48 protein-coding genes and 3 pseudogenes (1 of these 51 only partly in view) are annotated in these 57,671 nt (G+C 58.6%); 30 read left to right on the top strand and 21 right to left on the bottom strand.

Features of this window, described 5'->3' with window-relative positions; translation table 11 throughout:
• From M0D69_RS15945 to M0D69_RS15930, 4 genes are all read left to right on the top strand, one after another.
• A protein-coding gene (locus M0D69_RS15945) for a porin (protein ID WP_301782918.1) crosses the window boundary here: on the top strand, positions 1–732 show its 3' portion. 372 nt of this gene lie to the left of the window's left edge; only the last 732 of its 1,104 coding nucleotides appear in the window; the start codon falls outside the window, past its left edge; the stop codon is at positions 730–732.
• Between the two features lie 320 nt (positions 733–1,052).
• Positions 1,053–2,414 (top strand): MFS transporter, encoded by a 1,362-nt coding sequence (locus M0D69_RS15940; RefSeq protein ID WP_301782917.1) that lies wholly within the window; start codon positions 1,053–1,055, stop codon positions 2,412–2,414.
• Between the two features lie 560 nt (positions 2,415–2,974).
• Positions 2,975–3,151: a hypothetical protein gene (locus tag M0D69_RS15935; RefSeq protein ID WP_301782916.1), complete on the top strand. Its 177-nt coding sequence runs from the start codon at positions 2,975–2,977 to the stop codon at positions 3,149–3,151.
• A gap of 61 nt (positions 3,152–3,212) precedes the next feature.
• Positions 3,213–3,929 (top strand): hypothetical protein, encoded by a 717-nt coding sequence (locus M0D69_RS15930; RefSeq protein ID WP_301782915.1) that lies wholly within the window; start codon positions 3,213–3,215, stop codon positions 3,927–3,929.
• 67 nt (positions 3,930–3,996) lie between these two features.
• On the opposite strand, the gene M0D69_RS15925 is transcribed toward M0D69_RS15930, so the two are convergent.
• Positions 3,997–4,347: a hypothetical protein gene (locus M0D69_RS15925; protein WP_301782914.1), complete on the bottom strand. Its 351-nt coding sequence runs from the start codon at positions 4,345–4,347 to the stop codon at positions 3,997–3,999.
• Between the two features lie 189 nt (positions 4,348–4,536).
• Between M0D69_RS15925 and M0D69_RS15920 the strand changes: the two genes are divergently transcribed.
• The 4 genes and pseudogenes from M0D69_RS15920 (at position 4,537) to M0D69_RS43775 (ending at position 9,511) form a co-directional block, all read left to right on the top strand.
• Positions 4,537–5,142, top strand: a complete 606-nt coding sequence (locus M0D69_RS15920; protein ID WP_301782913.1) for a hypothetical protein — start codon at positions 4,537–4,539, stop codon at positions 5,140–5,142.
• Positions 5,139–5,708: a hypothetical protein gene (locus tag M0D69_RS15915; protein ID WP_301782912.1), complete on the top strand. Its 570-nt coding sequence runs from the start codon at positions 5,139–5,141 to the stop codon at positions 5,706–5,708. Before M0D69_RS15920 ends, M0D69_RS15915 begins: the two co-directional genes overlap by 4 nt.
• A 1,728-nt stretch (positions 5,709–7,436) precedes the next feature.
• On the top strand, positions 7,437–8,471 hold the full coding sequence (locus M0D69_RS15910) for an HAF repeat-containing protein (protein WP_301782911.1): 1,035 nt from the start codon (positions 7,437–7,439) through the stop codon (positions 8,469–8,471).
• A gap of 573 nt (positions 8,472–9,044) precedes the next feature.
• Positions 9,045–9,511 (top strand): annotated as a pseudogene (locus M0D69_RS43775) (DUF5990 family protein).
• An 864-nt stretch (positions 9,512–10,375) separates the two neighbouring features.
• Here the strand turns inward: M0D69_RS43775 and proX (M0D69_RS15905) are convergent.
• From proX (M0D69_RS15905) to M0D69_RS15865, 9 genes are all read right to left on the bottom strand, one after another.
• Positions 10,376–11,413, bottom strand: coding sequence for a glycine betaine/L-proline ABC transporter substrate-binding protein ProX (gene proX, locus M0D69_RS15905; RefSeq protein ID WP_301782910.1), 1,038 nt, complete (start codon positions 11,411–11,413; stop codon positions 10,376–10,378).
• Positions 11,414–11,505: 92 nt separating this feature from the next.
• Positions 11,506–12,459, bottom strand: coding sequence for a proline/glycine betaine ABC transporter permease (locus M0D69_RS15900; RefSeq protein WP_301782909.1), 954 nt, complete (start codon positions 12,457–12,459; stop codon positions 11,506–11,508).
• Positions 12,449–13,633, bottom strand: coding sequence for a glycine betaine/L-proline ABC transporter ATP-binding protein (locus M0D69_RS15895; protein WP_301782908.1), 1,185 nt, complete (start codon positions 13,631–13,633; stop codon positions 12,449–12,451). The genes M0D69_RS15900 and M0D69_RS15895 overlap by 11 nt, the downstream gene beginning before the upstream one ends.
• Positions 13,630–13,986: an NIPSNAP family protein gene (locus M0D69_RS15890; protein ID WP_301782907.1), complete on the bottom strand. Its 357-nt coding sequence runs from the start codon at positions 13,984–13,986 to the stop codon at positions 13,630–13,632. Before M0D69_RS15890 ends, M0D69_RS15895 begins: the two co-directional genes overlap by 4 nt.
• On the bottom strand, positions 13,983–14,840 hold the full coding sequence (locus tag M0D69_RS15885) for an alpha/beta fold hydrolase (RefSeq protein WP_301782906.1): 858 nt from the start codon (positions 14,838–14,840) through the stop codon (positions 13,983–13,985). Before M0D69_RS15885 ends, M0D69_RS15890 begins: the two co-directional genes overlap by 4 nt.
• 3 nt (positions 14,841–14,843) lie before the next feature.
• The gene (locus M0D69_RS15880) at positions 14,844–15,944 is read right to left on the bottom strand and encodes an LLM class flavin-dependent oxidoreductase (RefSeq protein ID WP_301782905.1); all 1,101 of its coding nucleotides are present in this window, start codon (positions 15,942–15,944) and stop codon (positions 14,844–14,846) included.
• Between the two features lie 40 nt (positions 15,945–15,984).
• Complete coding sequence (locus M0D69_RS15875) at positions 15,985–17,496, bottom strand: aldehyde dehydrogenase (RefSeq protein WP_301782935.1); 1,512 nt, start codon at positions 17,494–17,496, stop codon at positions 15,985–15,987.
• A 16-nt stretch (positions 17,497–17,512) separates the two neighbouring features.
• On the bottom strand, positions 17,513–18,493 hold the full coding sequence (locus M0D69_RS15870; protein WP_301782904.1) for a flavin reductase: 981 nt from the start codon (positions 18,491–18,493) through the stop codon (positions 17,513–17,515).
• Positions 18,494–18,585: 92 nt separating this feature from the next.
• Entirely contained in the window at positions 18,586–20,415 is a 1,830-nt protein-coding gene (locus M0D69_RS15865; protein WP_301782903.1) for a helix-turn-helix domain-containing protein, read from the bottom strand.
• A 145-nt stretch (positions 20,416–20,560) separates the two neighbouring features.
• On the opposite strand from M0D69_RS15865, the gene M0D69_RS15860 reads away from it, so the two are divergent.
• The 6 genes from M0D69_RS15860 (at position 20,561) to M0D69_RS15835 (ending at position 27,400) form a co-directional block, all read left to right on the top strand.
• Positions 20,561–21,151, top strand: a complete 591-nt coding sequence (locus tag M0D69_RS15860) for an amino acid synthesis family protein (protein ID WP_301782902.1) — start codon at positions 20,561–20,563, stop codon at positions 21,149–21,151.
• An 80-nt stretch (positions 21,152–21,231) separates the two neighbouring features.
• Positions 21,232–22,176 (top strand): glyoxylate/hydroxypyruvate reductase A, encoded by a 945-nt coding sequence (locus M0D69_RS15855; protein ID WP_301782901.1) that lies wholly within the window; start codon positions 21,232–21,234, stop codon positions 22,174–22,176.
• Positions 22,177–22,198: 22 nt separating this feature from the next.
• Positions 22,199–22,381: a hypothetical protein gene (locus M0D69_RS15850; RefSeq protein WP_301782900.1), complete on the top strand. Its 183-nt coding sequence runs from the start codon at positions 22,199–22,201 to the stop codon at positions 22,379–22,381.
• Between the two features lie 2 nt (positions 22,382–22,383).
• Positions 22,384–22,854: an Lrp/AsnC family transcriptional regulator gene (locus M0D69_RS15845; protein WP_301782899.1), complete on the top strand. Its 471-nt coding sequence runs from the start codon at positions 22,384–22,386 to the stop codon at positions 22,852–22,854.
• A 462-nt stretch (positions 22,855–23,316) separates the two neighbouring features.
• On the top strand, positions 23,317–24,345 hold the full coding sequence (proX, locus tag M0D69_RS15840; RefSeq protein WP_301782898.1) for a glycine betaine/L-proline ABC transporter substrate-binding protein ProX: 1,029 nt from the start codon (positions 23,317–23,319) through the stop codon (positions 24,343–24,345).
• A 1,468-nt stretch (positions 24,346–25,813) separates the two neighbouring features.
• Positions 25,814–27,400: a methyl-accepting chemotaxis protein gene (locus tag M0D69_RS15835; RefSeq protein WP_301782897.1), complete on the top strand. Its 1,587-nt coding sequence runs from the start codon at positions 25,814–25,816 to the stop codon at positions 27,398–27,400.
• Between the two features lie 201 nt (positions 27,401–27,601).
• Here M0D69_RS15835 and M0D69_RS15830 read toward each other — a convergent pair whose 3' ends face one another.
• Together M0D69_RS15830 and M0D69_RS15825 are read right to left on the bottom strand one after the other, a co-directional pair.
• Positions 27,602–28,315, bottom strand: a complete 714-nt coding sequence (locus tag M0D69_RS15830) for an RES family NAD+ phosphorylase (protein WP_301782896.1) — start codon at positions 28,313–28,315, stop codon at positions 27,602–27,604.
• Positions 28,308–28,979, bottom strand: a complete 672-nt coding sequence (locus M0D69_RS15825) for a hypothetical protein (protein ID WP_301782895.1) — start codon at positions 28,977–28,979, stop codon at positions 28,308–28,310. Before M0D69_RS15825 ends, M0D69_RS15830 begins: the two co-directional genes overlap by 8 nt.
• A gap of 116 nt (positions 28,980–29,095) precedes the next feature.
• Here M0D69_RS15825 and M0D69_RS15820 point away from each other — a divergent pair.
• From M0D69_RS15820 to M0D69_RS15815, 3 genes and pseudogenes are all read left to right on the top strand, one after another.
• Positions 29,096–29,248 (top strand): annotated as a pseudogene (locus M0D69_RS15820) (AbiH family protein); the annotation flags it as partial.
• Between the two features lie 59 nt (positions 29,249–29,307).
• Positions 29,308–29,426, top strand: a pseudogene (locus M0D69_RS43770) (cytochrome c); the annotation flags it as partial.
• A 517-nt stretch (positions 29,427–29,943) separates the two neighbouring features.
• A complete protein-coding gene (locus M0D69_RS15815) occupies positions 29,944–30,072 on the top strand; it encodes a hypothetical protein (protein WP_301782894.1) in 129 nt (42 codons plus the stop codon).
• 183 nt (positions 30,073–30,255) lie between these two features.
• On the opposite strand, the gene M0D69_RS15810 is transcribed toward M0D69_RS15815, so the two are convergent.
• From M0D69_RS15810 to M0D69_RS15790, 5 genes are all read right to left on the bottom strand, one after another.
• Entirely contained in the window at positions 30,256–32,085 is a 1,830-nt protein-coding gene (locus M0D69_RS15810) for an ATP-binding protein (RefSeq protein ID WP_301782893.1), read from the bottom strand.
• A 119-nt stretch (positions 32,086–32,204) separates the two neighbouring features.
• Entirely contained in the window at positions 32,205–33,278 is a 1,074-nt protein-coding gene (locus tag M0D69_RS15805; RefSeq protein ID WP_301782934.1) for a histidine kinase, read from the bottom strand.
• A gap of 85 nt (positions 33,279–33,363) precedes the next feature.
• Positions 33,364–34,524 (bottom strand): FIST N-terminal domain-containing protein, encoded by a 1,161-nt coding sequence (locus M0D69_RS15800; RefSeq protein ID WP_301782892.1) that lies wholly within the window; start codon positions 34,522–34,524, stop codon positions 33,364–33,366.
• Positions 34,521–36,335 carry a bifunctional diguanylate cyclase/phosphodiesterase gene (locus tag M0D69_RS15795; protein ID WP_301782891.1) on the bottom strand — a complete coding sequence of 605 codons (1,815 nt, stop codon included), beginning with the start codon at positions 36,333–36,335 and terminating at the stop codon, positions 34,521–34,523. Before M0D69_RS15795 ends, M0D69_RS15800 begins: the two co-directional genes overlap by 4 nt.
• 213 nt (positions 36,336–36,548) lie before the next feature.
• On the bottom strand, positions 36,549–37,976 hold the full coding sequence (locus M0D69_RS15790) for an HD domain-containing phosphohydrolase (protein ID WP_301782890.1): 1,428 nt from the start codon (positions 37,974–37,976) through the stop codon (positions 36,549–36,551).
• 297 nt (positions 37,977–38,273) lie between these two features.
• Here M0D69_RS15790 and M0D69_RS15785 point away from each other — a divergent pair, with 297 nt between their 5' ends.
• The 3 genes from M0D69_RS15785 to M0D69_RS15775 are packed head-to-tail and all read left to right on the top strand — an operon-like array spanning position 38,274 to position 40,661.
• Positions 38,274–39,677 carry an ATP-binding protein gene (locus M0D69_RS15785; protein ID WP_301782889.1) on the top strand — a complete coding sequence of 468 codons (1,404 nt, stop codon included), beginning with the start codon at positions 38,274–38,276 and terminating at the stop codon, positions 39,675–39,677.
• Positions 39,678–39,688: 11 nt separating this feature from the next.
• Positions 39,689–40,057, top strand: a complete 369-nt coding sequence (locus M0D69_RS15780; protein ID WP_301782888.1) for a response regulator — start codon at positions 39,689–39,691, stop codon at positions 40,055–40,057.
• Positions 40,050–40,661, top strand: coding sequence for a chemotaxis protein CheC (locus tag M0D69_RS15775; RefSeq protein WP_277044478.1), 612 nt, complete (start codon positions 40,050–40,052; stop codon positions 40,659–40,661). Before M0D69_RS15780 ends, M0D69_RS15775 begins: the two co-directional genes overlap by 8 nt.
• 238 nt (positions 40,662–40,899) lie before the next feature.
• Here M0D69_RS15775 and M0D69_RS15770 read toward each other — a convergent pair whose 3' ends face one another.
• Positions 40,900–41,412 (bottom strand): EAL domain-containing protein, encoded by a 513-nt coding sequence (locus M0D69_RS15770; RefSeq protein ID WP_301782933.1) that lies wholly within the window; start codon positions 41,410–41,412, stop codon positions 40,900–40,902.
• Between the two features lie 115 nt (positions 41,413–41,527).
• On the opposite strand from M0D69_RS15770, the gene M0D69_RS15765 reads away from it, so the two are divergent.
• The gene (locus M0D69_RS15765; RefSeq protein WP_367619719.1) at positions 41,528–42,013 is read left to right on the top strand and encodes a helix-turn-helix domain-containing protein; all 486 of its coding nucleotides are present in this window, start codon (positions 41,528–41,530) and stop codon (positions 42,011–42,013) included.
• Positions 42,014–42,175: 162 nt separating this feature from the next.
• Here the strand turns inward: M0D69_RS15765 and M0D69_RS15760 are convergent, their stop codons facing one another.
• Positions 42,176–42,328, bottom strand: a complete 153-nt coding sequence (locus M0D69_RS15760; protein ID WP_301782886.1) for a hypothetical protein — start codon at positions 42,326–42,328, stop codon at positions 42,176–42,178.
• A 213-nt stretch (positions 42,329–42,541) separates the two neighbouring features.
• Entirely contained in the window at positions 42,542–44,278 is a 1,737-nt protein-coding gene (locus M0D69_RS15755; protein WP_301782885.1) for a methyl-accepting chemotaxis protein, read from the bottom strand.
• A gap of 495 nt (positions 44,279–44,773) precedes the next feature.
• On the opposite strand from M0D69_RS15755, the gene M0D69_RS15750 reads away from it, so the two are divergent.
• The 9 genes from M0D69_RS15750 to M0D69_RS15710 all read left to right on the top strand — a co-directional run bounded on the left by M0D69_RS15750 (position 44,774) and on the right by M0D69_RS15710 (position 56,398).
• Positions 44,774–45,034, top strand: a complete 261-nt coding sequence (locus tag M0D69_RS15750; protein ID WP_301782884.1) for a hypothetical protein — start codon at positions 44,774–44,776, stop codon at positions 45,032–45,034.
• 381 nt (positions 45,035–45,415) lie between these two features.
• Positions 45,416–46,777, top strand: a complete 1,362-nt coding sequence (locus M0D69_RS15745; protein WP_301782883.1) for a DUF1329 domain-containing protein — start codon at positions 45,416–45,418, stop codon at positions 46,775–46,777.
• Positions 46,778–46,860: 83 nt separating this feature from the next.
• A complete protein-coding gene (locus tag M0D69_RS15740; RefSeq protein WP_301782882.1) occupies positions 46,861–48,690 on the top strand; it encodes a DUF1302 domain-containing protein in 1,830 nt (609 codons plus the stop codon).
• Positions 48,691–48,751: 61 nt separating this feature from the next.
• Positions 48,752–51,112, top strand: a complete 2,361-nt coding sequence (locus tag M0D69_RS15735) for an RND family transporter (RefSeq protein ID WP_301782881.1) — start codon at positions 48,752–48,754, stop codon at positions 51,110–51,112.
• Between the two features lie 30 nt (positions 51,113–51,142).
• Positions 51,143–52,120, top strand: a complete 978-nt coding sequence (locus M0D69_RS15730; protein ID WP_301782880.1) for a YCF48-related protein — start codon at positions 51,143–51,145, stop codon at positions 52,118–52,120.
• 257 nt (positions 52,121–52,377) lie between these two features.
• Positions 52,378–53,826 (top strand): APC family permease, encoded by a 1,449-nt coding sequence (locus M0D69_RS15725; protein WP_301782932.1) that lies wholly within the window; start codon positions 52,378–52,380, stop codon positions 53,824–53,826.
• 91 nt (positions 53,827–53,917) lie between these two features.
• Positions 53,918–55,216: an FAD-binding oxidoreductase gene (locus M0D69_RS15720; RefSeq protein ID WP_301782931.1), complete on the top strand. Its 1,299-nt coding sequence runs from the start codon at positions 53,918–53,920 to the stop codon at positions 55,214–55,216.
• Between the two features lie 31 nt (positions 55,217–55,247).
• Positions 55,248–55,607 carry a cupin domain-containing protein gene (locus tag M0D69_RS15715; protein WP_031365200.1) on the top strand — a complete coding sequence of 120 codons (360 nt, stop codon included), beginning with the start codon at positions 55,248–55,250 and terminating at the stop codon, positions 55,605–55,607.
• 98 nt (positions 55,608–55,705) lie between these two features.
• The gene (locus tag M0D69_RS15710; RefSeq protein WP_301782879.1) at positions 55,706–56,398 is read left to right on the top strand and encodes a PAS domain-containing protein; all 693 of its coding nucleotides are present in this window, start codon (positions 55,706–55,708) and stop codon (positions 56,396–56,398) included.
• 14 nt (positions 56,399–56,412) lie between these two features.
• Here the strand turns inward: M0D69_RS15710 and M0D69_RS15705 are convergent, their stop codons facing one another.
• Positions 56,413–57,354: a helix-turn-helix domain-containing protein gene (locus M0D69_RS15705; RefSeq protein WP_301782878.1), complete on the bottom strand. Its 942-nt coding sequence runs from the start codon at positions 57,352–57,354 to the stop codon at positions 56,413–56,415.
• Positions 57,355–57,671: the final 317 nt, after the last annotated feature.

The raw sequence follows: 57,671 nt of genomic DNA, 5'->3' as shown, positions 1-57,671 counted from the left end.
GGAGGCTTCGGTACCCTCACTGCTGGTCTTCAGTATTCGCCATTCCTTTTGTCCGTCGACGCGAACGACCCCCGCGACTTCAAACAATTTGGTAGCGGGCTCGTCACTTACGTCGACAACGTGATCGTCACCGGCCTTTTCAACCCCAACTCCGTCATGTATACGTCGCCCGAGATCGCCGGCATCCAGGGCCGTGCGATGTACGCATTCGGTGGATCTCCGGGAAACTTCAAAGCCGGACAACAGTATTCAGCCGGGCTCGTATTTCACTACAGCGGCTTGCTTCTCACCGCCGCGATGTATAACGGCAATTCCGGTGGCTCCGCGGCCGCCATCCCGAACCCCAGCACCATTGCCTTTTCCGGGCGGAACATCGGCGCCACCTACTACTTTGACCGCCTGACGGTCGATGCCGCCTACACCCTCTATAAGGTCGCTGGCTCCTTCGACAACCGAGTGATCTCCGGCGGCCTTGCCTACAAGCTCACACCCGCCCTCTCCCTCAACGGAGGCGCCTGGTACACCCGCGACGGCAACGACTCGAACAACCATTCGATCCTCGGCTCACTCGGCGTCGACTATTCGCTGTCCAAACGCACCACGCTCTATAGCCAGGTCGCCTACGTCAACAATCATGGGCGCACGAACACCGGCCTCGCGATTAACGGCGCGCTCTTCGGCGTATCTGGCTCCCAGTTCGCCGCCGACCTCGGCATTCGCCACTCGTTCTGAACGTTCCCAGACGATTACGGCCCGGGCATGCCGGCCCGCAACGCGACCAGGGGGACTATTGCAACGATGTGAAGGCGTTGTTCGCCAAGCGACTACACGGCCAGTGTGTTTAACCGCAAGCTTGCGCAGATGCCATTCGATCTGGCCGACCCGATGTGGATCGTCGTGAAGCAAGCCAGCGTGACGGCCGCCCCGCCGGCCAAGCGCCCACACTGAAACAGCGGCACGGCACACGCTTTCCAATTCTAGCGACAGCACCTCTGCGGTAGCGTCCCAGGGGCCGCGACGACACCAGGCTTAAGCCCGAAAGGAGACAAATCATGAAATCCAGCGCGATTACTAGCGTTCCGCCATCGCAATCCTCACTGGCCAAGGCGACCGATGCAGTGTTTCTAAAGATCAGTTGGCGGATCCTGCCGATACTGATGGTCTCATACATGATCGCTTACCTTGATCGCGTCAACATTGGCTACGCGCAGTTACAGATGAAACAGACGCTGCCGTGGAACAACGCGGTCTACGGCCTCGGGGCCGGTATCTTCTTTCTCGGCTACTTTCTTTTCGAAGTTCCAAGCAACCTGCTACTAGCGAGAATCGGTGCGCGCAAGACGTTGCTGCGAATCATGGTGTGCTGGGGTATCGTCGCCGCGGCGACAATGTTCGTCGCAACGCCGACAGAGTTCTATGTCGCCCGCTTCCTGCTTGGCGTCTTCGAGGCAGGCTTCTTCCCCGGCATCATTCTGTACTTCACATGGTGGTATCCGGCGGTGCGTCGCGGCCAGGTGATCGCAATCTTCATGTCGGCGACAACTATTGTCGGCGTCATCGCGGGGCCGCTGAACGGGGCGATCCTGAAGTACCTGCATGGTGTCAATGGCGCGCACGGCTGGCAGTGGCTGTTTCTGCTTCAGGGACTTCCCGCGCTAGTACTCGGTATCCTTATCTTCCTGTTTCTGGAGGACAAGCCGGCGGACGCGAAATGGCTTTCGCCTGCCGAGAGAGACCTCGTGTATTGCAATCTCGAACACGACAAAAATGATGCTCAGAGCGAGATCCACGCGAAGTTGAGGGAGATCCTGCGCAACCCCAAGGTCTGGCTGCTGTCGCTGGTGTGTTTTCTGCTGCTCGGGGCGACCTATACGATAGTGTTCTGGGCTCCGACCTTGATCCAGAGTTGGGGGGTCAAGGACGTGCTGGTGGTCGGTACCCTGACGGTGGTCCCGAACGGATGCGGCGTGATTGGCATGATCCTGATTGGGCGCAGTTCTGACCGGCTGCGTGAGCGCCGCTGGCATTTCGCGGCCTGTGTTGCCCTCGCGGCACTCGGCCTGTGGAGCACCACGCTGCTTCAGGGCAACTTGGCGGGCGGGCTGATGGCGCTGTCATTCGCCGTGATCGGCATCGCTGCTGCGACCCCAGTTTTCTTCACGCTGGTAAGCGAGTGTCTGCCGGCAGATGCTGCCGCCGCAGGCATCGCACTGGTTAGCAGCCTCGGCAACCTTGGCCCAGCGGTGAGTCCGTCGATCAACGGGCTGATCACACAGCACACCGGTAGCATGGTCTACAGCATGTACGTGGTGGTCGGGCAGTACCTGCTGGCCGGGATCATCCTGCTAGTCTCGGTGCGTTCAGCAAAGGGCGGGCGCCATGAAAGCGTTGCTCGAGCGGACCATCCGCGTTGACAGCGTACGAACAGCTTTGCAGCGTCGCGATGCCCCGCCTCCGGCGGCGTCTTCAACGCGCGACGTAACTAGGGCGTTGGCCGTTCCCGGCCAGTTCAACGAGCAGCGCCGCTGGTCGGCATGCGTCGCCATTTGGACCTTCGGCGAAGCGCCTGGTCGACTGCAGTATATTGAAGATGCTGATGACGTCGGTGTGGCGCATCGGTCCTCCACGCCACGGAGGAAAGCCGTAGCCGGTCAGATAGACGATGTCGATGTCCGACGCTTTGCTCGCGCCCCCTCTCCAATATTTTCGCGCCTTCGTTGACGAGCGCAAATACCAGACGCTCCGCGCTTTCATCTTGAGGAATCTGCCTGCAGGGTATACCGAGTTGTCGTGAACGGGCGATCACCATATCGTTGAACAGCGCTGAAACATAGGCTCAGCCAATTCGAACGGGCCCTCCCCGCCTATTGCGACAACGATGTGGTTCACCGCTCCAACGGCGGCCATCGATCGAATGTTGTACCTCTATCGATTTTCATCGTCCGAAAATAAGGCCGATGAATTCGCGAACCATATGCGCTACTCGCTTATGGACTCCAATACACCATCGAGACATCTAGAGGCGCTCGTGCTCGCCGCTGCGAAAGGCCAGCACGTCCTGAGAAGCAAGCAGTTCTGGAAACTCCTGAAGGAGTTTGTGGAGCGTAAGTCGATTGAGCGCGAGAAGATCACTGAAGCGCTCGCTAAGTAAGGCCTCGATATTTTCGAATAGACCCAGAGCGGCAGGTCGAGGATTTCCTATCCAAAACGAGATGAACAAACAACAAAAGCTCGGCTACAAGGGGCAGCAACGGTTCGGCGAGTTGTGCGCAGAGGTGGGGCTGACGTTTAACTCATCGCAAGTTGATCTCGCTGGGTGGGACTTCATCATCAATTTTCCCGACGACGAATCCGAACGCGTCGATCGTCGCCGAACGCCGCTGTCGTGTTTTGTCCAGGTAAAGACCATCGAGCACACAACGAGATCGGCAGTGCTCAAGCTCAACATGGCTCAGAGACTTGCGCTGGATGCCTTACCGTCGTTCATTTGCGTGTTAAAGGTCGACCTGAAGACGAACGATTTCACAGATGTGTTCTTGCTCCATGTGTCGGAAGACCGGATGTCCTCGATCTTGAAGCGAGTTCGAACTGCTCAAGCTGACAAAGACAGCCTTCCCCTGAACAAGATAAAGATCGGGTTCACGCCCAAAAAAGTTGAAAGGATTGCGCTCACGGGCGAAGCGCTACGCGACGCGATTGTCCGGTATGTCGGCTCCGATATGCACGCTTATGTGGAGGCGAAGCGACAACAACGTGAAAAGTTGGGGTACGAGGAAAGGCCCTGGGCGCTGTCCGTCGAGTTTCGGGACCTTTCCGACACTGACATGCTTGATGTGTTCCTTGGGCGAAAACCAGACGTTGCTGTGACAGGAGTCGAACTCGTGGAGACGCGTTTCTCGATTTCGATACGTCCGAACCGAATTCGTTAGATTCGCCAGATTTGAGACGCGAATTAGTTAAACTGGCCGGACGTAGGATCGACCTAGGTAAACGCGATCACGACCATGCCCCTCGCGGCTGCAAAAAATCGATATCAACGTCACCTGCATGTGGATTGATGTGGGTGACGAAAATGCGCATGAATGCAAAGCCGTTCGAATGCGAGAAAAATCTGAACACTGAATATTCTTCTTCGTGACCATCTCTCACCGGAACGAGTAAGGCATTTACGCCCTCTTGTTTCATCTTGCGCCCGCAGGTAATGAGAGCGCCACCGAGGTCCACGTGGATTCGCGCGACAGGCGAAGAGAACTCTGTGTTTTCGATTGCCCTAACGCTGATGCGAATGCGACTGCCGTGGTGGGCGTTCACGTCCGGCAGATCGATATATGGCAGGGTATCGAGCACTTAGCTGCCCAGCGCTTTTAAAAAAAAATCGCCGGCCGCGAAACCTAAAGAATCGCAATTGTCGGCCGTAAAACAAGAGGCGCTTTTTCGTCGGTCGATGCATCTGATGCAGTCCGATCCGTCGAGCGGCGGCTACCGGGGCTAGCTTCTCTTCCAGATAATCCGAAAAAGTAGAAACGAGAGATATTTATGTTCAATACGAAACGTGCAATCGCGCTCGCTGGTGTAATCGGTCTTGTCCTATCGCTCTCCGCCTGCATGACGCCACATTCCTATGTGGACCAGTCGCTCGGCGAGCCGCACTACGCGGATCTGAAAAAGTCCGCAAGCCCACAGCCAATCCAGTTGCTGGTCGAATTCCAAAGCAAGGGCGTAGCAAATGCACGGGCTACTGAGGCCGTTAAACCACGCGTGTACGAGCAGGTATCGCAATCCGGCCTGTTTAGTCAGGTGTCGTACGACCCTGTATCGTCTGGCCGCAAGTTGTCCATTTCAATCAACAACATCGCGTTGACAGACAACGTGGCAGCCAAGGGATTCGGCGTCGGACTGACGTTCGGCCTCGTGGGCACGATGGTCACCGATGGGTATATCTGCACCGTCAACTACGTCGAACCTGGACATGATGCAGTGACCAAGGTGGTCAAGCACGCTATCTACACGACGATCGGCAACGCATCTGGCCCCGCGGGACTTCAATCGATGCCTATTCAACAAGCCTCCGACACAATGATCCGACAGATCGTGGCTAAAAGTCTCGAAGAAATCGATCAGTCGTCGGACCTGGCCCAGTGATACGCTACCTCGGAGCCCGTCGCCGCTTTGCCAGATCGCTTGCCGGATCGGTGATCCTAGCTGGCGCGCTGACCATAAGCGGGTGCGTCACCCAGCAAGTGCTGTTCTACCAAGCCAGCGTGGCCAATCAGATGACGCTAGCGCGCCTTCCTCCTGCGGCACGCTACCGGGTGACGACGGGAGCCGATCCCGCCAACGTTCAGACATCGGTGCGAGCTATTCGATTCTCTGCGCCCGGAGATGGTTCGTGGTCCTCATACCTGAACGAAGCGATACGTACCGAGCTGTCGACGTCGGGGAATTACGACGCTAGCGCAACTGCAACGTTGGAAGCAACGCTGCTTGAAGTCCAGGTGACAGACGGTAAGGCGGAACTGGTGGCACACTTTGTCGTCAGACGGGACCAGACCGTCCGGTATGACAAACTGCTGCGTGTGAACACCCATTGGGATTCGGAGTTTCTTGGTGTACTCGCCGCGTCGAACGGACTTAACCACACCACGGCCATCTTCCAGGATCTACTTCGCAAGCTCTTCGGAGATCCGGATTTCGTCAAAGCCACGTAGTCCGGAGCTTCGTCTGGATCGCCAGGTTGGGCGGCAACTGGATATTTGATCGCTAGTGCATGCACTGCGATTCGTCAATTCCCAGGGTGTTGACGTTCGACTCATACGGGGATTGGTCCGAAAACATCGGATAGCTCCCCGTATGCGGTCGAATCGCGACAGTCCCTGCATCGGCCATACCAGCCATTCATGGCGTCGCGCTAATGGCCGTTCCGCAATGACCGCTTCCGAGTGAATCGAATAGGCGCTATCGACCCTCAACAGCCGTTCGTTATCTCCCCTGCCGAACGGGCAGTTCCGGGGCTCTGGCGGACAAACGCGATCACCACTGTGCGCGTGAGTCGAAGCGACTTCGGGAGCACTTGAGCTGCGCCGCTGAGGATCATCCATGACGCGGTTCACCTGTGGTTATGGTGAGACGACAGAAGAGGAGTCAGGCAAAGCCAACGCACAGAAAGAGCAATGCTCTCGGCAACAACGGTTCGGTCTTCGATCCTTACCATACGGACTCAGAACACAAACGATGTATATGGACGAAGCGGCGAATCGTGCGGCGACATAATTCGAGCACGTCTTGCTGCTAGAGAAGAAGCGATCCGCCACATTGACGACCACCGTGCATCCCGGCCTTGTACTCCAGCTGCCGCACGAACTCGAAGAAACTCATGCCGGCAACCTGATCGGGTGTTTTTGTCTCCGTCGGCGCCGTGCGGGATTCGCTACATAGCGCCACGTGCTGCTGTCCTTCGCGCATTCGGCGTAAGAGGTCCGGCGAGTCCAGCGCTCAAACCCGAGCTATCGTTTAACCCACTATCGAGCAAAGTTAAGTCATCGCAATTTTGCATTGTCATTAATCTGCCTCACTATTTAATAAGTTGAAAAAAGCACTCCATAGACTAGACTGATCAATAGCTTCTATCTGTACACATTTTCTAGTTTCCAACACGGGAAGCGGATAATGGGCGATCTCGGCATTGACCACGGTGATCCACGGTGGATCGGCTCTAATGTCCGGGCTGTGCCGACCAGCAGTCCGAACTAGCCATGTCCGCTTTCTGATGCAAGCCAACGCAATGTATCCCGATACAGATGTGAAAACGGCATATATACCGGATTTTATTATTTACAGAAAAACTCGACTTTCTATCGACCTCCGCCTAGATCGAGACGCGAGGTGTACCCGGTTGTGCCGCGCATAAATCGAAGTCCTGCCGACGTACATGTCGATGTTGGTGCATATGCCCCTGACTGTCCGGTAGTGAGTTGTCGGAAGTTCAGCTAGCTTTAGCAGGCATCTGACACCTGCCTGCCCTTGGTCTCTCTTTGCTTGTGAGAGCCCGCTTTGGTTGAAACGGCAATAGGCCATGCTGCTGGATGGTTAAGATCGCTTTGCGTGGTCATCCAGCAATGCATGCCGTAATGTTCCCTGTCCACGATTCTCAGGGAGTCCGAAATGGCACTGTAAATCCGCAGAATGCACTTGGAACTAAACAAACGCTTGCCGCCCCTCGGCTTCACCGACACCCAATAGTCTTTCAGCTAAAAGGAGCCGTCAACATGATTGCACGCCCACTCCTGGCTTCTCGCCGTTGCTTGCCCAAGGTCGTAGGTGGGACCGTGAGGATTGCCTCCCTCTTATTGGCCGCGTCTTTGTCAAAATGTATTCGACGCGCTTACGGCCAGGCGGCCGATCGCGAACCGGGTTATGTCCCAGGAAAGGGGATCACTATGCAATCCGCACTCAAGCTAATCAGCAGTGTGCACTATGTCCGCCGCGCCCTGATTGCTTTCACCCTGCTCGCGGTCGCCGCATTCCAGCCTGCCGCAGGGCAAAGTTTCATCATCAGGGATCTCGGCGCGCTCCCCGGTAGCTTTAACTACAGCAACGCTCTCGGGATCAACGAGCGCGGCCAGGTGGTCGGTTACTCACTCACTGCGAGCGGGAACACGCACGCTACCCTGTTTGAAAACGGGGTGGTGACCGACCTGGGCACGCTCCCCGGTGGCAACTACAGCGGAGCTCCCGCGGTCAACAATCGCGGCCAGGTGGTTGGTTACTCGACCACCGCACGCGGAAACACGCACGCCTTTCTGTACGAACACGGGGTGATGACCGACCTGGGCACGCTTTCCGGTGGCAACTTCAGCGTAGCTGCCGGGATTAACGAGCGCGGCCAGGTGGTCGGTTACTCGTCCAACCTACGCGGGTACGTGCACGCTTCTCTGTTTGAAAACGGGGTGGTGACCGACCTGGGCACGCTCCCCGGTGGCGACGAGAGCGAAGCTTTTGGGATCAACAATCGCGGCCAGGTCGTTGGTTACTCGACCACCGCAAGCGGGTACGCGCACTCCTTTCTGTTTGAAAACGGGGTGATGACCGACCTGGGCACGCTTTCCGGTGGCGCCTTCAGCCATGCTCAGGCGATCAACAATCGCGGCCAGGTGGTCGGCGTGTCGTCTACCGCAAGCGGGTACGTGCACGCCTTTCTGTTTGAAAACGGGGTGATGACTGACCTGGGCACGCTCCCCGGTCGCAACTACAGTAACGCTTTTGGGATCAACAATCGCGGCCAGGTGGTCGGCGAGTCGGATACCGGAACCAACCCGTACACCCCGCACGCCTTTCTGTTTGAAAACGGGGTGATGACCGACCTGGGCACGCTCCCCGGTGACAACTTCAGCGAAGCTGTCGGGATCACCGAGAGCGGCCAGATCGCGGGTAACTCCACGTTGCACGCTATCCTTTGGACACGAGGAAGATGACTGCCGATCTCTAGTGGTTCACAAAAATTGTTGAAACTGCGGGACCAATATAGCGCGTGGTCTCGCAGCGTTTTTCGCCCTGACGTACCGTGTACGGTGCGGTCACTGGCCGCCACGTACTTTCCGCGCCCGGGCGGCTTGCTTTGGCCGACGACGCGGCAACTGCCGTGGAATTGCGACGGTCCGTTTTCCGGCCGAAGTCACCGTTCGCATGTCCAAGCGGAAGTTCGTGCCAGCGACCGTAGTTGGCCGCACCCGGTCCGACGTAGAACGGCCGACATGGTCGGCCGTTGTTGGTCCGTGCCGGGCAGCAGTCGACCCGTTACCGCTGTTCACGATATCGCAGCGAATGCCCGATCTGGATCCGGGAGCGGACATGTCACCGTGTCTTCGTGCCGAAGCAATGTTGTCCTTGAACCCGTCACCGAATGCGAATCCGTGCTATCGCGACATTCCTGTCGTTCCGGCCGAGACAAGCATCTACACGGCACAGGTTCGTACGTGCTTGCCGAGCGCCCGTAAGCGGTCTGCCGTCGATCGGCACTACGCGACCCTGAGCGGCCTTTCGATCGGATGGGCGTGCTAAGCTCGCAGGCGGGCGTCACGACCTCGAGGGACACGATGGCAGCAGATCAACAAATCACACTGCGGCTCACGATTGGAGAGCCTGTGCCTGGGGTGGCGTATTCACTGCAAAACAAGAAGGGTGAGCCGGTGGGCATGGTCGTCGCCGGAGGCCAGCCGCTCTCGTTCGATGTGCGAGTGGATGTTGCGCCTGGCCCTCAGTTTCTGGGCGAGTTAGTGCGCCGCGAGGGCCCACGCGGCGCTTTGTTTACATTGCCATAGGTGAACAAGCCGGCGATTCCTCGTCGCCGTGGAATCGGCGAGCCAAGATTGATATCCACCATCTCCCGGCCGACCTGCTGGAGAAAGCGCTCGCTGGCAGCGTCGTGGAGGCTCTCCTCCCAGGTAGGGCCAAGGACGGTGGCCCCGCATGTGCGACCGTGCGCCCGCTGGGGTCTTGGAAAGTGGCCGAATAGCCCGCGGGACACAAACGGTAGGAGAGAGGACGTACGATAGCGGCCCGACCAACATCTTCGATGGCAAACAGGCATAAGGCATTCCACTCGTGGGGTGTCGCGCAAAGGCATATAAGACTATTGTCAAGTGAGTTCATGTTGACGGAATAGCGGAGAAGTTCGCTCTGTCCATACCTGGCGCTGAGCAGACTGCACTGTGGACATGTGATGCCGGCTCGGCGTAAGCGGGCGAAGCAGATCTCGATGATCCGCCCTCGAACTGAGCACACGCCGTGCCGCTTTATCTCGCGACAGAGTACCGGGTTGACTGGCCCGCAAGTTCAACCACCTAACGGCGACACGACGTCTGTATGCCGCTGCTCCCGAATCTAATGGCCAACCGGGTCCCGCGAATACCTGACGCGCTTGTAGAGTCGCACTCCGCGCCCGATCAGTATCTGCCTGTTTGCTACGGTCCAGCGCGGATACCAACCAGCACGTCATAAACGCGAGCGGTTTGTGCAGATATTGTGAAAGTATCGGCACGGGTCTTGGTGATACAAGCGCATTCAGCAATTTTCAGTTTTCGGCCGTTGAGAAAATCTCAGAGTCAGGTAAAACGGCGCGCCGATTTCAAGGACAAACTTGTCCTTCAGATGTAGCGTCATAGGACGACTGTTCCATTCCGGCGGATTGATCTAGCGCCTGGTAGACCCGCTCGCTGCCTCTCGTTCTACGCTGGCGCTAAAAGTACCGCAAAGCATGCTTTGCGGTACTCCTGAGGAATTCACCGGCACACCGTCTGTCGAATAGTTGCTGAACGGTGAGTTTCGGAACCAAGTGGTCGGGCGTGCGCTCGACAGTCGAACCGTGGTCTGCGCCGCGCTAGCGGACTTTACTTGCCATCGCGACCCACTGTTCAAATTGCGACTTGTTGCTCGCAACCCAATCATCCGCCAGCTTCGTGATCTGCGCAGACGAACCGCCCTTCTTGCTGATGGCATATTCCCACTGCGACCACGTCGCAACAGGGAATTTAACCTGTTCGATCAGCGACTTGATTGCGGGATTGGCGGCGATGAACTCCTTGTTCGCCACTGAATTGAAGTTCCATGACGACATGGCCATGCGGCACGGGTCAGCACCGCCAGCACAACCCTCCACTCCTTTCAAGAGGGCAGAGGCCTTGTTGGGTACGTTAGGCGGCAGCGCGTCCGCGGGCGTAGGCAACCAGACGACGTCTTTTCCCGGAACCAGCGCGTTCGTGGTCCACGACGGACTCCATGCGTAAAAAAACGCGGGTTTGCCGTTCTTCACGCGCGTCACCGCATCCACCATCAATGCCTCGTATTTGCCCCGCACAGCATGAACGGTTTGCTTGAGCCCGAATTTATCCAGTTGGTAATCCACCACGTCACCGCAACTCCAACCCGGGTCGCAACTGATCAGTTCCGCCTTTCCGTCGCTGCCGAAGAGCCCCGCTATCTTAGGATCCTTCATTTGCTCCAGACTGGTGATGTTGTATGCAAGCGCCGTCTTCTTGTCGATGATATAGCCGTTGATCCCGCCACCTACAATCATGCCGTTGCCGACTATTTCCGCCTGTTTTTCAACGGCTCGAAAACCTGGCTCGCGCTGAGGGAAATTCACATCGGTCGCCAGATCCTCGTCGCCCTGCGCCGCAGCCTGGAAGAACAGCGTGGTGTTCATCGTGCTCATCTTCACGTCGTAGCCCAGCGCCTTCATCGCTTTCATCACGATCTGTGCCGCGACATAGTTCCCGCCGAGGCTGTCACCCTGCGCGTAGCGAATCGTCTTGCCGTCGCCGGGTAGCGCCTGCGCGGCTGCAACCACGCCCGCCGATGTCAGGCCGACAACTGCGACGGCAGCCAGTGCACTTACTGCCCGGACAAATGCTTTCATCAATGCTCCTCGTTCGTGATCGTTCGATCGTCTGGTTTTCAAACCTGACGCGCTTTGGGTGCGCTTACTTCAACTGATTTTTCCGTACGTCATCACAGGGCCTTTTCGGCGTCGTGGGCCGTGTCTGCCGCAGCCGTGCCCCTCGGAATTCGTCCACCCCGGATGAACCTCGCCAGCACCGGCAGAAGCGCGCTTCGGGTTCCGCCCTTCGACTGGGCAAGCTTCTGGGTGATGCGATCAAGCATCATCGCTAGCAACACGATGGCGATACCGCCTATGGCCGCCTGTCCGACATCGAGACGTCCCAGACCTTGAAGCACGACAAGCCCCAGGCCTTCCGCACCGATCATCGCGATCACGACCGACATCACCATTGCGGTGAGCACGGTCTGGTTAAGGCCTCCGAGGATCGTCGGGATTGCCAGCGGCAACTGAACCTCCCAAAGAAGCTGGCGTTTGTCTGCTCCGAAAGCGAGACCCGCCTCCACGATCTCGTGGTCGACCATGCGAATTCCGAGGTGGGTGAAGCGGATGAGCGGCGGCATGGCCGTGATGACGACCGCCACCTCGCCCGGTACCGTGCCGACGCCGAAGAGCATCACCACGGGCACGAGATACACAAACGTCGGCGTGGTCTGCATGATGTCCAGCACCGGACGGACGATCCGCCAGACCCGGTCGCTGCGCGCACACCAAATCCCGACCGGAATGCCGATCACCGCGCAGAACACAATTGCGGTTGCGATCAGCGAGAGCGTTGTGATGGCTTGAGCCCAGACGCCAAGCATCGCGATGACGATCAGCCCCACCAAGGTGAATGCGGCGACTCCAAGACTCGCCAGCCGCCACGCCAGCAGGAACATCAACAACAGCATGACCGGGAACGGGATCGCGTGAAGCACGCTGTCGTTGAAGGTCAACAACCGTTCAACAGGCCATTTGATGAGCAGAAAGAACGGCCGCAGGTTGAGCGCGATCCATTGCACACCGTGCTGGATCCAATCGCCGACCGGCAGCACGGCAAGATCATCGGCTTTAAATAACATGGCGTACTCCCGCGGCGCCCGGGGCGCCAATGCGGGCAAGAATCTGCCCGGCTTCCAGACGGCCTATCAGGCGGCCGGTGTCGTCTATGACGCCGATCGTTGCGCCGGCGCGATAGCTGCCGGCCACGTCGACGAGCTTGGTATCGGCGGGCACGCAGGCGAAACGGGTGTCCGGCCGGGGCATCGAGCCGCCGCGCGCGAGCTCTATCTCAGACGCCGTCACGGTGCCGAGGATGCGTTCATCGGCGTCGAGCATGAAACCCGGTCCCGGTTCGCCGGAAGCGTCGCCCATGACGATCCCGTTCGGGCCGCGCAGGATGGTCACGAGCGACGTCATCACCGAACCAGCATCGAACAACCTTCCCCGGTCGACTTCGCGGGTGAAGGCGGCGACGTAATCGCTGCCGGGTTCAAGCACGATCGACTGCGGAGTGCCTTCGCGCACAAGCCGCCCCTCCGACATGATGGCGATGCGCGAGCCGAGCTTGAGCGCCTCCTGGAAGTCGTGCGTAATAAACAGGATCGTCTTGCTGAACGTGCGCTGCAGGCGCAGCAATTCGTCCTGCATCTCGGTGCGGATAAGCGGGTCCAGCGCGCTGAACGCTTCGTCCATGATGAGGATGTCGGCGTCGGTGGCGAGCGCTCGTGCAAGGCCTACGCGTTGGCGCATCCCGCCGCTCAGTTCATGCGGAAGGTGGTATGCCCAGCGCGCGAGACCGACGACGCTCAGCACTTCCTCGGCGCGCTTGCGTCGCTGCGGGGCCGACATACCGCGCAGCTTCAACCCGAACTCGACATTTTCGATAACCCGTCTGTTGGGCAGCAACGCGAAATGCTGGAAGACCATGGAAATGCGATTGCGCCGCACGTCGCGCAAACCGGCTTCGTCTAGCGTGCAGATGTCCTCGTCATCCAGCAGGATCTTTCCGGCGCTCGGTTCGTTGAGACGATTGATGCAGCGTGCAAGCGTGGACTTGCCCGAGCCCGACAGTCCCATGATCATGTACATCGCCCCCGACGGCACGCTCAAGGAGACGTCGTCGAGCCCGACGACGTGGCCCAGTGTCTCCTGCACCTCCGACTTGTTTTTCCCGGCTTTCAGCATCGCCAGCGCTTTCTCCGGCTTGTCCGTGAACACCTTGTACAAGTGCTCGATCTTCAAGCGCTCGGTCATAGCCTCTTCTCCTGTTGAGAGCCGGCGGAACGGGACAGATGCCGCAACGGCGAAAAGTCCGTCGGCACGAGAATCCTGTTTTCCGCCTGCTCGATGTTCTCTGACAGCTTGGGCAGGAAAGCCTGCCATCTGGGATCGTCCGCCAGTTGCTGACGGCGGCGCGCCCGGTCCTGAAGATCAGCGTAAGCCCAAAGATGCGTCACCTGGCTGAGCGGACCGATATCGGTCGTGAAATACCCCACGAGACCGCCGAGGATGGGCTGCTGGATCGCCAGTCCCTCCTCCCGCACAAGTTGAAGATAACGGCCCATTCGGCCGTTCCTGATCCGGTAGATCCGCTCTTCCACAATCATCGGCCCGTCTCCTCACGTATCTCCCCATCTTCACCCGCCAGAAAGCGGCACATAAGCGTCGCGACGAGATCTGGCGCCTCGATCAGGATCGAATGCCGCAGGCCGGAAAGGATCTCGAGTTGCGAGCCGGGGATGCGCTGATGCATGAAGTGCGCCATACACGGATTGGAGCCCTGGTCTTCCTCGCCGGTCACGATCAGCGTGGGTGCGGAGATCTGATCGATGAATCCGCCAAAATCCGTCTGCGCCAGCACGCGATAAGCGGCCGCGTAGCAGTCTGGATCGTTCTCGGCATTGCGCTGACGCAAGCGCGCGACCAGCTCGGGATTGCGCTGCTGAAACCCTTCGGTAAGCCACCGCGACAACGACGCATCGTAGTGCGAGCCCCGGTCGCCGGCTTGCAGCGCAGCGAGCCGCGCGGCGACCCGCTCGCGCTCCTCGGGCGTCCGGCCCGCGACGGTGGCCAGTAACACGAGCTTCCTCAGACGCTGCGCATGCGTGAGCGCAAGCCGCTGCGCAATCAGGCCACCGAGCGAGAAACCGGCGAGGTCGAATCTCTCGAAGCCAACATGGTCAGCGAGAGCCAACACGTCTCCCACGAAATCATCGATCTCGTAGCGGCCCTTGATCAGCGATGAGCGTCCGTGACCACGCAGATCCAACGTCAGGATGCGAAAGGTATCGTCAAGTTTTGCTGCGACGCCTTCCCACGCCTCGAGACTCGAACCCACGCCGTGAATGCAGACCAACGCCCGGGAACCCTCACCCTGAAGCCGATAATTCAGTACCATGCCACGGTCGGTGAACGTGCGGTCATCGGCTGTTTGCGTCGTTGAAGTCCTGGCGGCGTCCATGGCTCAGTACCCCGCAGCCGCGACGCTTTGCTCACCCCGCGAATCCCGTTCACTGGCAGCATCGCGGGCGGCGAAATGCGGCATCACTTCATCGATAAAGAGGCGCAGCGTCTTGACCTGCAGCTCGAACGGCAGATTGAACGAGAGGCCCAGGCAGTATTGATCGACGCCCTGATCCTCGTAAATCTGCAGCTTCCGGATCACTTCGTCCGGCGTGCCGAACATCAGGTTGTCGCGAATGTTGGCCGGGTCGTAGTTGGCACGATTCGCCACCGTCTCGTAAGGTACGGGCTCAGGGAAACCGTCCGTGACAGTGCCGATGTTCTGCATCAGGTTCTCGAAGGTGCGCCCATAATCCACGCTGTGGCGCACAGCGGTGTGCCAGTCATCAGGACGATCATAAACACATGTGCGCCGCTGCATCATGAAGCGCGGGCGCGCGCGCTCGGGATGATCGGCCACCGCCTTGCGGAACTTCTCGCCCAGCACTGCGACTTCAGCCGGGGGCGCGGACAGCGGGGTAGACAAGATATTCGCGCCGATACCCACCGCCCAGTCGAAACTGCCGGGGTCGCGCGTGGCGACCCAAATAGGCGGATGGGGCTGCTGCAATGGCTTGGGCACGGACGTCGCCAGCGGAAACTTCCAGTAGTGGCCGTCGTGGGCGTAGTCGCCGGCCCAGAGCTTCTGCACGGCCGGCACGATCTCCTTGAGGTACGCCACGCCTTCCTGCTGAGGAATGCCGCCGGCCATGCGATCGAACTCATACTGATACGCACCGCGCGCAATCCCGAATTCGAGGCGTCCACCGGTCAGGTGGTCGCACATGGCGGCTTCGCCTGCGAGCCGGATCGGCGACCAGTACGGCGCAACCAGCGTCGCCGTTCCGAGCCTGATGCGCTGCGTGTGCTGAGACAACCAAGTCAGGATAGCGAACGGATTAGGCGAAACAGTGCATTCGATGGTGTGATGCTCGGCGGTCCAGAGCGTCTCGAAACCGCCCTCATCGGCGATACGGGCCAGCGCAAGCATATTGGACATGGCAGTCGACATTGAGTCTGCCGGCGAAAACCGCTCCATGCTGATCGAGATGGCGAATTTCATAATGAGTCTCTTGAATTGGTTTTTTGGCAAGGCGCATGGCTTAGCGCAGACGAATAACGAACGGGTCTTGCATGGCGCCGGAGTAGTCGATCACGACGTTCTTCAGACGCGAGAACTCACGCATCACTTCGAAGCCGCCCCGACGACCGTAACCGCTTCGCTTGGTGCCGCCGTTCGCGGACATATAAGCCGCCGAGCGATAGGTATTGACCCAGACCGTACCCGCCTCGATATCGCGTGCAAAGCGCAGGGCGCGGTCGATGTTCTGAGTCCAGATGCCCGCGGCAAGGCCGTATTCAGTGTCGTTGGCGAGCGCGATGAGTTCCTCTTCCGTGGAGAACGGAACCACGCCCACGACGGGCCCGAAAATTTCCTCCTGCATGAAGCGCATCTCGTTGCGAGCCTGCGTCATCACGGTCGGCTCGAAGTACCAGCCACGCGACAGAGCCGGGTCCTTGGGCTGGCGCCCGCCTATCGCGATCTTTGCGCCTTCTTGAACACCGGACGCAACGTAACCCACCACCTTGTCGAGCTGACTGGCAAGCGCGAGCGGCCCGATATCGGTGTCGTCCGCCATCGGATGGCCGACCTTCACACGGCGCGTACGCTCGACCAGCGCCTCGACAAATCGCTCATAGACACTTGCCTCGACGAAGCAGCGCGAACCCGCCACACAGGTCTGCCCGGCCGCCGCGAAGATGCCCGACACGACGCCGTTCACGGCCCGTTCCACGTCGACATCCGAGAACACGACGTGCGGCGACTTGCCTCCCAATTCCATCTGGCAGGGAACGAGATTTTCGGCCGCGTTGCCGGCGATCTTGCGCCCGGTCACCGTGCTGCCGGTGAAGACAAATTTAGCGATGCCGGGATGGCGGGTGAGCGCATCGCCGGTTGTCACACCGTCGCCCGTGACCACGTTGAACACGCCCGGAGGAAAGCCCGCCTCGATAGCCAGTTCAGCGAGCGCGAGAGTCGAAGCCGTCGCGTGTTCCGAGGGCTTCACGACTACCGTATTGCCTATCGCGAGACACGGCGCGAGTGTGCCCGTGAGCATCATCAGTGGCGAATTCCACGGGATAATCATCCCCACCACGCCGATCGGTTCACGCAAATTGAAGTTCAGCGTGTCGAGCTTGTTGACCGGGATCGTGTCACCCTGAAGCTTGTCGGCCATTCCGGCGAAGTAGAGATACGAATCAGGGATAGCCCGCATCTGGGCGCGCATTTCCTTGATGAGTTTGCCGTTGTCGCGGCATTCGATCAGCGCCAGTTCGTCCGCGTTGGCGAGGACGAGATCGGCGAGACGGCGCACCAGTTTGCCGCGATCGGTTTGCGTGATCCGCCGCCACGCCGGGCTCTTCAGCGCCGCTTGCGCCGAACGCACGGCGGCATCCACGTCGTCGGCATTCGCCTGCGCAAACTCATACCAGGGCTGCGCCGTTGTTGGGTCATAACTTGACACGTACTGGCCGCTGCGTGGAGGTGTGAACTCTCCGTGTATGAATAGATTCTGTCTCGACCCTTGCAAACTTTCGACTGTCGTTTTCATCATGTCCTTTCCAAATTCAAGGTTGCGGATGCTGTGTGTGCGGCTGCGCTGCGCTCACCATCGCGACACGGCCACCATCGTGTGAATCCATGTAAATGCCGAACCGTCCGCCGGCGCTCTCGCGCACATAGCGCCGCAGCATTCCGCGTATTTCCATCGTCGGAATATCGTCGTACGGAAGCTGCTCGAGCGGAAAAAAACGGAAGTTCTCGGGGATATCGCAGGCCGCACGCGGCAATGCCAGCCGGGCACGGTAAATCAGGTAACCGGAATCGCTGCCGGCTGCATCGAAGACGGAATAGAGGAACGTGTCGTCGGGCAGCAATTCCAGATCGTTTCCTCCAGCAATAGGAAGCCGGCCGTTGACGAGCCGGTGTGGTGCGCTAGGTAGCGTCCAGCCGTTCTTGCCGTCGCTTGCCAGCAGCAGCGAGCCTTCCGCCTCGATGAGATAACCGACAATCATGTTGTGAGATGAGAGCCAGCCCGGCGGCAACGGATTCTTGACCTGCGCGTAGCGGCCGCGGCAAAAACCCAGCGGCGCAGAGGGACTCGTTCCAAAGGCCTGGACACGGCCGATGAGAATCGTGTGGTCCCCTGCATCCACCCGGTCATGGACCGTGCAGTCGAACCACGTCAGGCATTCGGTCAGCACCGGGGCGCCGGTGTGGACGCCGTCGTGACTGACGGCGGCGAATTTATCGGCAGATTTGGAGGCGAACAGATTGGAGACGTCAGTCTGCGCTTCGTGTAGCAGGTTGACCGCGAAGTGATCAGAATCCTGAAAGACAGGAAAACTCGAGGCGCCCTTTCCTACGCATACGAGCAGAAGCGGCGGATCGAGCGACACCGACGTGAACGAGTTTGCCGTCATCCCGCGGGGACGGCCTTCGGCGTCGCGGGTGGTGATGACCGTCACCCCCGTCACGAAGGTGCCGAACGCTCGGCGCAAGGCCACCGGATCAATGGCGACAGGTTTATCTGAAACTTCGGCTTGCATGTACTTCACCTCGAACGTCGTTACGTTGAGGTCTAAGTTAAGCCATGCAAAAAAGGGTTTCTTCCGCTGGATCGAAGGATATCCGAGCCTAATTAACCTCTCATTCGAGGTATCGACTTTGAGCGCTTCGCGGACGGTATGCTGCTCTCGACCAAGCTGTGCAGTTGCAACGCAAGCTCGATCGCGAAACGCTGCTCCGGCGTTTCGACCTGGATGCCAAACAGGTCCGAGATCCTCGACAGGCGATACCGCAGGGTCGTCACGTGAAGGTCCATCGCATCGGCGCAATGCTGACTGCGGCAGCCTGAGCGAACATAGGCAGCCAGGGTTTCGAGGTAAGCCGACTTATGCTTCTTGTCGTGCTCCACCACCCGACCTATGGCGCCGTCGATGAAGCTACGAACGTCGGCCGAGTCGGCGGCTCCGATCAGCATGGGCAACGGTCCAAAGTCGGGGACGGTCATCGCGCCCCGTCTGCCGAATGTACGGGCAACCCGAATCATGCGCCAGCAGCGCTCCCATTCGTTCGCGATCGCTTCGAGACCTTCACAGGTGTCGCCAACGACTACGATGGGTTCACTGCCGAACGAGCGGAACAATGTCTCGGAGACGCGCTGCGCCAATCGCGCGACCCGGTCCAGTTCCACGCCCTCCTCTTGCGGCACGAGACACACCAGCGCCCCGCCGACCGTCACGATGTGCACCGCAACATGCAGCTGCGCCGCGAGCAGCGCGACCGCGCGATGGCCATCGACGGAAAGATCGGCGGACGTGTTCGTACTATCCGGGAAATCGGTCACGAGCATTCGCATAGGCGCCGCAAGCGACAGTCCGAGGCGCCGGCCGCGCAGCAGCATATCGTGCTCGTCGCGCCAGCGGCGTTCGACGATTTCGAAAAACAATTCGGTGAGCGTTCGCGTCTCGAAGCGAAAGCGTATGACGCTGCGCATCAATTGCACGCTCAACGCAAACTTCGCACTTTCGATGAGTAGCTTCTGAAGATCATTCGCGTCGGACTTGTCGAAGGTCAGCAATGCGCCGACCGCTTCATCGTCGACCATAAGCGATTCTATGCGGGCGTAGAGCGAGAGCTTGTCGCCAAGGCGCAGTGTGATCGTCTCGGCGCGCCGGGTCGTTACAGCCTCCCGGACATCGCCAAGAATCTCGCGACCCGTGGCGCCCTCGAGCATGATGCGCCACGTACCGTCATCATGGACGCCGGGCACCGGCGACGCAGATGCAAGCAGGCTGCTTGCGAAGAAATCCAGAACGAGCACTGGCACACCAAGAAGATCGCCGAGCATCGCGGTGAGCGTTTCTGTGGAACCACCGGCCAGCACTTCCTGCAACAGCGAACCCTGAGCGCCCAGCACGCGGCGCAATTGCTCGGCCGCAGCGAGCTGCGCGCGATGACGATGCGCGCGTTCAATCGCTATCGCCCCCAGATGCACGATGATCGCCATGAACGCGAGGTCATCCGCCGACACGTCCACCACCTTGCGCGACGTAACGGCCAACACCATGGGCCGTCCTTCTACGTCGACGCTCGCCATGGGATAGATCAGCACGGTGCAATAGCCACGCTCATTTGCTTCAAGCCGATACCCGGGAAATTCAACGGACTCGCGCGCGTCGCGAATGTACACGGGCTCGAAGCGCTGCAGCGCAATAAGCGCTGGACTGGTCGCCAGTTCCCAGCGATCTCCCAGCGGGCGGCGCAACATGGCGTTGGTCTCGTAGCGCGCGGTGACCAGCGCGTAACCATGCGCCAGGTCCACGGTCATGATCGATCCCAGGTCCCAGGAGCCGTGCCTGCATGCCGCCTGGATAAGGTCTCGCAGCAGCGTATCAAGGTCGCCGTCCGAGTTGATTTGGCTCGCGACATCACGAAGCGACATGATTCGCGACAATTGATCTGGCATATCAGAGCATCCAAAAGTCTTATTTCAATATACGACATACCGTAGCAAAAAATAAAAGAATCATCCCCCGAAGACGCGGAGGACGCACCCGATTCCCATCGTTAGCATTCGTATAGGACGAACCGCTAACCAATGGAGTGGGCAAATGGAAACTGGGATTCGCAAGATCGCGACGTTTATCGAAGAGACCGTTATCGAGGGTGGCCGGAAGGCCGAGCGGCCAATCACTACAGTGGTCGTTGCAGCAATCATTCGCAACCCGTGGGCGGGCCTGGGCTTCGTGGAAGACCTCCGACCGGAGATTCTGCGTCTCGCCCCCGTGCTGGGCGCAGAGATGACACGCCGGCTCGTTGCGATCATGCCCGCCGATTGCGTCGAGGCGTATGGCAAGGCTGCTACCGTAGGTGTGAACGGTGAGATCGAGCACGGCTCGGCACTGATCCACACGCTTCGCTTTGGCAACATGTTCCGCGAGGCGGTCAACGGCACCGCATTTCTCAGCTTCACGAACACGCGCTCGGGTCCCGGCGCGCTCCTGTCTGTGCCAATGATTCATAAGTCCGAAACGGGAAAGCGGTCGCACTTCGTCACGGCAACGTTCCAGGTGGCGGATGCTCCCGGCCCCGACGAAATCCTGATCGCAATCGGCGCGGCGGACGGCGGGCGCGCTCATCCGCGCATTGCCGACCGCTTTCAGGACATGGCGGAGATGGAGGCCGAAAAATCGAGCGCTTGACCAGCACGACGTGCTGGCGGCCGTGACCCGGACCGGCTTGATCTAAATTCGAACTTCACCTGCCTGCCGCTGGAGTTTTCATGTCAGACCCGATCGCTCTGATCAGCAACATACGTTGCGATGACGAAGCAAGCTATCTGTCAGCGCTTGCTTCGGCCATGCCTGCCGAGAACGTCGTCCTGTTTCGCCAAATGAGTGCGCAACAGCGCGCGCGTGTTCAGATCGCGATAGTCGCGAATCCCGATCCGGCCAACGTAACCGCGTTGCCCAATCTGGTCTGGGTGCAAAGCTTATGGGCAGGAGTGGAGCAGCTCGTTACCCGGCTAGCGGCCGACGGCCCGCCGATCGTGCGCATGATCGACCCCGAAATGTCCAGGACCATGGCTGAAGCGGTGCTTGCATGGACGTACTATTTGCAGCGCGACATGCCGGCCTACTTGCGCCAACAGTGGCAGGGGATCTGGCATCGGCATGCCTATCGCAAGCCTTCGACCCTGACCGTCGGAATACTCGGGCTCGGTTCGCTCGGCACGGCAGCGGCAGTTCGCCTCGGAGAAGCCGGCTTCAAGGTCGCAGGCTGGAGCCGCTCGGCAAAAAGGCTGCCCGGCGTACAGACGTTTTCAAACGACGATGGGCTTATCACCATGCTGCGCATGAGCGATATAGTCGTCTGTCTCGTGCCGCTGACGGCCCAAACGCACGGCTTGCTACATGCCGCCCTCCTTGCCGTTATGAAGCCGGGTGCGGGCCTCATCAATTTCGCTCGAGGACCCGTCGTCGTGACAGACGATCTGCTCGCGGCTCTCGACAGCGGACACCTGTCACATGCGGTTCTCGATGTCTTCGATGAAGAGCCGTTAGCTGCCGATTCGCGCCTGTGGCAACATCCGCAAGTGAGCGTGCTTCCCCATATCTCTGCACCAACCGATTTCGAGACCGCAGCAGCCGTTATCGCGGCAAACGTTGGTGCCTACCGGGCAAACGGAGCTTTGCCTTGCAGCGTGGATCTCGTGCTCGGTTACTAAAGTTGTTCGCGAAGGAGCAGTAATGCGTGCATCACTCGTTGCGCCAGCCGTGCCGCTTATCGGCGATGATCGCGGCGAAGAACGCGGCGAAGAACGCGGCGAAGAACGCGGCCACGATCGCACGCGCCCGATCGCGTTGTCAAAGCTGGCCTCGACGCCTGACGCGCATGACGTGATCGAGCGCGATAGCCCGGTGGCCGTCTGACGGTGGTCAAGCTCGACCGCTACGACATCGCCATCCTGCGTATTCTCGCGCGCGACGGCCGCATCACGAAATCAAAGCTTGCCGAAGAGGTGAACCTGTCGATTTCACCCACCTGGGAAAGGGTGCGCAAGCTCGAGGAGAGCGGCGTCATCAAGGGCTATCGGGCGGAACTCGACTGGGTCGGGACCACCAACGCGAGCCGGATCGTGGTGGAAGTGACGCTGGCGCGGCATACGGAGCGAGACATGCGGCGCTTCGAGGAGGCCATGCGCGCCGCGCCGGAAGTTTTGCAGTGCTATGCAACGGACGGGGGCGTGGATTATGTACTGCATGTAGTGTCACGCGACATCTATCACTACCAGCGCTTCATTGACTCCTTGCTGATAGGTGAAATCGGAATCGAACGCTACTTTACTTATATCGTTACAAAGGTCGTGAAAAGCATGCCTGACAGCGTACCCCAGTGGGATTGAAGAACGCTTCGGGGGGTCGGGAAGAAGAATGGCAATCGGGCGCATCCGGATCCTCACCGCGCCGATGATGTCCACGACCCTCGCAGGAAACCGCCGAATGCTCACTCCGCACACGCAATAGAACGCCTTCCCGATCGCACGTCAAACCGATGACCCCCAGCTCACCCGAGCCAACAATGCGCAGCGTCGCGGTCGTCGCTATCAACGTGTCACGACGCGTCACTTGCGGCGCTCTCGCCACATCTTCACGCCACTGTCCGCGATGAAGCCGCCGGGCCGACACCATACGTTGAACGGTAGGCCATCTTGTCACCACCGTCCTTCCTTTCAGTGGAAGACGCATTTTTTAGCGTCAAGTAACTTGTATCGCATCGCCACGACGGCAAAACCGATCATCACTTCGATGAGTCGCCGCAGCGGTAGTACCGCTAAACCTCAATATCACATAGGGAGAAGACATTCATGAAAGCAATGATGCGAGTGGCAACGGTCGCGGCGTGCGTGGCACTGGCAACGCACGCGATGGCCGCATCCCCGCAGGCGCTCCCGGGCGCGGGCAAGACGGTTCACTATGCGCAGACCGACAGCCTGGGCGCGAATTACGTCGCGGTACAGATTGTGAAGAAGGCACTCACGTCGCTGGGCTACGAGGTGAATTTGAGCACGATGGGGACAGTGCTGTTCTTTCAGGCGGTCGCGCAGGGTGACGTCGACATGGAGACCGACGTCAATTTTCCGCAGAGCGAGCCCGATTTCCGTGTGGTCCAGAGCCAGGCGGAAATGGTCGGCGGCGGTGAGATCATTGGTGGTGGCATCAATGGCTATCTGATCGACAAGAAAACCGCGTTGGCGCACAACATCACCAGTCTCGAACAGATGAAGGACCCGAAGATTGCCGCGCTGTTCGGCGACGATAGCAAGGCGCAACTGATCAGCTGCGATCCCGGCTGGAGCTGCGGTGACGTTGTCAACTACCAGCTGGACAAATTCGGACTCCGGCAGACAGTGCATCCCGTGAGCGGCAAATACGAGGCGCTGATGGCGGACGTCGTGACTCGCGTCAAGGACGGCAAGCCGGCGTTCTTTTACGCGTGGAGTCCGTCATGGACGACCAACGTGCTTGTGCCGGGCAAAGACGTCGTGTGGCTGCCAACGCCCACCGATGCGTTACCGCCGAACGTGCCGAACCGGGGCTCGGCGCTCGTGAATGGCGTCGAAGGATGCGCGGGCGGCGCCAATCCGTGCCGTATGGCCATGGCATCCTGGAACTACGGCGCGGTCGCGAACAAGGCATTTATCGCCGCCAATCCGGTTGTCAAAAAGCTCGTCGAACAGGTCCGTTTTCCATCGGCGACATGGTCAGCCTGGGAACTTGCGATCAGCAAGGGCAACGGTGCAACAACGGTCGTCTCGACACTTGCGGATCAGTGGTTGGCCGCGAACAAAACGCAGTTCGACGGCTGGCTTGATACGGCCCGTAATGCACACTAAAGCACGGTGAAGAAGCGGCGGCGATCGTGCAGGACGGTGGCCACGATGTTCCCGCGGCCGAGCCGCTCCTGCATGTAGCCCGTTGGACTCTGTTGCAGTAAGGCGGTCCGCTATGATGTAGGAACAACGTGAACGACTGAAAGCTCGATGAAGACGTTGAATCCGGCGGTGGCCAGAGTGAGATGTCACGCATATTGCAGCGAGATGGACGCGACCGTCCACATCGCCTGGATCTTTATCCACTACTCACTAAGGGGTGACTGCCGCAGTTCGACGCGCCAGCGCTATGCATTGTCGCCCGATGTCCACTTACAACACGTTTGAATGCTTCGGGTCGATGCTATTGAATCGGCGAGGGTTTATCTCGACAGGTTTTCATGGGTCGTTCGACCCTTGACCGCAGCCTACGAGCGGCTTGTAGGTGCAGCGGACACTTAAGCGCCGGTGGTGTCGCGGTCTGCGACGATCGTCACCCAATAGCGGGTCCGATAGACGACTCGCACCGGTGCGCTGCTCGACAAGCCATACCGGTATGGCCTTTTCAGTGGTCGACGCAGCTGTGTGGGTGCCCGCAATATTCTTGAATATTTGATTCGGCTTGACGAAAAAATGGATGAAATGCGGGCAAGTTCCGGTCTTGTTTATCGGATTGCTCAGCCGTTTTTTTGCTTATGCTGTAGTTCTCTCAGGTTCGGTTGGCCCCCTCGAACGACCGAACTTTAAGCCGGCGTACACGCCGGCTTTTTTTTGTGGTGCGCCCGCCAAGGGCGTATTCCTGGAGATGCAAGTGCTCCCGTGAGTTGCCCACAGCGAACGAAGTGAAGCGTAACTGCATGAGGGCGATAAGGCTTGGAAAGGAAACGTGGAGCGAAACCGCGAGCCGATGGACAAGGCCGGCCCACATAGCGAATTAGGTTTCTGCATCAGCACGATCTCACGCGACCATCCGGCGACGCGACACGGCCGTCAGTCGAAAACGATCGCAATCTTGCCGCCCAATTTTCTGCTTCATTGCTCCTGCAGGTAGCAATGAGCGCCGCCGCGCTGCGAGCCGCAAAACGATGTGTAGTTGCCGTGGTGGGTATTGCCGTGGTGGGTATTAACTCCCCGGGGCGTTGATGAAGTGTTCGTTCAAATTCAAAGTAATCCTGAATTCCAACTCCCCATATTGTCATCGCGGAAAGGTCAATGTATGTCTTCTATTAGGTAACGGTTGCCAACAATTCTGCACGTTTTCGCCACTGCACTGGGGTCACTGGATTCTGCAATCACTTCATAGAAAAAATCAATTCCTACGCAAACCTTTGCGACGTACGACCAAGGGAGATCCACCCTGTGTAACTGCGCTGTGATGCCGTTACTCATAGCAGCGATCCCCATTTTCATATGGTCGTCAGTGGCCCCCATCCCGAATAAGGAAGCCGCTTAAAGCACGCTCTTCGCAATAACAATATCTGGGAGTGAAAACATGAACTCAAATCGACTTACGGTGAAGGCCAAGCTTTCCGTCGCTTTCGGCTTGCTTGCCGTTGTTGTGCTGATCGTATCGGTCATATCGCTTAAGTCACTGAACGACGCCAACGACCGCTTCTACAGCTTCGTCAATGGCATCAACGCGCGCGCAGAGATGGCCGAGTCCATCCGTACCGCGGTGGATGATCGCGCTATGGCAGTTCGCAATCTCGTGCTCGTTAGCGCCCCCGCTGACGTGGACATCGAGAAAGCTGCGGTTCTGGACGCCGAACAACGCGTCGAGAACCGCCTGGAAAAATTTAACGCGATGGTCGCAGATGCTCACGACATGAGCGATCAAGCGCGTCGCCTGGCCGCGGAAATACCCCGCATTGAAGCGCTGTATCGCCCGATTGCCCTGGATATCAACCGCCTCGCGTTGAGCAATCAGCGCGAGGCAGCGATCGAGGCAATTACGACGAAATGCAGGCCCTTGCTTGTGTCGCTGATCAAGGCGTCCAACGACTACGCGGACGTGACACACCAGCGCGCAGCGAAAATAGTTCAGGATGCCGAGGAACATTTTTCCAGCCAACGCAACTTGCTCATCGCAATATGTCTTGCGGCGATCGCGATGGCGATACTGGCAGGCGTCGTCATTACGCGTAGTCTGTTGCGCGCCCTCGGTGCAGAGCCGAGCGATCTCGCGCACGTTACGCAGCGCGTCGCCGCGGGCGATCTCAGTCCGGTCGCGGGCGCCGCGAACGCCCCCGCCGGAAGCGTGCTTGCGTCAATGGGTGACATGCAGGTGAGTCTCGTGAACCTGATCGGGCGCGTGCGCAGCGCTGCAGACAGTATTGCGACTGGCTCCAGTCAGATCGCCACAGGTAACACCGACCTCTCTTCTCGCACCGAGCAGCAGGCGGCCTCGCTGCAGGAAACGGCATCGAGCATGGAAGAGCTTACATCGACCGTGAAACAGAACGCTGAGAATGCCCAGCAGGCAAGCACACTGTCCGCGAACGCATCAGAAGTCGCGCTCAAGGGCAGCGGCGTGGTCAGTCGTGTTGTCGACACAATGGGGGATATCAGCGCGAACTCGACAAAGATCGCGGACATCACGAGCATTATTGAAGCGATCGCTTTCCAGACGAACATTCTGGCGCTTAACGCCGCCGTGGAAGCGGCACGAGCAGGCGAACAGGGACGCGGCTTTGCGGTGGTCGCAAGCGAAGTACGTAGCCTTGCGCAGCGTTCGTCCAGTGCGGCGAAAGAGATCAAGGAGCTGATCAGCACATCGGTGCATAAGGTTCGCGAGGGAGCGACTCTCGCAAACGAAGCCGGCACCACCATGTCAGAAGTAACTCAAGCCGTCGCTCGGGTGACCAACATCATGGGCGAAATTGCTGCTGCATCGAGCGAACAGAGCAAGGGCATTGAACAGGTCAGCCATGCCATCGCCCAGATGGACGAAGTGACGCAGCAGAACGCCGCGCTGGTAGAGGAAGCCGCAGCAGCGGCGAACTCGCTCGAAGATCAGGGTCGACAGCTCAACCAATGCGTCGCGTTGTTTCGCTTCGAGCCGATAACAAGCCGCTGTTAGTCCCGCACACGCGCTGGGTTACTCGAATGGCCCTCAATGAGGGCGGAGCCGACATCTCAACGTCCGCGTGAAAGTGCGGACCAACGTCAGTGGATGGTCGAGATGGACTGGACACCGCCCTCCCTTCGGCGAGTTTGAGGACCAACGAGCAAGCAAACGTGGATGCTACAACTCGCGCTGCTCATCCCGTTATGCCATCACTCAGCTTTTCCCCGGCACGATCTCCACGCCAATGCGTTCGGCCAGATCCAGTACCTCGGTATAGGCATCCGCATCGTCTATCAAGCTGCGGGACACTCCCTTCTGCTGCAATGTGCTGTCCGCGATCCGGTCGCCGAACAGCACGAAGGCCCGGGCCGAGTCGTCCTGTCGGGACACCCAGGACAATCCCTGCGCCTCGGGACACTGCTGATGAATCGCCTCAGCCCACTTCCGGGTTACTGGGTACTGGTCTTTCTCGGTGTCGATCAACTGCTTGCGCGGCACACCCAGCTTGCGCAGAGCCACGCTGCCCAGGTCGACTAGTTGCAAATCCCCGGCGAGCTCGACCTCGGAATGCGCCTGACCGGCGAGCTTATTCTTGTCGAAGCTCTTGAAGCCCGCGGTGTGGGGCACGTCGTGGAACACCGTCTCCATCAGCGCACATGGCAAGGTCGTACCGGCGTACAGCGTCGGGATCGGCTCGCCCCGGTCGTTGCGGATCGGGCTGAAGCGCGCATTGCCCTGGACGCCAGGGTTGAACTGCACAGCGGCATACTTCTCCTGATGCACGCGCTGCAGCGCCTGTCCCTTGGGAAGGGTCGTCAGAGTAACATGCAGGATTTCAGACTTCGCCAGTGGCGTGGCGCCAGCATCCTGCACAACGGCCGGGTCCACTGGGGCCGCGGCCGACGGCTTGCTGCCGCGTCTAGCCATGGGCTACCTCTTGCACCTCATCCCGCGCAGCGGAGATCACACGCTCCGGTTCGGTCGCCAGCAAATCCTGCGGGCGCTTGCCGCCCAGAAAGCTGTTGTCCGAACGGAACCAGTACGCGAGTCCCCAGCCATCCTTCTTGCCATCGAAGACCTCGATCACCTTGGCCAGGCACTTCAGGGGCCGAAAGCCCGCGTCGCGGTCCAGGCCATATCCAGGGAAGTAATCGACACCTCCATGGTGGATGGCGAAGATCTGACCTTGCTTCTTCCACTTGTTGGGCTGGGCACTTGGGTTGCGCGTACTCAGGCCAGCCAGTTGAGCGACCTCTGCGGCTGTCAGCCAATCACCGCTTTCGAGTACCGCATTGCGCGCGCGCACCAGCATGGCCGTTTCCCTGAGCAGCCGAGGCGATGGCGGTGTTCGTGGCACCAGCAAGTCCGCCAGGCGCTCCAAGGCCTCCCGGTCGCGGCGCTCGACAAAGACACCGAGCATGGAGGCCATGTTGGCAAAGGTCTCAGTCACCGCATCCAGGTGGACGGGCTTGATGTGCTCGAACGCGACCACCAGCACACGCTCCGCGTGGGAATGGCTGAGACGGTTGCGGACTTCCTGGGGCGTCCCCACCAAGGTCGAAACGCCCGGATGTTCGTTGACGACACTCATGGATACTCTCCAATGGATTATCAAAGTTATCAAACAATATCATATCATCTATAACCTTAAAATGTTTCTGTAACCTCTCCTCACCTCGACGCGCCCACACTTACCAAGCGCCACACATGGGCAAAGGGAACCCAGCAATGCAGCCTCGGACGCTTTACCTAATCGGCAATGGATTCGGCCTGTGGCATGGCATTCCATCGAGCCTCGGCGAGTTCAAGCCCTATGCGCGGCAGCATGACCGCGATCTGCGCTGTGAGGTGGACGAGTACTTGCCCGCGAACGAGGACTGGAGCGACTTGGAGACGGCCCTGGCCTCGATGGATGTCGATATCCGCCAAGCACCGCTGGAAATCCGAAGCCTATGGTATGCCGCCGTTCGCGCAATCGCTTTGCGATCAGGAACTCGCGGCTGTGGTCACTTTTGTGCGGCGTTCGTGGGGCAAGAACAACCGTTGCTTGGCCTGGCGTTGCAGATGCTTCATGTCCTCACGCGCACGGGTCAGAGCGCGCAGTGCCTCCTGTGCCTCATCTGTCAAACATCGTGTCGTAAAAATAGATGCCCTTCCGGCCGTCCTCGTTAAAGCTCGCGATCCCGGTCGACGGATTTGGCCAAGCGGTGTAGCCCCACGTCCGCGCTTTGTTCCAAATGTGGGAAAACAATTCTTTCTCGCGGTTCGCTCTAACCTGCCCTGTCTTCGGCTCCGGAGTGCGTCCTAGGCGAACCACGCGGGCACGCGCATCTTTCACCCGCCAATCCATGTACTCGTAAGTGGGCGGCCCGGTACGATTGAAGATGAGGAGGTGATAACGAGCGATCCGCCTGCCGGTCCAATGCTAAATCCCTGGCTCATTTGGCCATCGCGGCTAAATCAAATCATGGCGTCAGCGACGCGAGGCGCCTTTACCACGGGGATTCTTAACGAGCCTATTTTTCTCAGTGGGACCTTTGCAGGGATTGTCATCAATGAAAACAATTCAAGCGATTCTCGAACCGAGCTGGCCATCGTTAGCAAAAAAGAGCTACAGACAACAGCTAGGTCAGTTGATGGATGCTGTAACCGTCTTGATCGACGAATGGCTGGCAGGATCCTAAAAAGCGACACGCTCGCAGATCGACTCAAACTGAAAGCGGAGATCGACGGCATCAAACGGGACGCTGTACGATCTCCCTTCGACCGTGTCGCAGCCGACCTTGCGCGGCTAAAGTTAAACGCGCCGAAGGAGTACCAAAAGAGAATCGCCCAACTCGAAGCATTACCGTCAACCAGGTGATTCTTCACTCCGGTTGAAGGCGCCGCCGTTTGATTGGCAGGGCTAGCCGAAAAGCCGTGCCTTTCCCGACTTTACTTTCGACTTCCAAGGTTCCGTCATGCTTTAGTACGATGCCGTACGATAACGATAGCCCGAGCCCCGTTCCATTACCCACCGGCTTCGTCGTGTAAAACGGGTCGAAAATACGTGACAGGTTTTCCTTCTCGATGCCACAACCCGTATCCGAAATTTCAATCGATACGGTCTCATGTTCTGCGCGCGTACGAATAGTGATCCTGCCTCGCTCCTCCCCCAACGCATGTGCTGCATTGACGAGCAGATTCATGATCACCTGATTGATTTCGGATGGCAAACACTCAACCTCTGGTATCTGACCGTATTCCTTGACTACATCTGCTTTGTATTTGATCTCGCTGTTGATAATGTTCAATGTGGCATCGATTCCCAGGTGCAGATCTGCGAATTGCCACTCCAACTTGCCCCCTGTACGCGAAAAATCGGTAAGTGCCTGGACAATCTTTCGTACCCGAGTGATTCCGTCCTTGGTCTCTGTCATCAACACCGGTATGTCATCTTTTAGGAACGGCAAGTCAACCCGCTCGCTCAGCACTTTTAATTTATCCGTCGTTGCTTTCGAATCAATGAACTGTTCCGCCTCCTTGTAGGCGGCGAGCATGGTCAGCAATTTCTCCAAATATCCATCCAGGGCGGTGAAATTCGAGAAGATGAACCCGATCGGATTGTTTATTTCATGTGCAACGCCCGCAGCAAGCTGGCCGATAGAAGCCAGCTTCTCGGATTGCACAAGTTGAGCCTGGGTTTGAGAAAGCCTGGCGTTCAGTTCCAGCAGTTCGGCATTGCGCGAGACCAGTTCCATTTCGGTTCGCTTGCGTTCGGTGATGTTGTAGTTGACACCGACAATGCCGATCACTTTTCCCTCGTCATCGCGCAGAGGAACCTTCGTTGTCAACATCCACGCCACGTCATTGGTCAACAGATAATTAACTTCTTCTTCGTGATGCATCAACGGCTGACCGGATTGCATGATCGCCTGTTCTTCTCGATAGTAACGAGCTGCGCACGACGCTGGATAAAAGCCGAAATCCGTTTTTCCCAGCAATTCATCAGGGCTCGCGACACCCATGCCTTGCGCAACAGCCATATTGCCGAAAATAAAACGGGTCTGAGTATCCTTGGCATAAATGCGGTGCGGAAAAGTTTCGGCTAAAGTCCGCAGCAAATTGCGCTGAAAAACCAATTCGCTCTGCACTGCATTGAGTCGATCGTTTTCTTTTGCGAGGTGTTCGCAATACCGGACATTCTCCAGCGAAATAGCTGCCTGCGCGACCAGCGCGTTCAGAAGCATGACGCGCTCTTCTGTGAACACACCGGCCTGGAGATCGTGCTCCAGATAGACAAGTCCGAGCAAGTCACCTTGCCCGATCATGGGCAAGCATGCAACAGACCTGACACCCTGCTGGCGCAGATAGGGATCGCTCGAAAAAGAGCTCGCCTCTGCCGCGTCAGCGAGAACCACTTGGACATGCCCAAGCTGCACAGCAGTAACAATGGATTCGGGTAAGCCGGAACACGACGTATCTTGACGATTCGTGCGAACGTCCACGCGCTGGTCTTCCGTCTTTCCTTGCGCGACTATCCGTAACGCCCCGTCCTCCGCGAGCAGCAAACAGGCCCTGCACGCCCCCGTACTCTCCATCGCTGCACGAACCAGGGTACTGAACAACTCGTCCGGTACGCGTGTAGTGGTGATTGCCCGCAACATGGCCAGCATGCAAGAGAGTTCGGACGTCCGTGTGCGATTGTCGAGATACATGGTGGTCCTGGTAGCACTCTCCTTTCAGAAGATGAAAAAGAGATGTTTAAACTGGGGCGGCCGCAACGTCTGTCAAAGTGGGTGTTGCATTTGAAGCCACGAGTCTTCGATCCTCAGCTCTAAGCGACTTGCACGGGGACACTATTCTTTCGCGCGATGGGAAGCCATACGGTGAAGTGGGAGCCTACCCCGGGAGCGCTATCGACAACGATCCGGCCACGATGCCTTTCGACGATGCCATATGAAACCGACAACCCCAATCCGGTACCTTGCCCAACGGGTTTGGTCGTATAAAACGGGTCGAAAATCCTTGCTTTTACATCGGCCGACATTCCTATGCCCGTATCGGCAATCGTGATCGACACGCCATCGTCTTCTCGACGCGTACGGATCGTGATGATGCCCCGTACGGGGATCGCTTGTGCAGCGTTCACAAGCAGATTCATCAACACCTGGTTCAACTGCGACGCCATGCATTCGATGAGCGGCAACTCGCCATAGTCCTTGACTATATCCGCCTTGTATTTGATTTCATTGCGTACGACATTCAGTGTGGCTTCCAGGCCCGTATGGATGTCAACGACGCTCCAGTCCTCGTTTCCCGCGCGTGAAAAATCACGCAGATCCTGCACAATGCGCCGGACGCGCGACGCACCCTCTATCGACTCATCGATCAGCGGCCCGATGTCCTCGCGAAGGTAGTCAAGATCGGCGTCTTTGCGCGCTGCGTCAATGCGAGCTCGCGTGGCGGGCTCACACTCGCCAAACATCGCGTCTTGCTGCACCATTGCGTCGAGCAGTTGTTGAACCCACTTTTTCAGTGTTCTCAGATTGGAATCAACAAAACCAATCGGGTTGTTGATTTCATGCGCTACGCCAGCAGCAAGCTGCCCGATCGATGCGAGTTTCTCGGATTGCAGCAGCTTGACGTGCGTTTCCGCCAGTTCGTCGATCAAGCGCCGCTGCGCCTCCTTTTCCCGCTCCAGGTCCGCCTGCGCCCGCTTACGCTCCTCAATCTCCTCCTTCATCAGGCGCTGCGTGCGCTCGAGCGCGTGGGTGATTTTCTTGTTCTCGCTTAATGCATCCTGCAGTTCGCGGGTCCGATGGCGAATCTGGTCTTCGAGCGTGACCGCCATCTGGAACAGGCTATAGTCAGATCCGCTGACGATCGTACTGCGCTCCGCACGATCCATCAGCGACCGGACGACTTTGTTCAAGCGTGTAATTTCCGATTGCAGCGAAACCGGATCGCTCGGTGTGGTGACAACCGGTAGCGTTTCATCCACGTGCGCTCTCCCCGACGGAGCCGAATGCGATCCCGACCAGCGTCTGATTCACGTGCACACCGCTATATTGCTCGCCATAGGTGCTGAAACCCGCCGTGCGGTTATCCCGAAACAACTGGCCGGCGATATCCCGTGTGCCCCGCTGCAACATTTCGAGGTGGCGCAAGATGCAGTCGCAGGCAAGCACCAACTGCAGTTCGCCCAGATCATTGCGAAGCGTGGCGAATGTGGCGTGCAGATTCTCTGCGAGATCGAGACCCCGGGCAACACGCAGCACCAGCCCCTCCTCGATTGCGCAGTAGAACGTGAGACTGCCGTCCGGATTCAACTTCTGAATCGAGCGCACATAGTCGGTACCGTCGATCAGTACGACGACAGGAGCCGCCGCGAAGCGCCCTGGGCTGAGATCTTCGACGCGGGCACCGATCAGGCGCGCATACTCCTGAGCGGCCGGTAATCCATTGATTTCGCTCACGGTGCGCCGCTCGGCGTTTGCGCCAGTCACAACGAGCCGCTCGTTGCCAGAGCGAAAATGCTGCGTCTTGAAAGACTTGAACGGCAATGTTGTCGAGGCGATGACGAGCACCGCACAGTCGCTTCGAAAGCGTCCCTCGTGAAAAACGAAGGTCCGCTCGAAGCGCAAATCGTCCGCGGCCGATCCGCCGATCAGAGGCATGTTACCCAACGCGCTTTGCAGCGTACGCGTCACGGTCTCCTCTCGCATCGACAGGCCGTCGATCATGAGCAGCGCGAAAGGATTCGTGTCGCGCGCAACAGGCAACTTCCTCTCCAGCTCGTGCAGCACGTCAAGCGCGCGCACTTGTCCGCTTGCGAGCGTGAAGCAATGGAGATCATCCAGTCGCCCCGTCACTGCCGTGAACGAAGCGCGGGGCAGCGCCACGGCGACGAGACTGTGGTCACGATAACCTGCGGGTCCAATTTCCCCGGCCGTCGTACAGCCGACTACCTCCGTGCCGTCAAATCGCTTGCCCAGTTCATCGGCAAGCGCTTCGAGATCGAAATGACTGGAGCAGAAGAACAAAACCAATTCGCTATCGCACTCTCCAAGCGCCGCGTGCACTTCCTGCACGGCTTCGCGCGCATCGGGATTCGTCGACTGTGTAACCACCGGGGTCGATGACCGTGGGCTCACGATAGATCTCCTTGCACTGTGCGTGAACCCGCGTCGGTTTCGGAAAGCACCGGTACCGGGCAGAGTTCGTGCGGTTTCCACGACGCGAGGAACCGCGCAATTTCTTGTTCCGGACGCGGGCGGCTAAAAAGATATCCCTGCGCCTCGTCGCACCCGGCCCGTGACAGGAAGTCGAGCTGCGTCCCCGTCTCCACGCCCTCGGCCGTGCAGACGATGCCAAGACTCGCGCATATGCCCGTCACGGCCCGGATCACAGCCGCCGCTTCCGGGCGTTCGTTGATCCCTCTCGTGAACGATTGGTCGATCTTGATGCGATCGAACGGAAACATCGTCAAATAGCTCAACGACGAGTAGCCCGTGCCGAAATCGTCCATCGCGATGCTGACACCGATCCGCCGAAGCCGATGGAGCACCGACAGCACCGCTTCCGTGTTGTCGAGCATCATCGACTCCGTGATCTCAAGTTCGAGCCGATGCGGCGCGAGCCCGGACTCCCTCAATGCCGACGCAACAACGTCTACAAGACCATTGCCGTGAAACTGGGCCGTGGAGAGATTGACTGATACGCGAATAGGCTCCGGCCAGCGCGTTGCTCGCCAGCAAGCATGGCGGAGTACCCACTCGCCAATAGGAACGATCAGGCCCAGCTCTTCTGCAAGCGGCACGAATTCGCCTGCTGCGACAATACCCCGCTTCGGATTACGCCATCTCAACAGGGCCTCGAAGCCGTTCACACGTTGTGGATGCAGATTGACGAGCGGCTGGTAGCACAGTTCGAATTCATGCCGGCCAATCGCCTGATGCAGTTCGAGTGCGAGTGCTCTTTGAGCCTGCATCGAACGCTCCATCTCGACTTCGAAGAAGCGGTAACATCCGCGCCCGGCTGACTTCGCTTCGTACAGCGCGAGGTCCGCATGCTTCGCCAGCGCGGCCCATTCGTCTCCGTCCTCCGGCGCGATCGCGATGCCAACACTCGTGCCGATCACGATGTCATGCCCCTCCAGGGCGTAAGGGTCGCTCACGCTGCAAATTAGCTGCTCGGCAAGCATCGCGACTTGATCGCGTTCAATACCGTCTCGCATCAGCACGGCGAATTCGTCGCCGCCGATCCTCGCAACCATGGCACCATTCGGCAACTGCTGTGTGAGCCGTGCCGCAACCCGCTGCAACAGTGCATCGCCAATCGCGTGCCCAAGGGTGTCATTCACGTTCTTGAACCGGTCCAGATCGATATACAGCAGCACACAACCCGCAGGATCGCCGTGTGGCAACGCCTCCTCGATGCGCTGCCGCAGCAGCGCGCGATTTGGCAAGTCGGTCAACGCATCGTGCATCGCCATATGCGCAATGCGCGCGTCGGCCTGGCGTAGCTCCGTGATGTCGTCGAACGTTTCAATGAAGCCGCCTGTCGCCAACGGCTGATGCGTGATCGACATGACGCGATCGTCGAACCATAGCTGTTGCACATTCGCAGGACTTCTCGACCAGACGATCTCGAAATATTCAGTGGCGTAAGGACGCGCTTGGCGCTCGACGTGGCCCCCGAACACCGGGCTGTGCGACAGGACATCGATAAAAGTCTTCCCTTTGTCGAAAGCGTCGTCCGGAAGCTGAAGCATATGGAGGAAATGCGCATTGCATACAGTGAGGTGGCCCCTCTCGTCGACCATGCAAATGCCCTGTGGCATGTTCTCCAGTGCGGCTTTCAATTGGTCGCGCTGAACCGTCAATTCGCGGACCAGGTGTTTGCGCGCGCGTGTTGGCTCGGTGAGTTCCCGAGTGCGCGTCAAACGACTATAAGGCGTGTTCATCTATGCCTCTCTTTGAGCCGCCTCGTCGCGGCAGTGTCTCGACACGAGCCCGAGCGTCACGACGCGATCAATATCGAAACACGCCAGAATCTGGATGCGGCGTGCATTTCAAGTGCTGCATGTCAAGTGCTGTCGCTAAAGCGCCTTGATTCGACGCCGGCGTTGCACAACGTCAGGGCCTCTTATAACGACCACCGCTTTGTGCCCGTGCGATCAGCGGTACACCGGTTCGGGCTGGCTCTGCGCAGCGGCGTGGACCAGTATGGCAAACGGTGTCTCGTCCTGCGCCTGAAAACGCTTCACCTGCGCGATCTGATGAGCCGACACGACACCGTCCTTCGCCAGCAGCAGCACGCCCCGGCTAGTGCGCAAGTCATCGGCGAGCCGCATGCCTTCGCGCAACTGCGATGCATCGATTTGCGCGACCGGCGTATCCCCGCTCAACGCAAACGGGTCCTTCATCAACTCCACGAAACGATCGACGATCTGCGGATCGTAGCGCGTCCCGGCCTGCGACTTGAGCATCACGATCGCCTGCTCGAGCGAGGCTGCTTGCTTCACGATACCGCCACTGCGTAGACCCTCGAAGTCGCGCGCCACGGCCAGAATCCGCGATCCCAACGGAATATCCGAACCCGCCAAAGCGTCGGGCGTGCCTCGGCCGTTAAACCGCTCATACTGATGCCGGATGATGTGCGCAACGTGATCCAGCTGCGCCACTGGCGTCAACACCATTTGTGCACGCAGCGGATGCTGGTAAAAAAACTGGATCTCCTCGGGCAAGAGTCGATCGAGCGATTTGCGCAGCAACTCGTCCGGCAGCGACAACTTGCCGATGCCATGCAGCAGACCGGCAAAGAACAGGTCCTGTGCCTGCAAACCACTCATGCCAAATGCGAGCGCCAAACGCCGACCCACTTCGCCGATACGCAGAGACTGGCCACCGAGCACGCCGCAGCGCAACTCGATCATACTTGCGCACACCTGTACCATCGTCGAGAAATTGCGCTTCAGATCGCGTTGCGCATCTTCAAGGAACATCACGGTCTGGCGAATTTCCTCCGTGCGAGCGAGTACTTGCGTCTCGAGTCCGGCGTTGAAACGCCGCAGCTCGTCATTTTGCTTGTGCGCCAGTTCCGTCAACCGGGCTGTTTCCTTGACAAGCCGCCGTTGCTCCAGCGCCTGCGCGACCGTCAGAAGCAAGTCCTGGTCGTCCCAGGGCTTGTTCAGATAGCGGTAGACCCCACCCTCGTTGATCGCGCGCACAACCGATTCGATCTCCGAGTACCCGGTCAACAGAATCCGCATCGTATCGGGATAAAGCGCTTGTGCCTGAGCAAGAAATTCAGCTCCGCTCATATAAGGCATGCGCATGTCCGAGATGATCAGGTCAACCTTGGTCGACGTGAGCAGGTCCAGCGCCGCCGCGCCGCTTTCCGCCGTGAGCACCTGGTACCGAGTCGGCCTGAGCAGACGTTTGAGTGACGACAAGACACTCGGCTCATCGTCGACCAGCAGCACCACCGGCACGGACGTGCCATCCTCGCCCGCAGTGGATGCCGCCGAATGCGTGTCCCCCTGACCAGCCTCTCGCACGCCGTCCAGCCCGGAAATACCCAGCCCTTCTTCTGGATCCGCCATGACGCTCCCCATTTTGTTTGTTTGAGGTTCGTCTTAGATATCGGCATATCGTACGCATCGCGTATTAGGGAAAACATCACGACTCGACTAATAAGAGGGATGGCGTCGCCCCCGGGCGATTGATTGAACACAACGTTCTCTCCACTCTGGTTGATGAGTCATTCACGACAGTGTCGACTACAAACGAAGGATTGCCCGGGTTCGGCCCGCAATGGAAAACCCCGATGTGCCCTGCCAACAGGCTTGCCGTTAAGCTGGCAACGGGCAGCGCTCACGCCCACTCATCGGGTCTTCCGCATGGATCTCGCTAAAACGGACTCACTCACGATCGACATTGCCGACCTCGTCAACGTCGGTGTCTTCGTGGTGGACGCCGATATGCGCGTGCTGATATGGAACCGCTTCATGGAGCTGCACAGCGGGCGCGACAAGAGCGATGTAGTCGGTTGCGCGTTATTCGACGCGTTCCCTGACCTGCCGGTGAAATGGTTGGTGCGCAAATTTGAATCGGTGTTCCTTCTTGGTTCCTTTGCGTTCAGTTCGTGGGAACATCGTCCGTACCTGTTTCGCTTCGAGCATACGCGACCCATCACGGGTGGCCCGGACGCGATGCGGCAAAACTGCACGTTCATCCCGATCGTGGCCGACGGCAACGTGACGGGCGTATGCGTGACGATCAGCGACGTGACCGACACCTGCATTGCGTACCAGGAATTGCAAAAGAGACAGCAGGCGGTCACCGACGCGCTCGCACAACTGACCGTGCGCAACAACGAACTATCGGAAGCTAACGGAAAGCTCGCGCAAGCGCATCAGCAGCTCGTACAGTCAGAAAAACTCGCCGCCATCGGGCAGCTCGCCGCCGGCGTAGCGCATGAGATCAACAATCCGGTGGGCTTCGTGCTGTCGAACTTCAACGCGCTGGATCAATACATAAACGATCTATTCGGCGTCTTGTCCGCGTATGAGCGTGCTGAAGCCGACGTCAACGAGGAGGCGCGATCCCGCCTGCAAGCGTGCCGCGCATCGTCCGATCTGGACTATATGCGGGAGGACGCGCCGATGCTGCTGCGCGAGTCGAAGGAAGGACTGATGCGGGTGCGCGATATCGTCGTGGATCTGCGCGATTTCTCGCGAGTCGACAGCGCTCATACATGGGAGTTGATCGACCTGCATCGGTGCATCGAATCGACACTGAACATTGTCAGCAACGAGGTGAAATACCATGCCGACCTTGTGCGCTGCTATGGCGAGATTCCGTCGGTCCGATGCGTTGCATCGCAGATCAATCAGGTAGTGGTCAATCTGGTGATCAATGCCGCGCATGCCTGTTCGCATCTGCCGGATGGCGCACGCGGCACGATAAGGGTTCGCACCGGTCGCTCCGATGCCACGCACGCGGCGGTCTGGTTCGAAGTCGAGGATACAGGTTGCGGGATATCTCGCGAGAACCTCGCGCGCATTTTCGAACCGTTCTTCACGACCAAGCCAGTGGGCCAGGGCACGGGCCTTGGTCTCTCGGTTACCTACGGCATCGTGCAAGCCCATCGGGGCAACATTCACGTCGATAGCGAACCCGGGCGCGGTACGACTTTTCGCGTCACTCTGCCGATCGAGCACGACTCCCACGAGATCGCACCAGACAGCACGGCGGCTTCGCAAAAAGATGGTGCGGCCGACCCATCGCGCCCTATCCAATGAGGTCCAAAAGTATGCCACTCTCTCTACTTGTCGTCGACGATTCCGCGTTGGCTCGCAAGATCCTGATCAACTCGCTGCCGCCAGACTGGGACGTCGAGATCACACAGGCGACCAATGGCGTCGAAGCGCTCCGGTTGTATCACGAGGGCAAGGCTGCGGTGATGTTCCTTGACCTGACGATGCCTGAAATGGACGGTTTCCAGGTCCTTGCCCAGCTACGGCAAGAGGGCCTCGATGTGTTCGTGGTCGTCGTGTCCGCGGATGTGCAAGCGGGCGCGATTGAACGCGCGAAGGCGCTCGGTGCAATAGCATTCATTCAAAAACCGGTCAATCCTGCCAAGCTTGTGACCGTGCTGAAGGAGTATGGCCTTTATGAATAACCAGAACCTCACGGAATTGCAGCGCGACGCGTTGCAAGAGATCACGAATGTTGGCATGGGCAAAGCCGGCGCCGCGCTCGCGCAACTTCTTGGGACTTTCGTCACGTTATCGGTGCCGCGCATCGTTCTTGTTAGCGTAGAGGAGCTCATCACCGTGCTGCGTGACGCGGACCAAGTGGGCAGCGGGACACCACTGGTTCGACAGGCATTCCAGTCGGATATTTCAGGCGAGGCCGTGGTGTTCTTCGGGCCCGATGGCCGCTCCGAGTTGCGCGAACTGATGGGCTACGACGATCCGGCAATCGGGCTGGAACACGAGATGTTGTCCGACGTTGCGAACCTGCTGGTTGGGGCCTGCGTGAGCAGCGTATTCGAACAACTCGGACGCTCATTGAGTTTCTCGGCGCCCACTTTCGTCGACGCGAGCGCGTGGTTCGACTCACCGGAAATCATGGAGACGGCGCGCTGGAAGATCGCACTGCTGCTGCACGTCCATTTCGGACTCGAAAACGGCGACTTCGTGGCACAACTGGCGATGCTGCTGCCCGACAACGCGATCACGCGGATGACGGCCGCGCTGAATGCAGTGCTTGACGCACTGTAAAGATCTACCGGCACCTGACGATAAACAAAGTGGCTGGTCATGCATGTGACTTATATTAGCCTCAACTCGACCTGACAGGCAGTTGGGGAAGCGAAGTGAGAAAGTGATTCAGCGAGTGATCAATTTCTCCCTGGCGAGTTCGATCTTCCTGCGTAGCATATCCATTTCGTCTTCCCGGTCTTCTGCGTCGTCTTGCTCTGCGGTCTCAACATCTCGAAACGGAAAGACCCCGCTAGGCTTAAAAAGCATCCTTCGCGGCCATTTCGGCGCCAGCGCTTACTGTATCGCTCTCCATCGAGTTCCAGGACTCAAGCCACAACTCAGCTTCCCGCTGTGGTCCCGGCTGACTGAACAGGTAACCCTGCACTTCGTCGCAGTGCTCATCATCGAGCAATCCAAGTTGCGTGGCTGTCTCGACGCCTTCGGCGATACTGACAATCCCAAGACTGGTGCACATACCGGTGACGGCGCGAATCACCGCCAATGACTTGGGGCGTTGTGCCAGTCCAAGCGTGAATGTCCTGTCAATCTTGATTCGGTCGAATGGGAACATCGTCAGATAGCTCAACGATGAGTAGCCGGTACCAAAGTCATCCATGGCAATGCTTACGCCGAGCGCGCGCAATCGATGGAGCGCGACCAGCACTGCCTCCGTCTCATGTGTCACGGTCACACCACGCTCGAAGAGCAGTTCCTCGATGTCGCGCAAACTCAACTGAAAGCGAAAATACCAGCACACGGAGCAACTGATGACTTCAGCTGGAAAACGGTGACCGTGATAAAGGGATTTCGGTTACTTCATCGCGCCATCTTACGTGACCGACCCGACAACCTGACACCCATTAGCTGGCCGAAATCAAGGGACAATGCCCACGGAATGCATGGACGAAACCACAAGGCGACGTCTGCGAGGAGGCCGGATGCTGCTGGCTGGCCGGAATGTGGTCGAAGTCGCGCTGGCAATGGGGGTGACGCGACAGACAGTGTCCATTTGGAAAGGTCGGCTGGACAAAGGCGGAATCAACGCGTTGCGCACCAAACCTCGGTCAGGCCGCCCGGCCAGGCTCAGTGAGGCACAATTGGGAGGGTTGCGCCGAGCACTGTTGCAGAGTTCAACGGAACACGGTTTTGGTACGCAACTGTGGACTATCAAACGCGTTGGCGTACTCATCACGCGGATGTACGCAGTGGAATATGGGCAAACGCAGATCAGGAACATTCTGAGCGCGTTGGGGTTCAGCGCTCAGAAACCTGAGCAGGGTGAGATAGAAAATGATGAAGACGACTTACGAGGGTGGGAAAGCAAACCATCACTCGCGCTTAAGAAGGAACATAGTGAGAAGGCTGGCTAATCGCCTTCGTCGACAAATCGAGGCCATTGACGTCGTCATTTATTGAAGCCTCAATAGGTAGGAAGGCAGCAGCGCATCAAGCGCCATGTCCTTTTTGGTAAAAATTCGGGCGGCGACAAAATTCTCAAGTTGCGCTGCTGCACACGTCGGCATTGGCGCGCGTCATCTCGTTACCTGTAGCGCCACGTTAGTGACCGAATCGATGACGATTCCCGCCACGCGCGCGCCAACATTCATCACGATCACGGCGGCAGGATAGTTGTATTTCACCGACTTCACCACAAATTTCGGCCGCCGACCCTGAATCGACGCCATCACGCCCCACCAATTAATGCCCATCTTTGATGGAGTCAGGCGCGCGGGCAATCCGCGTGGGTGCTACCTATTCGTGAATCCTATGAACGCGCGGAATTTCAACACCTTAGTCCTCCGTGTTCAACTGAAAAGGGAGGAATTCCCCTGCGGTGTGCTTGCCGTCTCGAGTCATGTTCATCACCGGCTCCTTTATTCGTGTTGTCCGAATTTGGCTCAAAAAGTTTCCCACGTCGCACTATTGGATACAGTTCCCGCTGCGGGGACCAGACCGGCTGGCGCTGTGGCTCGTTTGGCGAGTGGCACGGCTCGCTTGGTGGTCGGTGGCGTTTGGCGTTGAGCCGGTGCCAAGCGGCGTGGTGCGGCCATTGCTTGGTCGACCGAGTGTTCGGAAGACGCGGCACCGAGACGGAAAAAGGCCACGGACTCCGTCAAATGCCGTCCTTGTTCTTCCAGCGATTGAGAGGCCGCTGCTGCTTCTTCCACCAACGCAGCGTTTTGTTGCGTGACTTCGTCCATCTGTGTAATCGCCTGATTGACCTGCTCGATTCCGCGGCTCTGCTCCCCGGAGGCGGCAGCGATCTCGCCCATGATGTCGGTCACGCGCGAGATAGCCTGCGTGACGTCCGACATCGTCTTGCCCGCGTCTGCGGCCAGCGCGGAACCGACCTCAACCTTTTGCACCGACGTGGCGATCAAATCCTTGATTTCCTTTGCCGCGCTCGACGAACGCTGCGCGAGGCTGCGCACTTCGCTGGCGACGACCGCGAAGCCACGCCCCTGCTCGCCAGCACGAGCGGCTTCGACCGCTGCGTTCAGCGCGAGGATGTTGGTCTGGAAGGCAATCCCTTCGATGATCCCGGTGATGTCTGCGATCTTCGTTGAGCTCTGGCTGATGTCCCCCATGGTCTCGACCACTTTGTTCACGACTGCATTGCCTTTCTGAGCCACTTCGGACGCGTTGGCGGCCAGGCCACTGGCCTGCTGCGCGTTCTCGGCGTTTTGTTTCACGGTGGACGTGAGCTCCTCCATGCTCGATGCGGTTTCCTGCAGCGACGAAGCTTGCTGTTCGGTCCGTGAGGACAAGTCCAGATTGCCCGATGCGATCTGGCTTGATCCGGTGGCGATGCCCTCAGCCGCGCTCCGAACCTGACCGATCAGCCTGATGAGGCTGACCTGCATCTCTCCCATGGAGGCGAGCACGCTGCCTGCCAGTGCGCGCTGCGCGCCCGGCACGGGACTCAGATCCCCACCGGCTATCCGTCGGGTGACCTGGCCCAATTCGGCGGGCTCCGCGCCCAACTGCTTCAACAAGCCTCGCGTGATAACCAACGCCGCCGCAACACCGATCAGCGCAGCAATCACGCCCAGCCCCACTATCAAATTGCGCCCATAAGCATATTGTTCGCTAGCGCGTACGCTAGCGGTTCCTATCGCTGCTTTCTGATAATCGATGAACTTTGCAAGCTCACTGATATACGCCAGTTGTTCGGGTCGGGCCTTTTCGAGCAATACGGCCTTAGCGGTCACGATCTGCCCCGCCGCGATGAGCTTCAGATATTCGTCTTCGTGCGGCGTGTACCGGGCGCGGGCATCGATGACAGCCTGAAGTAACGCGTTTTCCTTGCCCGAATCGACCGTTTTTTGAAGCTGCTCCATATATTCCCTGCGCGCTTTCTTATCGTCATATACCCCTTCTATTTCCTTCTGGATCGCGGCCTTATCGTCCAGGATCAACATGTTGCGCGTGTGCCGCGCGGTTTCCAGAACGCGAACAATCCAATCGTTGGCAATTACGATCTTCGGTATGCGGTCATTGGTCAATTGACGCACGCTTTCATCGAACGTCGATAGCCTTCCCACGCCTATGCCGACGATCGCGATGAGAAGGAGCAATACCGTGCCAAACCCAATGGAGAGTCGCGTCACAACTCGTGTATCTGAAAGCTTCATGTCGCCCGCCTGGATAAAATGTATGTTTGACTCTCGCGCCGGAATGTGTGCGACAGCGAATTCAATCGTGCCGATCGCGGCACGCGAAAAGCACTTGCTCGGTACTACTTAGGCATCGTTAAATGAGACGGTCTACCCAATGGACGCCCCAAATCATTGAAAGGGCGCTTCTACTCCCAATCAGCGCGCGCGGAAGACCTACGCTCAGCTCTCTTCGCACCGGATGGTGGCGAGTACGACCATGCCTCTGTTTACGGCAGCAGGTGCCTCTTCTGCAGAGGAACAAACCCTTGCCGAATACACGCCAATCGTTTTCCGCACGGCTATGGGTTCGCGTTTTGCACGCGGTTGGCGCGTCAGCGCGTAACCAACCCTGTGCCGATGGTCGATTGTTCGACACCGCGACAGCGCTCTGGAAGGCGAAGTTTCGTTAGTATTTTTTACGGATGCCAGCCACGTTGCTGAAACGCCGAGTGGCCACTCAATCGCGTCTTTTTGATCCAGATCATTTATCTGCCAAATTTTTATCTTGGGTCGCTGCGAGAGCGGACCGACGCCCGTGACCGGATCGCCCGCACCATTGGCGATTTCGCGGTGATTGAGTCACATTTTTCCAACCGGCTTTCCGCTTCGTCATACCGCGAATTGACGGGCGAGGTTCAAACGAAGCTGGCTCGCACTTCAGTCAGCAACGGCGTTAAACCGCGGTCCGGCGCCGCAGGACAAGCCTTCTCGCCCAGCCCCATTTTGCAGTAAACCCGCCTCACCCCGCCAAACTCCCCCGCGATAATTGACTTCAGTTATCGAGCTTGGCGGAAATCGTTTCCCTCAAGAGGCTGATCTGCGGATCCGGACGGTGAACGTTTCTGTACATGGTGCTTTCTCACGATCACGCGGTACGGGTACTTGGCGCTTTGCTTCGCTCAGCGACAGCAGCGTAAGCACCGCGTGTCCTATGAAAGTCCGTTCTTAAATACCCGCGTGCATATCGCTCGCCGCATGCGTCCGCCGCCTCTACAAGCAAACCCCACGCGATCGTTTGCCAAATCGGGCTAAAGGCTTTTTTTTGGTATCCCTACATTCCTCCTCACAGCAGCCTGGAAACAACCGTACCTGGAACGACGTGAGGAGTGGGAAATGAAGCAACTTGCAAAGCTGGTTTTGTTGGCAATGTGCAGCGGGTCGATTGCACTTGCATGGGCGGAGTCGCCCAATGATCTGACGATCGTGGGCGCGCAGACGGGAGCGAGCAGCGACGGAGTGATACCGGCATTTTCCGGCCACGATACGCCGCAAGCTGGATGGAGCGCGGGCAAGGTGCGCGGCGATTACTGGAAATACAAGGACGAGAAACCCTTGTTTTCGATTACAGCGGCTAACCTCGACAAGTACGCAGACAAGCTTTCGCCGGGCCAGATTGCGCTGTTCAAGCAGGTCAAGAACTATCAGATGGACGTCTATCCCACCCATCGCGATTGCAGCTATCCGGACTGGGTGCAAGACAACATCAAGAAGAATTCGGACAGTGCCAAGCTCGACGCCAATGGTGATCACCTGCAAAGCGCAGTACTTCCAGGCATCCCGTTCCCCGGTGCGAAGACCGGCCAGGAAGCAGTCTGGAACTACCTGACCCGGTATCGCGGTGTGGGCGCTCAATGGGCTAAGGTCAATACAATGGTGTCCCCACGTGCGGGCAGCTCAGACTGGATTTCGGTGACGAGCCACCAGACCTTGTATTTCCCGTGGGGCAAGAAGGGAGCCAACACGCTCGCGCCCAACGACTCGCTGTTCTCGATCTACTTCGCCTACGACACGCCACCGGCGCTGGCCGGCCAGGGGCTCGTCCAGACATTCCATTTCGCCGACAACGAATCCCCTACGTTCTACTACTTTCCAGGCCAAAGGCGCGTGCGCCGGATGCCTTCGTACGACTACGACGCCCCGCAGATCGGCTTCGAAAACCAGTACACCGTCGACGAACCCTGGCTCTTCAATGGAGACATAGATCGCTTCAACTGGAAACTCGTCGGCAAGAAGGAGCTGTACGTTCCCTACAACGACTTCGCGATGTACGACTTCAAGAAGAGCGCGGGCGATGTATTCAAGCCAGATGGAGTCGATCCGTCAGCACGGCGCTACGAGCTGCACCGTGTCTATGTGCTTGAGGCAACGCTCAAGTCGAACATGCGGCACATCTCGCAGAAAAAGGTGTTGTATCTCGACGAGGACACGTATCTCGCGTTGGTGGGCGAGGATTACGACGCGCAGGGCAAGCTCTGGAAAACGAAGGAAGGCTATCCGGTTCCGGTCTGGGAACTGGGTGGCACCTGTGATATTGAGCCCTTTGCCCAATACAACCTGCTTGCCGGGCGCTACGTCACTGATCAAACCGTGATCGGTACTGGCCAGGACGTGCATTACTTCGGGACCTCGAGCGATCCGCACTTCTCATCCGACTTCTACTCGGCCGAGAACCTGCGTTCGATCAGCGAGCGTTAATTCGTGTGGCGCTGGAGAAGCGCGCGCCTCGTGTGCGCGTGCCTCCATGATCGCCCATCAGGACAGAACAGATAAGGTGAACTATGAAAACGACAGGGGTAGGATTGGCGGCTTCGGTTTCGCTCGCAGTGTTAGGCGCAGCGTCGTCAAGCGCTTACGGCTACGACTTCACGACGGGTTTTGGCGATCTGTCCGGCTCGTTGGTTTCGAATCTGACGGCAGGCGCGGGCATTCGCACGAAGAGTCCGAGCTGCTCGCTCACCGGCGACCCGGACGCATACGGTTGCGGTGCGGCAGCCAACGTCAACCAGTGGGGTTTCGGGGATGACGGCGATCTGAACTACCGCAAGGGGCAGGCGTTCAGTACCTACATCAGCGCGACGAGCGAACTTTTACTGACGATGCCCAACGAAGGCTACAAATTCATGATACGCGGTACCGCCATGTACGATTTCCTGGCCGGCGATACCGCGAGAACGCCTCTCTCCAGTACGGCATCGGCACAGGTGGTCTATCCGGTGCAACTACTCGACCTGTGGGTTGAAAAGGACTTCAACCTTGGTGGCGGGCCCGCGCACGTGCGCCTGGGCAATCAGGTCATCAACTGGGGCGAGAGCTACTTCGCGACGGGCGGCATCAATGCGACGAACTCCGTCGATATCCAGAAGCTCCTGATCCCGGGGACGCAGCTCAAGCAGGCACTGCTGCCGGCACCGATGCTGAGCTTTGCGGCCGGTCTGGGTAACGGCTTCAGCACTGAGGGGTACTACCAGTTCCAGTGGAACGGCAACCGCTATCCGCCCGTAGGCACATTCTGGTCGGTCAGCAATAATTTCGGGCGTGGTGCAGTACCGGCTACCGTCAACTCCAACAACTTCAACGTGGGCGGTGTCGATGCGGGGACCATCGCCGGCTCGAACAGCGGCAATTCCACGACGCTCTCGACGATCAACTCGGGCCTGGTGAACGGCCAGTATGCGGGGTCGCCGTATAACTCGATCGGCATCCCCGTGTCCACGCAACTGCCAAGCGAGTACAAGCCTCAGTTTGGCGTGAAGCTTAACTACAAGCCGAAGAACATCGATGCGAATTTCGGTTTCTACTATGAGAACTATACCGACAAGTCGCCGGTGCTTTCCACACTCGCCAACGGTTCGAACCAGTGGTCGTATCTCGAGAATCGCCAACTGTTTGGGGCGAGTGCGAACTTTGCGCTGGGAGATTGGGCGATCGGCACCGAACTGTCATACCGTCCGCATGACGCAATCGCATTGTCCAGCTGTTTCGGGGCGAATGGGCCGCTCGATTCGAACACCAATGGTGTGAGCGGCATCAATTGCCAACAATGGGAAGACAGGAAGAAGCTCCAGTACGACATCAACGGGCAGCTCAGTCTCACACAGAGCGAGTATCCGTTCCTGAAGCTCATCCATGCGGACATAGCCGTGTTGACCGCCGAGTTGACGTGGATTTACTACCCCGGTTTGAGTTCGAGCGGCGTAACGCGCACGATCGACGGCCAAAGCGTCACCCAAGTGCCGGCTGCCGGTTACTACGCGTGGCTGAACAATGGCTCAAGCCTGGGTTACCCAATCGTTGCAGCGCAGGGTACCGCGAGCTCGGTGGGCGCAACCGTCGACTTCAACTGGACGTATGACGGAAGCCTGATTCCTGGCTGGCAGGTCACACCTGGTGTGACTTTCTCCGATGCGTTATATGGGTACACACCCACCTTCTCGGCGAACTACCTGCAAGGTGCGAAGTCGCTGAACTTCTACGTGCTGTTCAACCAGAACCCTACGGTTTGGCAGGCCGGTATCAATTTCACGGCGTTCTTCGGCGGGCATAACACGGTCGGCCAGCCGTATGCCGACCGGAATTTCGTAGGTATGTTTGCAACGCGCAATTTCTGAACCGTTCAGCGCAGTCAAGCGGTACGCATGTCCGCGTACCGAAATCTTTGAAGGATAGGCCGTGTTAAATCGCTTCGTTACCCGTCTTGAGAAACTGTTTTTCGGACATCGCGCGGTCGTGCTGATAGCGATCGGGATTTTCACCGCCATCATGGCCGTGTTCGCAGCGCAGTTACGCATGGAGGCTGGCTTCGAGAAACAGATGCCGATAGGCCATGAGTACATCAAGACCTTCCAGAAGTATCGCAACGATCTGTTCGGCGCGAATCGCATCACCGTTGTCGTGCGCGCCCGCGACGGCAATATCTGGACGCCGCAAGGACTCACGCGCTTGTACAAGGTGACACAGGCGGTCATGTTCCTGCCAAACGTCGACCGGCAGGGCGTGCAGTCGCTGTGGACGCCCAACGCGTTCGTCAATGAAATCACCGAGGACGGCTTTCGCGCCAACCCCGTCATCGACGGTACGATCACGCCTGATCAACTGACGCCGCAAATCATCACGAAGATCCGGCGGTCGGCGACAGACGGGGGTTATATCGGCACCCTCGTCTCGCACGGCGAAGGCAGCGCGATGATTACGGCCGAACTGAACGAGCGCGACAGCGCGGGTAAGGTGCTCGACTACGTCGCGTTCAACCATTTGCTCGAAACGCAGATTCGCAAACCGTTCGAAGACACGGGCTATGAGATCCAGATCATCGGCTTTGCGAAGCAGATCGGTGACATCGCTGACGGCGCGACCGCCGTGCTCGGTTTTTGCGGTGTCGCACTGCTGCTGACCGCGCTTGCGGTGTACTGGTACAGCCATTCCATCCGCTTTACGATCCTGCCGATTGCGTGTTCGCTGACGTCGCTCGCCTGGCAGTTCGGCACGCTCAGGCTGCTTGGCTTCGGTCTCGATCCGCTCGCGGTGCTGGTACCGTTCCTGGTGTTCGCGATCGGCGTGTCGCACGGCGTGCAGCAGGTCAACTACATCGTGCGCGAACTGTCGCACGGGCGCAGCTCGCTCGACGCGGCGCGCCACAGCTTTAGCGGCCTGTTGATACCCGGCACGCTGGCGCTGATCACCGCATTGGTGTCGTTCATCACGCTGTTATTAATTCCAATTCCCATGGTGCGTGAGCTCGCGATCACGGCATCGCTCGGGGTAGGCTACAAGATCGTCACGAACCTGATCATGCTGCCAGTGGCCGCGTCCTGCTTCCATTTCACGAAGGCGTACGCCGATCGCGCACTCGACAAGCGGGAACGCCGCTCGGCGTGGCTGCGCAAGCTGGCGCGGGTCGCCGAACCGAGGAACGCGTACGTTGTCGTCGCAATCACAGCACTCGTGTTCGCGCTGGCAGCGTGGCAAAGCCGCGACCGCGTGATCGGTACGCTCCAGCCGGGTGCACCGGAGCTGCGTGCGGACGCGCGTTTCAACCGCGATGCCGTTTCGATCGCGAACAACTACGACGTCGGGCTTGACTGGCTGACGATTGTGTTCGAGTCGGCGGGCGCTGCTTGCGACAGTCCTACAGTCGGCGTATTCGAAGATGACTTCGCGTCGGCGATGCAAAGCGAGCCGGGGGTCGTTTCGGTGCAATCGTATCCCGCGATGCTGCGCACATATAACGAAGGCTATAACGAAGGCAATCCGAAAATGAATGTGGTGCCGATTGATCCGGGCAACTACGGCGGACTATCGGCCGAGATCGGACGGGTCAAGGGCTACATGAACAAGGATTGCAGCATGACGGCGGTCCATCTGTTCCTGACCGATCACAAGGCGAAGACACTTAACCGCATCCTGGCGGACGTCAAGCAATACCGCGCGTCGCACCATCTCGATGGTGTCTCGATCCGGCTCGCCGCAGGCAATGCCGGAGTGCTGGCTGCGACCAACGATGAGGTGGCGCAAAGCGAGCTGCCGATGATGCTCTACGTCTACGCGGCGATCCTGATCCTCGTGTTCCTCGCCTATCGCGACCTGCGCGCAATGGTGGCGTGCTGTGCGCCGCTCACGGTTGCAACCTTCATCGGCTACTGGTTCATGAAGGAGCTGCAGATCGGCCTGACCGTCGCGACGCTGCCGGTAATGGTGCTCGCAGTCGGGATCGGCGTCGACTACGCGTTCTATATCTACAACCGGCTGCAACTGCACATGGCGAACGGCCAGACCATCGTCAAGGCGGTTGAGCACGCGATGCTCGAGGTCGGCGTGGCGACGATCTTCACGGCGATCACGCTCGCGATCGGCGTCGCCACCTGGAGTTTCTCCGCGCTGAAGTTCCAGGCCGACATGGGGAAGCTGCTCGCGTTCATGTTCATCGTCAACCTGGTGATGGCGATGACGGCCTTACCGGCGCTCGCGGTCCTGCTTGAGCGCTGGTTCCCGCGCCGCAAGCCGGTGCGCGCGCCGGGTCTGCTGGGCCACTGAGCATGTCGGACATAACATCAAGGGTTCTCAATGATCAAAAATCTTCTTGCCTGTGCCGCGCTGTGTTGTGTCTGCGTGAGTAGCTTCGCGCAGACGGACGGCAGCACAGCAGCACAGCTAACGGTCTTGCCGGCACACCCTTGGGGCGACCCAACCCACTCGATGCTGCTGGACGCAACACGCGCCGGTTCGCGGATCGTCGCCGTCGGCGAGCATGGCATCGTCGTACTGTCCGACGATGGAGGCCATGCCTACAGGCAGGCGAAAGCAGTCCCAGCCTCGTCGACACTTTCGTCGGTCTATTTCACCGACCCACAGCACGGCTGGGCTGTGGGCCAGTGGGGTGTCATTCTCGACACCGTCGATGGCGGCGAAACCTGGACACTGCAGCGTGCCGATACATCGATCGACCAGCCGCTCTTCTCAGTGTATTTCAAGGACGCGAGCCACGGCTGGGCGGTTGGCCTGTGGTCGCTCCTGCTGGAAACAGCCGACGGCGGCCACACCTGGAACGTCTTGAAGCTACCGCCGCCGCCCGGCGGCGGCAAGGCTGATCGCAACCTGTACCGGATCTTCGCCGATGGCTCGGGCACGCTCTTCGTTGCCGCTGAGCAGGGCATCGTGCTTCGCTCACGCGACGGCGGTTCCACTTGGGAATATCGTCAAACTGGCAACAAGGGCAGCTTGTGGACGGGCACTGCGGCAGCGGACGGTTCGATATTTGTCGGAGGACTGCTTGGTCACCTCTACCGCAGCCATGACGGCGGCGATACGTGGACCTCCGTCGACTCGGGTTCAAACGGGTCTATCACGGAGCTCGTCGCGTCGGGGGATCAGGTGTTCGGCGTTGGCCTGGATGGGTTCGTGCTCAACGGGTCCTCTACCGCCGCACGCTTCACAGCGAAGCAGCGACCGGACCGTGCCTCACTAACCGCACTGGTCGTGCCGGGCGCTGGAATAAGCGCACCCATCTTCTTTTCCAAGGATGGCATCCTGAAGTCCGAGTAGCGAAAGGCGCATTGATACCCTGTGAAAAACGAAAGCGCATGCGGTCCAAATTCTGAAGCAGCGTCCAATGGATAAAGGACTCGCATCGTTCTCTGGGCCGACGCCACGCGTTGCCAATTTGCGCTCACTGCTGCCATTTTGACTCCCTAAAGTGAATTGCATCAGGCACAGGTTGGGGAAAAGCAGCGCAGCCCGCCGTGAAACCGGGTTCAGAATCAGGACTTTCCGGAGCCGCCACATATTCTGGAGTAAAGCAAATGACCGTCGCAGTTGAATCACCCGAATCCACCGAGCTTCGGCAAGGCGCGTTAGGCCTTGGGTTTATTATCTTCTTTGTCATCTCGGCCGCAGGCCCTCTCGTCGCCATCGCAGGGGGGTTTCCGATCGGCATCATGCTAGGCAATGGCGCGGGCACGCCTGCCCTACTGGTCGCAACAGTCGCAATACTGCTGCTGTTCTCGGCAGGCTATACGGCGATGGCGCGCCACATTACCAACGCGGGCGGCTTCTATGCGTTCACTGCCCGCGGTTTGGGCGGCACCGCTGGTGGCTCAGCGGCACTGCTTGCCCTGCTCGGCTACAACACGATGCAGATCGGCCTCTATGGCATGTTTGGAGCAGTCGTATCCGGGCTACTGAGCAGCCGCTTCGGCATCGACGCTCCGTGGTGGGCCTGTTCGTTTGTTGCAATGGCCAGTATTGCCGTGCTTGGCTACCGGCAAATCGACCTGTCCGCGAAGCTCTTGGGCGTGCTGGTGTTCGGCGAATACATCGTTGTATTGATCCTCGATCTGGCAATCTTGATGGCCAGAGGCGACAGCGGGATCAACGGTGTGTCGTTTACCCCGCATGCATTTCTCAGCGGTACGCCAGCGATCGGCTTTCTGTTCTGCTTCGCGAGCTTCATTGGCTTTGAGGCCACCACCATCTATAGCGAGGAAGCGAAGGACCCGCACCGCACGGTGCCGCTCGCAACCTACATTTCGGTGTTGCTGATCGGCGTGTTTTACGCGTTCTCGGCGTGGTGCATGGTAATTGGTGCGGGCTCCGACAAGATCGTCAAAACCCTGACCTCATTGTCCGACCCGACAACGTTTCTGTACAGTTTGTCAGATCACTACGCCAACAAAACCCTGACTACGGCGATGAGCATTCTGTTCATCACCAGCGTTTATGCGGGATTACTCGCGTTCCATAATTCGGCGTCGCGCTATTTCTTTGCTGCGGGTCGCGAAGGCCTGCTGCCGAGGGTGATCGGCCGTACTCACCGAGTACATCAAAGTCCCCATATCGGGTCGGTCATTCAGACAGCCCTCGCCGCTATCGTCGTGCTCGCCTTTGTTGTCGCCAGGACCGATCCGGTGTTGACGCTGTTTGCCTGGCTGACCAACGTCGCGACGCTCTGCATCATTGCGCTGATGGCGCTGTCGTCCGCGGCGGTAATCGCGTTCTTCTTGAGGGTCCGTTCGGGTTCCGAAGGCCGGCTGCGCACGTTCGTATTCCCGCTCGTCGCGGGTCTGGCGTTGACTGTAGTGCTGGTTCTCGCCGTAGCGAACTTCTCAGTGCTGACAGGCGCCAGCGTCGTACTGTCCTATGGGCTTACAGCGTTGCTTCCGGTCTTCGCGATCATCGGCATCGTCCTGGCCAGAAAGCTCAAGCGTTGTGATCCTGCGTGCTTCGCGCGGCTGGGCAGCTCCAAACTCTAAAACCCGCAAGCTTAGCCTCGTTCACACGACGCAACGTCGCATGAACGGAGCACCGTCCGGACCTCATCTGAGCTAGAGAAATACCGTGGAAATGAACAATCTGGATTCGTTGACTTACTATGCTGCAACCAAAAAGTACGACCTGAGGTTCCCCAGCCTGAACGAAGACATCGACGCCGACGTGGTCGTGATAGGCGGAGGCTTCTCCGGGATCAATACGGCGCTCGAACTGGCCGAGCGCGGCATCACGAATATCGTCGTGCTCGAAGGCCGCTACCTCGGCTATGGCGGCACCGGGCGCAACGGCGGCCAGATCATGGCCGGGATCGGTCACGATCTGGACGCGATCAAAAAGCATGTCGGCGAGGAAGGCCTGCAGCAGATCTTCAAGGTCAGCAACGAGGGCGCAGGCATCATTCGCTCGCGTATTGAAAAGTACAATATCGACGCGGACTTCCGCTTCGGCTATGCGTACCTCGGCTTCAACCAGCGTCAGGAAAAGACACTGCGCGCCTGGGAACAAAGCTTCAAGGCCGTTGATCCGACAGTCAACGTGCAGTTGCTGACTGGAGCGGATGTCAGGAGGGTCGTGGGCTCCGATGTGTATGGAAGCGCCCTTCTGCACATGGGAGCGGGTCACGTGCATTCGCTGAATCTTCTGCTGGGTGAAGCGAAAGCACTCACGAGCCATGGCGCACGGATTTTCGAAAACAGCGCGGTCATCGACGTCGAATACGGTGAGCGGGTGACCGTCCGCACCGCGATGGGATCCGTGCGAGCCTCGAAAATGCTATGGGCGTGCAACGCCTTTCTTAACGGCATGGAACCCGCGATCCACCGCAAGACCGTCAACACCTATGCATTTCAGTTGTGCACGGAACCGCTGTCCGACGAACTCATTGAGCGCATTAGTCCGATTCGGGGCGCGTATAGCGACATCCGGCCTGTGATTGACTACTACCGCGTCACCAATGAAAACCGTCTGCTCTTCGGTAGCGCGACGGCACTGATCGACTACATCCCCAAGGACTTGAAGGCGTGGAATCGCAGCTTGATGCTCAAGGTGTTCCCGTACCTCAAGGATGTGAAGATCGATCTGGCGTGGGGTGGTCCGCTGTGCTGCGGTGCGAACCTGTTCCCGCAGATCGGAACGCTTGCGGCCCACCCCAACGTGTTTTACGTGCAGGCTTATGCGGGATTCGGCGTGACCCCGAGCCATATCGTGTGCCGGGTGCTCGCGGAGGGAATGAGCGAGGGTTCATCCCGCTACGATCTAATGAGCTCGATTCCGCACCTGAATATCTTTGCCAAGGACAACCTGCGTGCCGTCGTGACCACTGGCGGGAAAGCATGGAACCAGCTTAGCGGTTTCTGGAAAGGACGCCGCTAAATTTTTCACTGTCGTACACATGGAGAACTACATGCTTAGTATCAAATTGGGCACACAACCGCCGGCTCTGGATCCGTGGGGCACAGTCGCCGACCTGGGGTCAACCATTATCGAGGGTGACGTCAAGGCGTTCGGTCACATTCACTTTGGCACGCCGACCGCACCCGTTAGTGCGGGATTTTTCGCATGCACCAAGGGCAAGTTCGAGATGGTCTACCCGTTTAGCGAGCATGCCACCGTCATCGAGGGCGAATGTACGCTGCGCGATGAGAACACCGGCGAGTCGGTTCACTACAAGGCAGGCGATAGCTGGTTTATCGAGAAAGGTACACCGATCTCGTGGCACATCCTGACGGACCGGTTTACCAAACACTATCTGGCAGTGGTCTGACGGCTGGAGGAGTTAGCACCGGCATCGGGATCCGGGGGCATCGCGTAGCCCTGTGTGATGGTCCCGGCAATGTGCCAGTACCACGAAAAAGGGGAAATATGGATTCCTATGGGAACGAACAAAGCGCCGGCACACCAGTACAAGACGACGAGTTGTCGATTGTCCGGAGCATCACTGGAAGAATGAAGGGCTTCCTATATCGTCAGTTAAACGATGCAAACTTCACGGTGGTTTATGCGACACCCTCGATCGAAACTTTGACGGGCTACCCCTCATCTCACTTCGTGGGCAACGCAGTACGTACGCTTCCCTCGTTGACCGAGCCTGAGGACGAAGGATACGTTCTTGATACGGTTCAATCAGCCCTTCAGAAACGGGAGATGTGGACAGTCGATTATCGAATAAGAACCGCCATGCGACGAACGGTATGGGTTCGGGAGATGGGTGGAGGCATGTTTGCCGACAACGGCAAACTGCTTTATCTGGAGGGTCTCGTTGTAGAGGTTCAAGGAGAACGCGCTGCACAAATCGCATCGGAGAAGCGGCTGAAGGCAATGACGGCATCCACCAACACCATTATTGGCGATGTTGCCGACATCCTGAGAACCATCCGTGCTCTATCGATTCTTTCATTTAACGCTCGGGTCGAGGCCGCGAGAGCAGGCGACAGCGGCCGCGGATTTGCCGTTGTTGCCGCCGAAATAAAAAGGCTTGCAGACGACACGGACAAGCTGACGAAGCAAATCTCGACGAACGTCAAGATTGTGCAGCGCGTGATGGCGCAGGAGTGATGAATCCCTCCTGCCTACCGCAAGCGCAGCGTCTGTGAAGGCAATTCTCCAAACAGGTCGCGATATTCCCGTGCAAAATAGCCAAGGTGCGTAAACCCCCAGCGGGCCGCGGCATCGCCAACCAGCAAATCGTTCGCACTCGTCGAACGTAGCAAGCGATGAACGGCGTTAAGCCGGATAGAACGTAGGTACTCGACAGGCGTAACGTTGGCGATCCGCTGGAAGCTGGTCTGCAAGGTGCGGCGGCTACAGCGCAGCGCGCGGCAGAGGTCGAGCACTGTGATCGGCTGCTCGGTATTCTCCTGCACGATGCGTTCACAACGACGCACGATGTCACTGTACGTGGCATGCGTCAGGTCGCGGCGCGGCTCGCCGGTCGCGCTCTCGAGCAGACTAAATAGCACACTGATCAATTCATCCCTGAAACCCTTCGCTGCGCTCGGATGGGCGAACGCGCCGGCATTGCGCTCGGCTGCGTCGAGAAACGGTGCAAGCCGTTCGCGCAACATCACTCCCTGCTCATCCCCGAGGCGCAGCACGTTCTGCTTCATCTGCCGCGCACATGACTCGCCGACCACCACGCTGACGAGTTCGTCCATCGCGTCGGTCGGCACGCTGATGCCGGTAAAGTGCGTCGACTCCGGCGTGTGAAACCGGAACTCCTCGCCGGCACCCAATAACAGCAGTGCGTAGCCGTCTAACCGTTGTCCCTGGAAGGTGCCGACGAGCGGCGCGTACAGCGGTACCGCAATCGACGACTGCCCTGTAGGCGCGATTCCCTGTTGCGCGACCCGACGATTGGTCGACTCACGAAAAAAGTGGAAGTCGCTCGACGAGGCCTGGACCAGCGTGCTCTGAAAACGTCCCGGTGTGATCTGGCGATACACCTGCTCCCAACCGCTCACGGCCGACGAATGATCATGCACGTCGGCGAGCATGCTGATCCGAAATTCCATCGTACCCTCCTGCTCACGTTCGATATGCTGCACGATTTCGTATGTGGTGACTCAGCATCCCATTCGCAGGACCAAACCCGCGTTGCGTAGCGAAGTCCTGGATGAGTGCGGTCGTGTTGGTTTATCAAACTAGGATGACAAATTAAATCTGGAAAGACAAATCCACCGCCATCGGCTCAACGCAGCATCGTTATGCCGATTTGTGAGCATGTGTCGCAGCCAGTCTTTCAAAATTTATACAATAATGACGGCGCGCGATAAATTTGAAAGCCATCTCACGCACCGATCTGCCGGCAGACTGAAGACCAGATGCCTCC

It is taken from the genome of Caballeronia sp. SEWSISQ10-4 2 (assembly GCF_030464885.1).
Classification (GTDB): domain Bacteria; phylum Pseudomonadota; class Gammaproteobacteria; order Burkholderiales; family Burkholderiaceae; genus Caballeronia.
The sequence above is the reverse complement of the archived record's forward strand: the minus strand, read 5'-3'. Positions and strand labels throughout refer to the sequence as shown.

Bases quoted from the DNA above. Each gene is read 5' to 3' on its own strand.
- M0D69_RS15940 (WP_301782917.1), top strand. From the start codon at position 1,053: ATGAAATCCAGCGCGATTACTAGCGTTCCGCCATCGCAATCCTCACTG.
- M0D69_RS15935 (WP_301782916.1), top strand. From the start codon at position 2,975: ATGCGCTACTCGCTTATGGACTCCAATACACCATCGAGACATCTAGAG.
- M0D69_RS15930 (WP_301782915.1), top strand. From the start codon at position 3,213: ATGAACAAACAACAAAAGCTCGGCTACAAGGGGCAGCAACGGTTCGGC.
- M0D69_RS15920 (WP_301782913.1), top strand. From the start codon at position 4,537: ATGTTCAATACGAAACGTGCAATCGCGCTCGCTGGTGTAATCGGTCTT.
- M0D69_RS15910 (WP_301782911.1), top strand. From the start codon at position 7,437: ATGCAATCCGCACTCAAGCTAATCAGCAGTGTGCACTATGTCCGCCGC.
- proX (WP_301782910.1), bottom strand. From the start codon at position 11,413: ATGAAAGCATTTGTCCGGGCAGTAAGTGCACTGGCTGCCGTCGCAGTT.
- M0D69_RS15900 (WP_301782909.1), bottom strand. From the start codon at position 12,459: ATGTTATTTAAAGCCGATGATCTTGCCGTGCTGCCGGTCGGCGATTGG.
- M0D69_RS15895 (WP_301782908.1), bottom strand. From the start codon at position 13,633: ATGACCGAGCGCTTGAAGATCGAGCACTTGTACAAGGTGTTCACGGAC.
- M0D69_RS15890 (WP_301782907.1), bottom strand. From the start codon at position 13,986: ATGATTGTGGAAGAGCGGATCTACCGGATCAGGAACGGCCGAATGGGC.
- M0D69_RS15885 (WP_301782906.1), bottom strand. From the start codon at position 14,840: ATGGACGCCGCCAGGACTTCAACGACGCAAACAGCCGATGACCGCACG.
- M0D69_RS15880 (WP_301782905.1), bottom strand. From the start codon at position 15,944: ATGAAATTCGCCATCTCGATCAGCATGGAGCGGTTTTCGCCGGCAGAC.
- M0D69_RS15875 (WP_301782935.1), bottom strand. From the start codon at position 17,496: ATGAAAACGACAGTCGAAAGTTTGCAAGGGTCGAGACAGAATCTATTC.
- M0D69_RS15870 (WP_301782904.1), bottom strand. From the start codon at position 18,493: ATGCAAGCCGAAGTTTCAGATAAACCTGTCGCCATTGATCCGGTGGCC.
- M0D69_RS15865 (WP_301782903.1), bottom strand. From the start codon at position 20,415: ATGCCAGATCAATTGTCGCGAATCATGTCGCTTCGTGATGTCGCGAGC.
- M0D69_RS15860 (WP_301782902.1), top strand. From the start codon at position 20,561: ATGGAAACTGGGATTCGCAAGATCGCGACGTTTATCGAAGAGACCGTT.
- M0D69_RS15855 (WP_301782901.1), top strand. From the start codon at position 21,232: ATGTCAGACCCGATCGCTCTGATCAGCAACATACGTTGCGATGACGAA.
- M0D69_RS15850 (WP_301782900.1), top strand. From the start codon at position 22,199: ATGCGTGCATCACTCGTTGCGCCAGCCGTGCCGCTTATCGGCGATGAT.
- proX (WP_301782898.1), top strand. From the start codon at position 23,317: ATGAAAGCAATGATGCGAGTGGCAACGGTCGCGGCGTGCGTGGCACTG.
- M0D69_RS15835 (WP_301782897.1), top strand. From the start codon at position 25,814: ATGAACTCAAATCGACTTACGGTGAAGGCCAAGCTTTCCGTCGCTTTC.
- M0D69_RS15830 (WP_301782896.1), bottom strand. From the start codon at position 28,315: ATGGCTAGACGCGGCAGCAAGCCGTCGGCCGCGGCCCCAGTGGACCCG.
- M0D69_RS15825 (WP_301782895.1), bottom strand. From the start codon at position 28,979: ATGAGTGTCGTCAACGAACATCCGGGCGTTTCGACCTTGGTGGGGACG.
- M0D69_RS15815 (WP_301782894.1), top strand. From the start codon at position 29,944: ATGAAAACAATTCAAGCGATTCTCGAACCGAGCTGGCCATCGTTAGCA.
- M0D69_RS15810 (WP_301782893.1), bottom strand. From the start codon at position 32,085: ATGTATCTCGACAATCGCACACGGACGTCCGAACTCTCTTGCATGCTG.
- M0D69_RS15805 (WP_301782934.1), bottom strand. From the start codon at position 33,278: ATGGATCGTGCGGAGCGCAGTACGATCGTCAGCGGATCTGACTATAGC.
- M0D69_RS15795 (WP_301782891.1), bottom strand. From the start codon at position 36,335: ATGAACACGCCTTATAGTCGTTTGACGCGCACTCGGGAACTCACCGAG.
- M0D69_RS15790 (WP_301782890.1), bottom strand. From the start codon at position 37,976: ATGGCGGATCCAGAAGAAGGGCTGGGTATTTCCGGGCTGGACGGCGTG.
- M0D69_RS15785 (WP_301782889.1), top strand. From the start codon at position 38,274: ATGGATCTCGCTAAAACGGACTCACTCACGATCGACATTGCCGACCTC.
- M0D69_RS15780 (WP_301782888.1), top strand. From the start codon at position 39,689: ATGCCACTCTCTCTACTTGTCGTCGACGATTCCGCGTTGGCTCGCAAG.
- M0D69_RS15775 (WP_277044478.1), top strand. From the start codon at position 40,050: ATGAATAACCAGAACCTCACGGAATTGCAGCGCGACGCGTTGCAAGAG.
- M0D69_RS15765 (WP_367619719.1), top strand. From the start codon at position 41,528: ATGCCCACGGAATGCATGGACGAAACCACAAGGCGACGTCTGCGAGGA.
- M0D69_RS15760 (WP_301782886.1), bottom strand. From the start codon at position 42,328: ATGGCGTCGATTCAGGGTCGGCGGCCGAAATTTGTGGTGAAGTCGGTG.
- M0D69_RS15755 (WP_301782885.1), bottom strand. From the start codon at position 44,278: ATGAAGCTTTCAGATACACGAGTTGTGACGCGACTCTCCATTGGGTTT.
- M0D69_RS15745 (WP_301782883.1), top strand. From the start codon at position 45,416: ATGAAGCAACTTGCAAAGCTGGTTTTGTTGGCAATGTGCAGCGGGTCG.
- M0D69_RS15740 (WP_301782882.1), top strand. From the start codon at position 46,861: ATGAAAACGACAGGGGTAGGATTGGCGGCTTCGGTTTCGCTCGCAGTG.
- M0D69_RS15730 (WP_301782880.1), top strand. From the start codon at position 51,143: ATGATCAAAAATCTTCTTGCCTGTGCCGCGCTGTGTTGTGTCTGCGTG.
- M0D69_RS15725 (WP_301782932.1), top strand. From the start codon at position 52,378: ATGACCGTCGCAGTTGAATCACCCGAATCCACCGAGCTTCGGCAAGGC.
- M0D69_RS15720 (WP_301782931.1), top strand. From the start codon at position 53,918: ATGAACAATCTGGATTCGTTGACTTACTATGCTGCAACCAAAAAGTAC.
- M0D69_RS15715 (WP_031365200.1), top strand. From the start codon at position 55,248: ATGCTTAGTATCAAATTGGGCACACAACCGCCGGCTCTGGATCCGTGG.
- M0D69_RS15710 (WP_301782879.1), top strand. From the start codon at position 55,706: ATGGATTCCTATGGGAACGAACAAAGCGCCGGCACACCAGTACAAGAC.
- M0D69_RS15705 (WP_301782878.1), bottom strand. From the start codon at position 57,354: ATGGAATTTCGGATCAGCATGCTCGCCGACGTGCATGATCATTCGTCG.